53 protein-coding genes and 1 pseudogene (1 of these 54 cut by a window edge) are annotated in these 56467 nt (G+C 62.7%); 25 read left to right on the plus strand and 29 right to left on the minus strand.

From position 1 onward, the window contains the following. The 5 genes and pseudogenes from KFO72_RS12070 to KFO72_RS12090 all read left to right on the plus strand — a co-directional run. Positions 1–1748: pseudogene (locus KFO72_RS12070) on the plus strand (filamentous hemagglutinin); the annotation flags it as partial. Further along, positions 1748–2020: a hypothetical protein gene (locus tag KFO72_RS12075; RefSeq protein WP_054933126.1), complete on the plus strand. Its 273-nt coding sequence runs from the start codon at positions 1748–1750 to the stop codon at positions 2018–2020. The pseudogene KFO72_RS12070 and the gene KFO72_RS12075, both read left to right, overlap by 1 nt. A 666-nt stretch (positions 2021–2686) precedes the next feature. Then, positions 2687–2971, plus strand: a complete 285-nt coding sequence (locus KFO72_RS12080) for a hypothetical protein (protein ID WP_225032211.1) — start codon at positions 2687–2689, stop codon at positions 2969–2971. A 17-nt stretch (positions 2972–2988) separates the two neighbouring features. Beyond that, positions 2989–4773, plus strand: coding sequence for a ShlB/FhaC/HecB family hemolysin secretion/activation protein (locus tag KFO72_RS12085; RefSeq protein WP_225032212.1), 1785 nt, complete (start codon positions 2989–2991; stop codon positions 4771–4773). A gap of 50 nt (positions 4774–4823) precedes the next feature. Continuing rightward, entirely contained in the window at positions 4824–5777 is a 954-nt protein-coding gene (locus tag KFO72_RS12090) for a hypothetical protein (RefSeq protein ID WP_063787011.1), read from the plus strand. 553 nt (positions 5778–6330) lie between these two features. Here KFO72_RS12090 and KFO72_RS12095 read toward each other — a convergent pair. The 6 genes from KFO72_RS12095 to KFO72_RS12120 all read right to left on the minus strand — a co-directional run bounded on the left by KFO72_RS12095 (position 6331) and on the right by KFO72_RS12120 (position 11517). Beyond that, complete coding sequence (locus KFO72_RS12095; protein WP_054933141.1) at positions 6331–6654, minus strand: thioredoxin family protein; 324 nt, start codon at positions 6652–6654, stop codon at positions 6331–6333. A gap of 88 nt (positions 6655–6742) precedes the next feature. Next, complete coding sequence (locus KFO72_RS12100; RefSeq protein ID WP_054933142.1) at positions 6743–7873, minus strand: 3-deoxy-7-phosphoheptulonate synthase; 1131 nt, start codon at positions 7871–7873, stop codon at positions 6743–6745. Positions 7874–7958: 85 nt separating this feature from the next. Continuing rightward, the gene (locus KFO72_RS12105) at positions 7959–9047 is read right to left on the minus strand and encodes an alpha/beta fold hydrolase (RefSeq protein WP_225032213.1); all 1089 of its coding nucleotides are present in this window, start codon (positions 9045–9047) and stop codon (positions 7959–7961) included. Between the two features lie 83 nt (positions 9048–9130). After that, a complete protein-coding gene (locus tag KFO72_RS12110) occupies positions 9131–9667 on the minus strand; it encodes an SRPBCC family protein (protein WP_225032214.1) in 537 nt (178 codons plus the stop codon). Then, on the minus strand, positions 9664–9996 hold the full coding sequence (locus KFO72_RS12115) for an ArsR/SmtB family transcription factor (RefSeq protein ID WP_054933145.1): 333 nt from the start codon (positions 9994–9996) through the stop codon (positions 9664–9666). The genes KFO72_RS12110 and KFO72_RS12115 overlap by 4 nt, the downstream gene beginning before the upstream one ends. 51 nt (positions 9997–10047) lie before the next feature. Then, positions 10048–11517, minus strand: coding sequence for a PLP-dependent aminotransferase family protein (locus KFO72_RS12120; protein WP_225032215.1), 1470 nt, complete (start codon positions 11515–11517; stop codon positions 10048–10050). Between the two features lie 102 nt (positions 11518–11619). On the opposite strand from KFO72_RS12120, the gene KFO72_RS12125 reads away from it, so the two are divergent. Then, positions 11620–12084 (plus strand): GNAT family N-acetyltransferase, encoded by a 465-nt coding sequence (locus KFO72_RS12125; RefSeq protein ID WP_225032216.1) that lies wholly within the window; start codon positions 11620–11622, stop codon positions 12082–12084. On the opposite strand, the gene KFO72_RS12130 is transcribed toward KFO72_RS12125, so the two are convergent. The 3 genes from KFO72_RS12130 to KFO72_RS12140 all read right to left on the minus strand — a co-directional run bounded on the left by KFO72_RS12130 (position 12081) and on the right by KFO72_RS12140 (position 14708). Beyond that, positions 12081–12662, minus strand: coding sequence for a DUF3501 family protein (locus KFO72_RS12130; RefSeq protein WP_054933166.1), 582 nt, complete (start codon positions 12660–12662; stop codon positions 12081–12083). The two genes, KFO72_RS12125 and KFO72_RS12130, sit on opposite strands and share 4 nt — an antisense overlap. 22 nt (positions 12663–12684) lie before the next feature. After that, positions 12685–14022: a heterodisulfide reductase-related iron-sulfur binding cluster gene (locus KFO72_RS12135; RefSeq protein WP_225032217.1), complete on the minus strand. Its 1338-nt coding sequence runs from the start codon at positions 14020–14022 to the stop codon at positions 12685–12687. 263 nt (positions 14023–14285) lie between these two features. Then, positions 14286–14708, minus strand: coding sequence for a rubrerythrin family protein (locus KFO72_RS12140; protein WP_035998670.1), 423 nt, complete (start codon positions 14706–14708; stop codon positions 14286–14288). A 221-nt stretch (positions 14709–14929) separates the two neighbouring features. Between KFO72_RS12140 and KFO72_RS12145 the strand changes: the two genes are divergently transcribed. From KFO72_RS12145 to KFO72_RS12155, 3 genes are all read left to right on the plus strand, one after another. Next, positions 14930–15289, plus strand: a complete 360-nt coding sequence (locus tag KFO72_RS12145; RefSeq protein ID WP_054933148.1) for a DUF3564 domain-containing protein — start codon at positions 14930–14932, stop codon at positions 15287–15289. A gap of 228 nt (positions 15290–15517) precedes the next feature. Continuing rightward, positions 15518–16276 carry a DNA/RNA non-specific endonuclease gene (locus KFO72_RS12150; RefSeq protein WP_060604516.1) on the plus strand — a complete coding sequence of 253 codons (759 nt, stop codon included), beginning with the start codon at positions 15518–15520 and terminating at the stop codon, positions 16274–16276. After that, the gene (locus KFO72_RS12155) at positions 16269–16526 is read left to right on the plus strand and encodes a hypothetical protein (RefSeq protein WP_054933150.1); all 258 of its coding nucleotides are present in this window, start codon (positions 16269–16271) and stop codon (positions 16524–16526) included. Before KFO72_RS12150 ends, KFO72_RS12155 begins: the two co-directional genes overlap by 8 nt. 16 nt (positions 16527–16542) lie before the next feature. Here KFO72_RS12155 and KFO72_RS12160 read toward each other — a convergent pair whose 3' ends face one another. Continuing rightward, entirely contained in the window at positions 16543–18264 is a 1722-nt protein-coding gene (locus tag KFO72_RS12160; RefSeq protein WP_225032218.1) for a tetratricopeptide repeat protein, read from the minus strand. A gap of 183 nt (positions 18265–18447) precedes the next feature. Further along, complete coding sequence (locus KFO72_RS12165) at positions 18448–19161, minus strand: Crp/Fnr family transcriptional regulator (RefSeq protein WP_225032219.1); 714 nt, start codon at positions 19159–19161, stop codon at positions 18448–18450. Between the two features lie 99 nt (positions 19162–19260). Between KFO72_RS12165 and KFO72_RS12170 the strand changes: the two genes are divergently transcribed. Next, positions 19261–19806 carry a DUF962 domain-containing protein gene (locus KFO72_RS12170; protein ID WP_225032220.1) on the plus strand — a complete coding sequence of 182 codons (546 nt, stop codon included), beginning with the start codon at positions 19261–19263 and terminating at the stop codon, positions 19804–19806. A 40-nt stretch (positions 19807–19846) separates the two neighbouring features. Here the strand turns inward: KFO72_RS12170 and rarD are convergent, their stop codons facing one another. Next, entirely contained in the window at positions 19847–20737 is an 891-nt protein-coding gene (gene rarD, locus KFO72_RS12175; protein WP_225032221.1) for an EamA family transporter RarD, read from the minus strand. A 469-nt stretch (positions 20738–21206) separates the two neighbouring features. Here rarD and egtD point away from each other — a divergent pair, with 469 nt between their 5' ends. Continuing rightward, on the plus strand, positions 21207–22187 hold the full coding sequence (gene egtD / locus KFO72_RS12180) for an L-histidine N(alpha)-methyltransferase (RefSeq protein WP_225032222.1): 981 nt from the start codon (positions 21207–21209) through the stop codon (positions 22185–22187). Between the two features lie 79 nt (positions 22188–22266). On the opposite strand, the gene KFO72_RS12185 is transcribed toward egtD, so the two are convergent. Further along, a complete protein-coding gene (locus tag KFO72_RS12185; protein WP_060604531.1) occupies positions 22267–22563 on the minus strand; it encodes an acylphosphatase in 297 nt (98 codons plus the stop codon). Positions 22564–22729: 166 nt separating this feature from the next. Here KFO72_RS12185 and hpnA point away from each other — a divergent pair, with 166 nt between their 5' ends. Beyond that, positions 22730–23740 carry a hopanoid-associated sugar epimerase gene (hpnA, locus tag KFO72_RS12190; RefSeq protein ID WP_225032223.1) on the plus strand — a complete coding sequence of 337 codons (1011 nt, stop codon included), beginning with the start codon at positions 22730–22732 and terminating at the stop codon, positions 23738–23740. Between the two features lie 142 nt (positions 23741–23882). After that, on the plus strand, positions 23883–24398 hold the full coding sequence (locus KFO72_RS12195) for a hypothetical protein (protein ID WP_225032224.1): 516 nt from the start codon (positions 23883–23885) through the stop codon (positions 24396–24398). Between the two features lie 31 nt (positions 24399–24429). Here the strand turns inward: KFO72_RS12195 and KFO72_RS12200 are convergent, their stop codons facing one another. Beyond that, on the minus strand, positions 24430–25101 hold the full coding sequence (locus KFO72_RS12200) for a lytic transglycosylase domain-containing protein (protein WP_054933159.1): 672 nt from the start codon (positions 25099–25101) through the stop codon (positions 24430–24432). Continuing rightward, positions 25098–26276, minus strand: a complete 1179-nt coding sequence (locus tag KFO72_RS12205) for a glycosyltransferase (protein WP_062915936.1) — start codon at positions 26274–26276, stop codon at positions 25098–25100. Before KFO72_RS12205 ends, KFO72_RS12200 begins: the two co-directional genes overlap by 4 nt. Before the next feature lie 482 nt (positions 26277–26758). On the opposite strand from KFO72_RS12205, the gene ispH reads away from it, so the two are divergent. Then, positions 26759–27703 (plus strand): 4-hydroxy-3-methylbut-2-enyl diphosphate reductase, encoded by a 945-nt coding sequence (gene ispH, locus KFO72_RS12210; protein WP_035998709.1) that lies wholly within the window; start codon positions 26759–26761, stop codon positions 27701–27703. Positions 27704–27713: 10 nt separating this feature from the next. Next, positions 27714–28871, plus strand: a complete 1158-nt coding sequence (gene hpnH / locus KFO72_RS12215) for an adenosyl-hopene transferase HpnH (RefSeq protein ID WP_054933161.1) — start codon at positions 27714–27716, stop codon at positions 28869–28871. Between the two features lie 108 nt (positions 28872–28979). On the opposite strand, the gene KFO72_RS12220 is transcribed toward hpnH, so the two are convergent. Beyond that, entirely contained in the window at positions 28980–29585 is a 606-nt protein-coding gene (locus KFO72_RS12220; protein ID WP_035998713.1) for a phospholipid-binding protein MlaC, read from the minus strand. A 191-nt stretch (positions 29586–29776) separates the two neighbouring features. Between KFO72_RS12220 and KFO72_RS12225 the strand changes: the two genes are divergently transcribed. Beyond that, on the plus strand, positions 29777–32389 hold the full coding sequence (locus KFO72_RS12225) for an MMPL family transporter (RefSeq protein ID WP_054933162.1): 2613 nt from the start codon (positions 29777–29779) through the stop codon (positions 32387–32389). Between the two features lie 10 nt (positions 32390–32399). Continuing rightward, entirely contained in the window at positions 32400–33353 is a 954-nt protein-coding gene (locus KFO72_RS12230) for a VacJ family lipoprotein (RefSeq protein WP_225032225.1), read from the plus strand. Positions 33354–33444: 91 nt separating this feature from the next. On the opposite strand, the gene KFO72_RS12235 is transcribed toward KFO72_RS12230, so the two are convergent. The 5 genes from KFO72_RS12235 to hpnD all read right to left on the minus strand — a co-directional run bounded on the left by KFO72_RS12235 (position 33445) and on the right by hpnD (position 38962). Beyond that, the gene (locus KFO72_RS12235) at positions 33445–33927 is read right to left on the minus strand and encodes an acyl-CoA thioesterase (protein ID WP_060604537.1); all 483 of its coding nucleotides are present in this window, start codon (positions 33925–33927) and stop codon (positions 33445–33447) included. Between the two features lie 145 nt (positions 33928–34072). Beyond that, entirely contained in the window at positions 34073–34786 is a 714-nt protein-coding gene (locus tag KFO72_RS12240; protein ID WP_054933206.1) for a phosphorylase, read from the minus strand. Further along, positions 34786–36819, minus strand: coding sequence for a squalene--hopene cyclase (gene shc, locus KFO72_RS12245; RefSeq protein WP_054933207.1), 2034 nt, complete (start codon positions 36817–36819; stop codon positions 34786–34788). Before shc ends, KFO72_RS12240 begins: the two co-directional genes overlap by 1 nt. Then, positions 36816–38114, minus strand: a complete 1299-nt coding sequence (gene hpnE / locus KFO72_RS12250) for a hydroxysqualene dehydroxylase HpnE (RefSeq protein WP_225032226.1) — start codon at positions 38112–38114, stop codon at positions 36816–36818. The genes shc and hpnE overlap by 4 nt, the downstream gene beginning before the upstream one ends. Further along, complete coding sequence (gene hpnD, locus KFO72_RS12255; protein ID WP_035998735.1) at positions 38114–38962, minus strand: presqualene diphosphate synthase HpnD; 849 nt, start codon at positions 38960–38962, stop codon at positions 38114–38116. Before hpnD ends, hpnE begins: the two co-directional genes overlap by 1 nt. A 521-nt stretch (positions 38963–39483) precedes the next feature. Between hpnD and KFO72_RS12260 the strand changes: the two genes are divergently transcribed. Next, positions 39484–39906, plus strand: a complete 423-nt coding sequence (locus tag KFO72_RS12260; protein WP_176052740.1) for a nuclear transport factor 2 family protein — start codon at positions 39484–39486, stop codon at positions 39904–39906. 55 nt (positions 39907–39961) lie between these two features. On the opposite strand, the gene KFO72_RS12265 is transcribed toward KFO72_RS12260, so the two are convergent. Genes KFO72_RS12265 through KFO72_RS12275 form a run of 3 tightly spaced genes read right to left on the minus strand, consistent with a single transcriptional unit; the run spans position 39962 to position 41881 of the window. Further along, positions 39962–40900 carry a GGDEF domain-containing protein gene (locus KFO72_RS12265; protein WP_060604549.1) on the minus strand — a complete coding sequence of 313 codons (939 nt, stop codon included), beginning with the start codon at positions 40898–40900 and terminating at the stop codon, positions 39962–39964. Next, positions 40897–41520, minus strand: coding sequence for a chemotaxis protein CheC (locus KFO72_RS12270; RefSeq protein ID WP_035998741.1), 624 nt, complete (start codon positions 41518–41520; stop codon positions 40897–40899). Before KFO72_RS12270 ends, KFO72_RS12265 begins: the two co-directional genes overlap by 4 nt. After that, positions 41513–41881, minus strand: coding sequence for a response regulator (locus tag KFO72_RS12275; protein ID WP_054933211.1), 369 nt, complete (start codon positions 41879–41881; stop codon positions 41513–41515). The genes KFO72_RS12270 and KFO72_RS12275 overlap by 8 nt, the downstream gene beginning before the upstream one ends. Positions 41882–42605: 724 nt before the next feature. Here KFO72_RS12275 and KFO72_RS12280 point away from each other — a divergent pair. Both KFO72_RS12280 and KFO72_RS12285 read left to right on the plus strand, forming a co-directional pair. Next, complete coding sequence (locus tag KFO72_RS12280) at positions 42606–44888, plus strand: hybrid sensor histidine kinase/response regulator (RefSeq protein ID WP_225032227.1); 2283 nt, start codon at positions 42606–42608, stop codon at positions 44886–44888. Positions 44889–45107: 219 nt separating this feature from the next. Beyond that, positions 45108–46199: a hypothetical protein gene (locus KFO72_RS12285; protein ID WP_225032228.1), complete on the plus strand. Its 1092-nt coding sequence runs from the start codon at positions 45108–45110 to the stop codon at positions 46197–46199. Between the two features lie 81 nt (positions 46200–46280). Here KFO72_RS12285 and KFO72_RS12290 read toward each other — a convergent pair whose 3' ends face one another. Beyond that, positions 46281–46832 carry an NADPH-dependent FMN reductase gene (locus KFO72_RS12290; protein ID WP_225032229.1) on the minus strand — a complete coding sequence of 184 codons (552 nt, stop codon included), beginning with the start codon at positions 46830–46832 and terminating at the stop codon, positions 46281–46283. A gap of 354 nt (positions 46833–47186) precedes the next feature. Between KFO72_RS12290 and KFO72_RS12295 the strand changes: the two genes are divergently transcribed. Then, positions 47187–47393 carry a hypothetical protein gene (locus KFO72_RS12295; RefSeq protein WP_054933259.1) on the plus strand — a complete coding sequence of 69 codons (207 nt, stop codon included), beginning with the start codon at positions 47187–47189 and terminating at the stop codon, positions 47391–47393. A 171-nt stretch (positions 47394–47564) separates the two neighbouring features. Here KFO72_RS12295 and KFO72_RS12300 read toward each other — a convergent pair whose 3' ends face one another. Continuing rightward, positions 47565–47855 (minus strand): DUF1272 domain-containing protein, encoded by a 291-nt coding sequence (locus KFO72_RS12300; RefSeq protein ID WP_225032230.1) that lies wholly within the window; start codon positions 47853–47855, stop codon positions 47565–47567. A gap of 258 nt (positions 47856–48113) precedes the next feature. Between KFO72_RS12300 and KFO72_RS12305 the strand changes: the two genes are divergently transcribed. Next, complete coding sequence (locus KFO72_RS12305; protein ID WP_225032231.1) at positions 48114–49079, plus strand: sulfonate ABC transporter substrate-binding protein; 966 nt, start codon at positions 48114–48116, stop codon at positions 49077–49079. Between the two features lie 78 nt (positions 49080–49157). Here the strand turns inward: KFO72_RS12305 and arsC are convergent, their stop codons facing one another. Then, entirely contained in the window at positions 49158–49529 is a 372-nt protein-coding gene (arsC, locus tag KFO72_RS12310) for an arsenate reductase (glutaredoxin) (RefSeq protein ID WP_062917315.1), read from the minus strand. A 686-nt stretch (positions 49530–50215) separates the two neighbouring features. On the opposite strand from arsC, the gene parA reads away from it, so the two are divergent. Both parA and KFO72_RS12320 read left to right on the plus strand, forming a co-directional pair. Further along, on the plus strand, positions 50216–50878 hold the full coding sequence (gene parA / locus KFO72_RS12315; protein WP_035998763.1) for a ParA family partition ATPase: 663 nt from the start codon (positions 50216–50218) through the stop codon (positions 50876–50878). Between the two features lie 24 nt (positions 50879–50902). Further along, the gene (locus KFO72_RS12320) at positions 50903–51967 is read left to right on the plus strand and encodes a ParB/RepB/Spo0J family partition protein (protein ID WP_060604562.1); all 1065 of its coding nucleotides are present in this window, start codon (positions 50903–50905) and stop codon (positions 51965–51967) included. 55 nt (positions 51968–52022) lie between these two features. Here the strand turns inward: KFO72_RS12320 and KFO72_RS12325 are convergent, their stop codons facing one another. Together KFO72_RS12325 and KFO72_RS12330 are read right to left on the minus strand one after the other, a co-directional pair. Further along, on the minus strand, positions 52023–53372 hold the full coding sequence (locus KFO72_RS12325; protein ID WP_107202612.1) for a replication initiation protein: 1350 nt from the start codon (positions 53370–53372) through the stop codon (positions 52023–52025). A 145-nt stretch (positions 53373–53517) separates the two neighbouring features. After that, positions 53518–53760, minus strand: coding sequence for a hypothetical protein (locus KFO72_RS12330; protein ID WP_225032232.1), 243 nt, complete (start codon positions 53758–53760; stop codon positions 53518–53520). A gap of 1531 nt (positions 53761–55291) precedes the next feature. On the opposite strand from KFO72_RS12330, the gene KFO72_RS12335 reads away from it, so the two are divergent. Further along, a protein-coding gene (locus KFO72_RS12335) for a DNA-binding protein (RefSeq protein WP_225032233.1) crosses the window boundary here: on the plus strand, positions 55292–56467 show its 5' portion. The gene runs 30 nt beyond the window's last position; 1176 of the gene's 1206 nt are visible here — the first part of the coding sequence; it begins with the start codon at positions 55292–55294; its stop codon lies beyond the right edge, outside the window.

Here is a 56467-nt window from a genome sequence, read left to right on the forward strand (position 1 = left end):
ACCTGAACATCGCGAGCGTGCAGGACACGATGGCGAGCAACGCGCATCAGGAAAGCATGGGTGGCGGGTTCAGCATCAGTCAGGGCGGCGGCAGCGCGAGTTTCAGTCACACCAACGCAAATGCTAACGGCAGCTATGTGGGCGTGAACGAACAGGCAGGTATCCAGGCGGGTGACGGCGGATTCAACGTCAACGTCAAGGGCAACACGGACCTGAAAGGCGCGATCATCGCGAGCGATGCCGACGCGTCGAAGAACAACCTGTCGACGGGCACGCTCACGTATTCCGACATACAGAACCAGTCGAGTTACAACGCACATTCCAGCGGGTTCAGTGCAGGCGCGACGACGGGCGACGGCGGCTCGAACTACACGACGCACGGCCCCACTTCCGGCAAGAACGCAGGCGGCGGTGCGCCGATGTTGAGCCAGAACGACAGCGGCAGCGATAGCGCTACTACGCGCAGCGGGATTAGCGCGGGTACGATCAACGTCACGGACAGCGCGCATCAGACGCAGGACGTGGCGAGCCTGAACCGCGATACGTCGAACACGAACGGCACTGTCGCAAAACTGCCGGACGTGAACAACATACTGAACAATCAGGCTGACATGATGGCGGCGGCGAGCGCGGCAGGCGAAGCGGTGTCGCGGCGCGTGGGCGACTTCGCCGATTCGAAACTCAAGGAAGCACAGGCAGCTGGCGACCAGGCTGGCATCGACGCATGGAAGGAAGGCGGCACGGCGCGCGCGGAAATGCAGGCGGCAGGTGGTGCACTCGTCGCGGGTCTCGCGGGCGGTAATGCGCTTGGCGGCGCGGCTGGTGCAGGCATTGCGTCGATTGCTGCGGGCAAGCTGAACGAACTGAGTGGTGCGATTGCAGGTTCGAATCCGACTGGCAACGCGAGCATGAACGAAGCGCTCGGCAACATCGTGGCAAACGCGATTGCGACTGGCGCGGGCGCGGCGGTCGGCGGCAATGCGGGCGCACTCTCCGGTTATGACGTTGACCGGTTCAATCGGCAGTTGCATCCTGATGAAACGAAGGTTATTCATGAACTAGCCAACGGTGACGCAGATAAGGAACACCGTCTGGAAGCGGCGGGATGTGCGCTGGTCCACTGCGCGGCAGAGTATGCGCCGGGCACGGTCGATTACGCGAAGTACTCGGCTCTAGAAAAAGAAGGTGCGGGTTATACGGCAGAACAAGCGCAATTGAAAAACTACAATGGAACACTGTTCTCGACGGCGGCTGCGGGCGGTATGGTCAGGCAAACGTCGGGGAGCAGTTTGTTTCAGTACACATCGCAAGATGCAAAGGCGGACAGCAGCGCCTTTATTTCCAATGTGCTCGCCACTCAACCTGGCTTTGGCCTAAGCTTGGGTGCAAACGCACAGGGTCATCTGTTTAGTGTTGGGGCAGGCGCTGAAGTGGGCGTCACTGTTGGGTTGGGCCGCAGTCTAAATATGTGTGTGTATGCTCAGGCATGTGGTAATTACGGCTTGGGCTTTTATGGGGGTGCAGGTATATCTGCAACCCTTAGTCAAGGCGCGCCAAGCACAGGTAGTTCGTCAAGCAGAGGCGGATTCCTTGCTGGAGGGGTTGGTCCGGTAGCTGATGTCACTGTGACGCGTGATACTTCGAGTGGAGCTATATCTGCCGGAAAAGGCGTGATCGGCATAGGTGGAGGTTTTGCGGCAGGGGGCACTCAATGTAAGCAGTACAGCGGCTGCGCGGGAGGAAACTAATGGCGTTCAAAATCGGTGCTCTAGCTGTTGCTATCGTTTTTGCGTTTGTCTTCGCCCTTATTCAGCGTAAAGCTGCCGGCGAGAAATATAAGGGGATGAGAGTTGCAAGTTATGGATTTCCGTTCGCGATAATCGGATTATTAGCAGCGGTTGTTGGTCGAGTGAATATCGGCGTTGCATTTGTTGTGATTGCCTTTCCTTTATATATCCTGGGCAGCATCATTCACGTCAAAGCCATGATGCAAGGGTCAGGAAGCATTGACGAGAAATAAACATGCTTTAAACAACCAACCCATCTTTGATTTGGGTTGGTTGTGGCTTGATTCAAGCTGGCGTGATTGAGCCCAGTTCGCCATCTGGCAGAATCGCGTCTTTAGGGCAAAAGTCGCGTAGGGCAAAAAGCTGAAGGCTCAGAACTTTGTCAGGGAATCGATGTGTAAGTGCATGGCACGTCGGGGAAAACGAGGCTCGCCAACGCGGTGGGCATCGGGGTTCGCAGTTCGTTACAACCGGCAGTTGCATCCCGAGGAAACGCAGGTCATCGAGAATCTGGCAAACGGCGATGCGGACAAGGAACACGGGTGCGATTGCGGGACCAACTGGGGCTAACGTCGGATTCTTCAGCAACATGATTCTGGGCGCAGCAGAAGCAGGTACAAATACAGCGTTTAACAACGCCCTCTACGGAGACTCTAATAGCATTACGTATGCTGCGGCTCTAGGTGGTTTGGCTGGCGCAGCGGGGTATCTCGTGGGGCCGCTACGACTGCGGGTTTAGCTAACGCGATGAAGCCATATGTCTATGACAACTTCAATTCAACCATTCCCGCGCTGTTGCAGCCTCGTACCGTAAATCCGATGCCCGGTCTATCAGGTGCTGCAATTGGTGGAATAGCGGCTGGCACATCGTCGTTTGTTCCAGGAAAACAGGTAGGGAAATGACTAGCTCCAAAGTTGATCGACTAATCCTAGATGGCGGTTGGAAAGGAACTCTTACACGGGTGGTCGGCATCACGCTCGTTTATCTTGGCATGAAATTCCTTCCCAACATCGTTGGCTGGCTTTCGGCCCATACAAGCCTGAGTCCGATGTCGACGCAGCAAACCGAGCGTCACAGGGCGATTCTGATCGTTTTTCAGATCGTGTTCGCCTCCGCACTCGCTTTTGAAGTGATCAGGTCTTTGTACGTTCTTTTCCGAAAACGCAAAGGCGCGACGAAGTAATCAGGGAAAAACAACGCATGAAAATCGGAAAGAGGCTGGCGGCTCTGCCGCTCACAGCCCTGGTCACACTCGCGTCCAACGCACAGCAAACGCCGACGCCCGCAGAGGCGGCAGCAGCCGCGCGCGCGAACGCGGAACAGAACCAGCAGCTACAACAGCAACGCGACGCACAGCAGCGCGAGCAGACCGTCAACGCAACGGCCGTGCGTTCGACCGTGCCAAAGGCCGGGGTGTATCCCGACCTTCCGCACGAATCACCGTGCTTTCGCATCGACACTTTCGCGCTCGACGTACCGGCCACGCTGCCCGATATCGCGCGCAAGCATGGCGCGTCGAATCTCCCGCTTGATCCATTCTGGTTCGCGCGGGAATGGCTCGATCACTACAGGGGCGAATGTATCGGCAAGTCCGGACTCGACATACTCACGAAAGGACTGCAACAGACGATTCTCTCGCGCGGTTATGTGACGACGCGCGTCCTGCTACTTGAACAGGACCTGTCGACGGGCACGCTGAAAGTCGCACTCGTGCCCGGTGTTGTGCGTCATTTGCGCTTTGCCGATCCTGAGATGCGCGGCACATGGAAATCTGCGTTTCCCGCACGTGACGGCGACCTGCTGAACCTGCGCGACCTTGAGCAGGGACTGGAGCAGATGAAGCGCGTCGCGACGCAGGACGTGGACATGAAGATCGAACCGACCGACGCGCCAGGCGAAAGCGACATCATCCTGAACGTCAAGCGCTCGAAGCCCTGGACGTTTGTCGTGTCGGCCGACAACTCCGGCACGGATGCGACGGGCAAATGGCAAGGCAACGTAAGTCTCGGTATCGACAACCCACTCGGCCTGAACGACGTATTCATGGTCGGCGCGAACCAGGACCTGTCGTTCGGCAACAAGACACTCGGCTCGCACGGCTTCAACGGCTCGTATTCGGTGCCGTGGGGCTACTGGACAGCGACGCTGTCGGGCAACACGAATACCTATTACCAGAACATTGCCGCCGTGAACCAGACGTTTGTCTCCAGCGGCAACTCGCAGACGGCTGCGTTCAGGCTCGCGCGCGTGCTCTCGCGCAGCCAGAGCGACGTGCTCGGCGCATACGTCCAGCTTTCGAAGCGCGTCGGCGAGAGTTTTATTGAAGGCACAACCATCCCGATTCAGGACCGCAACAACACGTTTATCGAGTTAGGCGCAACTGACCGACATTACTTCGGCGGCGCACAGTTTGATGGGACACTTGCCTATCGCCAGGGCATTCACGGCCTCGGCGCAACAGGCGACCCGAACCCTAACCTGTACAACCCAGGCGACCAGGCGACGCAACACCCGACCTACCTCTACAAGATGGCGGTGCTCGACGCAAACCTGTCGATACCGTTTGCCATCGCGTCGCAGAACTTCCGTTACGTGACGACCTTCCACGGCCAGTACACCGACGATCTGCTGTTCTACATCGACGACCTGACCATCGGCAGCCGCTACACGGTGCGCGGCTTCGACGGAGAAACGATGCTCGCGGCAGAGAAAGGCTTCTACTGGCGCAACGAACTGCAATGGCCTGTCTTCCAGACGGGACAAACGCTGTACGCGGGAGTCGACTACGGACGAGTGTTCGGCCCGAACACGGCGATTCTGGCGGGCACCCAGCTCGCAGGCGCTGTAATTGGCATTCGCGGCGGCATACCGGCGAAGTATGCGGGATTCTCGTATGACCTGTTCGCGGGCACGCCCATCTACAAGCCGGCCGGATTTCCCACTTCGCGGGTGACAGTCGGCGCGCAGGCAACGATGCAGTTCTGATTACAAGTTAATCCAACGGGCAAACGGCCCACTCTATCAGGGAGATAGCCATGTATAAAGTTAGTACTCTGAAACGCTTTGTCACACACAAGGGCGTGAAAGCAGCAACACTATTGCTCGCAATCACGCTCGCCGCATGCGGCGGCGGTAGCAGCGGCAATCCGTCGTCTGTGACCAATTCGGCCGCGACGCCCTCGGGCGCATCGGACGCTTCGACGCCGACGCCATCGGCTAACGCGAGCTTCTTCGACAGCATATTTCTCGACGGCAGCGGCGCGGGCTACTACCAGTTCGGTGCGAATCTGCGGCCTGGCAGTTCGACGCCGCTTGCCACAGGCCGGACCCGCTTCTTCGTGACGGGCGAATCGGACCTGAATTTCAGCCGGTCGATCGACATCATTCTCGGCGCTTACGGGTCGGATCTGGACTATGGCTACATCACGGCGGAAGGTCTGTTCACCTCGCGCAATCCGAATCCGAGCGATATCGGCACGTACTCGAAAATCTTTCAGCGGCTGGCCCAAGGCTACCAGTTGGGCATGCGAGGAACGTCGACCGCGCTGTATGAAGTGACGCTGACGGTCCAGGACGTGGCTGGCCAACCGGTCAGTGACGTGGTACGTCGGGAAGAAGCAGTCGGTAATGGACTGCGGAGTCTGCTGTCATCGGACGGCGCAATCATGCCAGCGGGTTCGCAGACCTACGTGCAGAGTGGAAAGGTACTCGTTCAGCACATTACTTTCGACGAAACCAATTCCGTCACTGGCCCCAGTTCCGGCTCGCTGGAGCAGATGCAGGCGAGCGTCGGCGGCACAATCCAGACCTTGGGCGGTTATCGCTACCTGATCGGCAACGGCAGCCAGTCGGTCTATGTCGAATACAACGGCACACTTCACGATGGCTGGCTGTACAACGCGGGCGACGTGCGCGACGCAATGCCATCGGGCTATAACAAGATCGCTGCCGACTTTCTCGCAGCGGAAGAAAAGAAAGTGGGCCTCTAACATTTGTGTGAAAGGAGGGCACGCTCGCCTTTCACCTGTCGGCCTACCGCTTGATAGCGACCACAACCAGCGCAGGCAGGAAGGTCACGATAACGAGGTTGAATAGCACACGCGCAGCTTCGGTAAAGCAGGCGACAGGTTGCAGCCTGGAAGCCATGTTCGCTCCCGACAAAACACAACCGTGCCGGAAGGTACGGTCGAATCGGGTACTTGGACGTCACGGCCTCTGCCGTGCGCTTACGGGTAACGGAAGCGGGTGAGACGCCTGTTCGAAGCGTTGGCAACGGGCAGCAACCGGAGCGTTGCCGTGTGAAGTGTGGGGACGTTGGGGGCCCGTGGGCAAACGTCAAGAATTGGCGGTGTGAGCCGCTTTCTTTTGCCTACTTTTCTTTGCGGCGGCAAAGAAAAGTAGGTGCCGCCCCGCACAGGGGCAACGCATGCGAACCACAAACAAAACGCGGATGCCCGCGCAAAGGCCAAAAACACCAAACCGCGACGCCTGAAGCAGCTAACAAATCGCAAATGCCAGCGCAAAGGCAAAACCAATCACCCATCACGCCACACTAGCAAAAGCCTCCTCGATCTGCGCAGCATCAGTAGGCCGCACCACCCGTGCCACCTCGACCCCATCGCGCACAAAGACCAGCGTAGGCCACAACTTGACCTTGAACGAACGCCCGAGCGGCCTTCCCGGCCCATCTTCGATCTTGAGATGCCGAGTCCCTGGATGCTGGCCAAAAGCCTTACCGATCACAGGCTGCGCACCCTGACAGTACCCGCACCAATCGGTGCCAAATTCGACGACAGTCAGACCCGCCATCGCGTCAACATCCGCGCGCGTCGGCGCGACCTTCGAGTATTGATTCGCGTTAGTCATAAGCCTCCATGGCCTCCATGCGCCGGACAACGCGGCGCGTCAAACGCCATGTTGCCCGTAGTCGAAGAACCCTGCCGACGGCCTGCCGTCACTTCCCGGCAGCAGCCTGCCGCCGCGCCCGCACAGCTTGCGCAAGCGTATGCAGCACAGGTTCGGTCTGCCCCCAACCGATACAGGCGTCAGTAATCGACACCCCACGAGCAAGCGGCACGCCCGGCTTCAGATCCTGCCGCCCCGCTTCGAGATGGCTTTCGATCATCACCCCGACGATCCGCTTATCCCCACCCGTCAACTGATTCGCCAGGTCTTGAGCGACTTCGATCTGCCGCTCATGCGACTTGTTCGAATTGGCATGCGAGCAATCGACCATCACCTGTTCCCGCAACCCCAACTTGCGCAGCGCGCTGCAAGCCTCCTCGACACCCGCAGCATCATAATTCGGCCCCTTCTTGCCGCCACGCAGGATCACATGCGCGTCGTCATTGCCACGCGTCTCGAAGATCGCGGCCATGCCCATCTTCGTCATGCCCATGAACGCATGGCTCGCGGCCGCAGCGACAATCGCATCAGCGGCGATCTGCACGCCGCCGTCGGTGCCGTTCTTGAACCCGATGGGACACGACAACCCCGACGCCAACTGCCGATGGCTCTGACTTTCAGTCGTACGCGCGCCGATCGCGCCCCAGGCGATCAGGTCGGCAATGTACTGCGGGCTCAGCAGATCGAGAAATTCCGTAGCCGTCGGCAAGCCGAGCCCGCTGATTTCGAGCAGCAACTCGCGCGCGCGCCGAAGCCCTTCGTTGATCCGGAAGCTGCCGTCCAGACGCGGATCGTTGATATAGCCTTTCCAGCCGACCGTCGTACGCGGCTTCTCGAAGTACACGCGCATGACGATCATCAGATCGTCGCGCAGCGAATCGGCGGCTGCTTTCAGCTTGTGCGCGTATTCCATCGCCTGATCGTGGTCGTGAATCGAGCACGGACCGACGACGACGACCAGCCGGTCGTCACGATCGTGCAGGATATCGGCGATCTCGACGCGGCTCTGTTCAACCAGCGTTTGCACGTCGGGCGGGCACGGCAGTTCGTCGAGCAGCAGCGCCGGCGAGATCAGCGGACGCACCGCGCCGATGCGCGTGTCGTCGATGCGCGTGATGTCCTGGGTGGAATCGGCGACGCCGGCTTCCTGGTCGCGTGTGGGGTTGTCGATGCGGCTCACTTTGTTCTCCAGCTCTGCATTTCGGGGCAATTGTGGATTATCGCACTCGCCGTGCGGGAGACGCAGCCGGCCTCCCGCGCGGGTTTCAGGCACCGTTCATCAGCTGGATCAGATACGGCTTCCACACTTCAGGATGCGCAAGCGTCTGGTGTCCGTACGATTGCGCCGTCTCCGGCATTTCCACATAGCGCCCCTGCGGCACCTTGCCGATCAGCCGCTGCATCACGTTCAGATCCGTGGCGTTGATCAGGTCGTCGGCGAAATTGACGGCGAAAAGGCGGCCGCGAATCGCACCGAGATCCGGCTCCGGGTTGTAATCCCACGACGACTCGAACCAGTACAGCACGTCGTTGGGATCGGTCTTCGCCGCATCCGCGACGATCGATTCCGTCATGCGCGTCGCCGCCGCGCGGTCGGGCGCCTGTTCCTGCATGCGCGCCGCGTCGCCCGTGATCAGCGTGAAGACGGGCATCACGCGCGCCCATTGCGTCGGCGGCGTGGTGTAGCTGCCGTCCTGCCAGCCTGGATCGTTGCGGATCGCGCCGACGATCATCTGCCGCCACAGCCAGTTGCGCCCCGCCATCGCGATCGGCTGGCTGGCGATCGGCATCAGCGCGTCGGCCATGCCCGGATAGCGCTCGCCCCATATCCAGGTCTGCATGCCGCCCATCGACGTGCCCAGCACGAGTTTCAGATGCCGCACCTTCAGCCCTTCGACCAGCAGCCTGTGATTCGCTTCGACGACGTCGCCATAGCCGTAGTGCGGAAACTTCGTGCGCAAGCCGTCGCTCGGTTTGGACGAGCCGCCGCGCCCGAGGCCGTCGGGCATCACGATGAAGTAGCGCTGGGTATCGAGCGGCTCGCCGGCGGCGAACAGCTCCTTGCGCATCAGCGGCGTGAGGAACGCCTTGCCCGTGCCCGTCGTGCCATGCAGCAACAGCACGGCGTTCGTGATCTCGCCGTGCGCGTCGCGCTGCGGCGTGCCGAGCGTCACGTAATGGATGCGCAGGTCGGGAAAGATCGTGCCGTCGGAGAAATGGAAGTCATGCGCGATGAAGTCGGCGGCATGTTCGGTGGGATCGGCGGAAGCGTCGGCGGCGTGGGCAGCAGGCAGGGTCAGCGCCAATGCGAAAGCCGTCAGTAATGCAACGCGAGCGAGGGTCGAACGAAACACGGTTGGTCTCCGTCATCGTGTACGCGATGGCCTGCGATCGTACACGATGACGGAAATGGGCGTGCGGACGTGCCGCGCGAACCTCAGAGCGCGTCGTAGCGCGCCTTGATGCTCTCGAACAGTGTCCAGAACGACGCAGGCGCAGTGCCCTTCAGGCGCTCGCGCAGCACGTCGAGATGACTATGCCAGCCCGGACCGACATCCCGTTGCTCGTCGCGGCCGGACAGGTTGCGATGCGTGAGCACGAGCTTCACGTGATCGCCCGCCTCCGATAACTCGAAGGTCACTTCCGACAGATTGTCCTGAATGCTGCCCCATGTGAACGCGAGCAGATGCGGCGGCTCGAAGCGCAATAGCCGGTGCAGCGAATCATGTCCGCCCGCATACTGACGATACGGCTCGGGCGGAACCTCAGGCGACGCAGACAACAGCGAGTGATCGAAATGCATCATGAAGTCGCCGCCGGGTTGCGGTGGCATCGCGCCCGATGCGAGCCACTGGCTGCGTTTGTCTGACTCGGTCAGATACGCCCACACACGCTCGATCGGGCCGGGCAGCAGCCGTTCGAAGCGCACGGCCTGCGTGCCGTCGAAAACGCCGAGCGGTTCGTTCTGGTTCATCGTGTATCCCCCTTGGAATTGCGCAGCAGGTCTTCGAGCGCGTCGAGCCGGCTGCTCCAGAAGTGTTCGTAGAGACGCAGCCACGCGTCGGCGGCGGCGAGCGGGGCCGGGTCGATCCGGCAGATATGCGAGCGCCCTTGCACCCGGCGCTGGATCAGCCCCGCGCCTTCGAGCACCTTGACGTGCTTCGACGCCGCCGCGAACGACATCGCGAACGGCGCGGCCAGTTCGCCGATGCTGCGTTCGCCGGCGGCAAGCTGCGCGAGCATCGCGCGCCGGGTGGGATCGGACAGCGCGCGGAACACGCCGTCGAGAGCAGACTCGTTCATCGGTCCGAGTATAGGCAAGGTTTCGGCCTTATTCAACCATTCAGTTGAATATCAGTTGTCCGGCATCAACCCGCGAATCGCCGCGCCGAGTTCGGCAACGAGCCGGTCGGCCTTCTCGGGGCGCACGCCCGCGTAGCCGAGCATGAAACCGTTGTAGCGTCCGGCGTCTTCGCCTTGATGGCAATACGTGCTCAACGGCGACACCAACATGCCTTGCTCGCGCAACGCGGCGCTTACATCGCGATCTTGCAGGGGCGTATCGAGCCGCATCGTCAGATGCATGCCGCTGCCATCGGATGAAACCGTGACGAGATCGCGCATGTGCGTATGGATCGCGCTGACCATCGCATCGCGCCGCTGCAGATAGATGCGGCGCATGCGGCGCAAATGGCGCGCGTACTTGCCGCTTTCGATGAAATCCGCCAGCGCGAGCTGATCCGCGACGCGTCCTTGCCGCGACATCTCGCCGATTACGCCGCCGATCTCCGGCGCGAGGCTGGCCGGCACGATCATGAAACCGATGCGCAGCGCCGGAAACATCGTCTTGCTGAAGGTGCCGAGATAGACGACGGGCGCGGCGTCGCGCAGGCCCTGAACCGACGGCAGCGGCGGACCGCTGTGGCGCAGCTCGCTGTCGTAGTCGTCCTCGATGATCCACGCGCCGCGCTCGACGACGTGGTCGATGATCGACCAGCGCCGCTCCAGGCTCAGCACGCTGCCAAGCGGATATTGATGCGACGGCGTGATGTAGACGAGGCGCGGCGGCGTGCGCTGCCAGTGTGGCTCCGTGGGCGCGAGTCCGGCGGCGTCGACGGGAATCGGCACGATGTTCAGGCCCGCCGCCTGGAACGCAATCCGCGCGCCCTGATAGCCGGGGTTTTCGAGCCATGCCGTATCGCCGGGATCGGCGAGGATGCGCGCGCACAGATCGAGGCTCGTATGCGTGCCCGACGTGATGAACACCTGATCGGCCGTGCAACGCACACCGCGCGACACGCGCACATACTCGGCCACCGCGCGCCGCAGCGACGGATGACCCGCGTGATAGCCGTAGCCGAGATCGCGTGCATCGACGGCTCGCCATGCGCGCTCCATCGACGCTCGCCATTGCGCGACGGGGAATTCGTCGAGCGCGGGCACGCCCGCCTGAAACGGCGAACGCATGCCGCGCGCGGCGCGATCGCGCGGCAGACTGGCGACGCGCCGCGACAGCCCGCTGACAGGCGCGACGTCGGCGTCTTCCGCATTCCCCGAAGGCAGCGCAACGCAACTGACGATCGACCCGTGACGGCTCGCCGCGATAAAGCCTTCTTCAGCGAGCCGTTCGTACGCGTACAGCACCGAGTTGCGCGCGATGCCGAGCTGCTCGGCGAGCGCGCGTGTCGGCACGAGCTGGCTGCCGTGACGAATGTCGCCATTCAGGATGGCGTGACGCAGGCTTTCGTAAAGCAGCGTTTGCTGCGTGAGCCTGCGGCCCGCCGCCTGGCTCGCGAAGCGCGACATCAACAGCCCGTAGTCCAATTGCGTGGCTCCAGATTTTGTATTCGATGTGGAGCTAACAATGGTGCCACAGAAACCCTATGCTTCGTCGATATCCATCGATACAGGAAAGGAGCGCCGCCCGTGACGCAAGCTGTGAAAATCCGCCCCGTCGTTCCCGCCGACTACGAGGCATGGCTGCCGCTGTGGGACGGCTATAACCGTTTCTATGGCCGCTTCGACGAAACGGCGCTGCCGCGCGAAATCACGCAACTGACGTGGGCGCGCTTCTTCGACGGGCTGGAGCCCATGCATGCGATGGTGGCCGAACGTGCCGACGGCACGCTGACGGGCCTTGTGCATTATCTGTATCACCGCAGCACGCTGATGGCGGGACCGACGTGCTATCTGCACGATCTGTTCGCGCTCGAATCGGAGCGCGGCAAGGGCGTGGGCCGCGCCTTGATCGAAGCTGTCTACGGCGCGGCGAAGGCCGCGCGCGCCGAACGCGTGTACTGGCTCACGCACGAGACGAATCAAACGGCCATGCAGCTCTACGACAAGATCGCCGACCGTTCGGGCTTCGTCGTGTATCGAAAGCCGCTTTAGGCGAGGTCTTTGACCAGCGAGCGGCGCACGTCGTCGGTGACGGGTTGCAGGTCGACGGGATAGCCGGGGTGATCGCAGCCGATCAGCAACGCCGCGCCGTCTCGCAGGCGCGCTTTCATCGAAGGCGTAAGTTCGAAACGAACGAAGTGCACAGCCGAGGTCTTTTCGTTGTTCTCGCGTTCGAGGTCTTCGTCGGAGATCGCGTAGACGGGCTCTTCGCCGTCCACCCGAATGAATACGCTGTCTTCGATGCCGATCAGCCGCGCGAGCGCCGCGCGTCGCTCGACCTCGTTTTCGTATTCGATCTGTAGCGTCGCCTTGAAGTTGCTGCCGTTGGGCACGAGTGGCAGATACGCTTCGAGTTCGCCCTGAATGCCGTCTTCGTCGAAGATCTTTTCGATGTGCAGCATCTCCTGAATCTGGTAGCGAATGGTCAGTTCGTCTTCGAACAGGAACGTCAGGTGGTTGCCCAACCGGACCATGCGGCTTTTCTTGTGCTCGATGATCCGCTCGCGCATCGTCTTGCGCTGCTTCGCATAGTTTTCGAGCGACAACAGGGAGTTCCTCGCAATGCTCATCGTCATCCTCGCAAATTGAAGATCAAAGGCCGTACGCCTTGCGCAGCAGCGTCAACGGATGCGCGAGCGGCGTCTTCGGCAAGCTGTTTTCGTCGAAACCCTGTTCGATGTGATGACCGGCAAGCTGGCAATCGGACGAGATGTAATCGGGCTGCGGCTGCGCCATCGCCTTGAAGACGGGCGTGCCGATCTTCATCGCCATGGCGTGAAATTCCTTCTTCACGCCGAACGTGCCCGCGTGACCGGAACAACGCTCGACGACCGTCACCTGCGTATCCGGCACGAGCGCGAACGTCTCCGACGTCTTGCGTCCGATGTTCTGCACGCGCGCATGACACGGCACGTGATACGACACCTTGCCAAGCGGCGTGTTGAAGTCGGTCTTCAGCAAACCATCGCGATGGCGCGCCATGAAGTACTCGAACGGGTCCCAGAATGCTTCGCTGACGGCGCGCACGTCCGGGTCGTCGGGGAACATCAGCGGCAGTTCGTGCTTGTACATCAGCACGCAACTCGGGATCGCGCCGACGATCGCGTAGCCGTCGCGCGCATAACGCGCGAGCACGGGCATGTTCTTCTCTTTCTTCGCCGCGACACCCTGCAAGTTGCCTTGCTCGAGCAAGGGCATGCCGCAGCATGCCTCGCTCGATACCAGTTCGTAGGGAATGTCGTTGTGCGCGAGCACGGCCAGCAGATCGTGACCGATGCCCGGCTCGTTGAAATTCACGTAGCAGGTCGAGTAGATCGCGACCTTGCCGGGCGTGCGCTCGCCGTCCCGGGTCTGCACCTGCGGCGACTTCTTCGCGGCGCTGCGAAATTTGCGCGCGGCGAAGTCGGGCAGCCAGGCATCCTTGTCGACGCCGAGCGCCTTTTCCATCATGCCGCGCGCCGCGTGCGTGTGATTCACGGCATTGACCGTCTGCGTAACGATGGGAATGCCGGCGAACGTGCCGAGCGCGTCGGTGTTCGACAGAAACTTGTCGCGCAACGGCACGTCGCCGCGCCGGAAGGCGGCCGCCTTCGCGCGCAGCATCAGGTGCGGAAAATCGACGTTCCATTGATGCGGCGGCACATACGGACATTTCGTCATGTAGCACAGGTCGCACAGGTAGCATTGATCGACAACGGCGCCGAACTTCTTCTTGTCGACGTCGTGCGCCTCGCCCGTGTCCGTTTCGTCGACGAGATCGAACAGGGCGGGAAATGCGCCGCATAGCGACACGCATCGGCGACAGCCGGCGCAGATGTCGAACACGCGCGTCAATTCCTGATCGATCGCTTCGGGATCGTAGAACGCGTCCGATTGCCAGTCGAGCGGATGGCGAATGGGCGCTTCGAGACTGCCTTCCTTGTGAGGCATGGCGTGCGTCTCCGATGGCATGGCGGGCCTGCTTACTCCCATCCCATGCAAGGCTGTGGGGTTGTTTTATGCGCTTCTTTCTCGTCAGCGCGTTCGAACTTTTTTTCGCGTACGGTGCGCGAAATCGTGATCGTCTCAGTACGTCTCGCGTTTGTGCCGCGTTTGCACCGCGTTTGTACCGCACTATCGCGTCCGTCCGCATGCCAAGCCCGCACCAGACGGAAGCGACAACACGCGCCAGCCGTGCAGCCGGCGCGTGCAACTCAATCGACCAGCGCCTCCAATGCCTTCGTATAGCGATTCGCATGGCTGCGTTCCGCCTTTGCCAGCGTTTCGAACCAGTTCGCGATTTCGTCGAAGCCTTCTTCGCGCGCAGCCTTTGCCATGCCGGGATACATATCGGTGTATTCGTGCGTCTCGCCCGCTATCGCCGCTTGCAGATTCTGACGCGATGAACCGAACGGCAACCCCGTCGCCGGATCGCCCGAGACTTCCAGATATTCGAGGTGGCCATGCGCGTGACCCGTCTCACCTTCCGCCGTCGAACGGAATAGCGCCGCGACGTCGTTCTGTCCCTCCACATCGGCCTTCGCTGCGAAATACAGGTAGCGGCGATTGGCCTGTGATTCACCCGCAAATGCGGCCTTCAGATTCTCCTCCGTCTTCGAACCCTTGAGTTGCGCCATCTGAGCCTCCATCCAAAGCCTGTATGTGGGAGCGCGCGTTTCTGATGGCAACGACCGGCCAGACGCGCGCACCTGAGCCGTGCCTTAAATCTAGGAGTTCGGCGATGCGTTCCCAATTGGGTTTTTCAATCCGACCGATAGCTGTTTGCCTTGCATAACCGTTGGCCCGAAGTAGACTGAGGAAGCGCACATACTCAATCTTTCACCCGGGGGATTTCTGCATGCGGCTGACCATATTGATCAACGGTTCGGACCCCACCGTCAATCACGACTACGCCGTGCTTTGGCTCGATACCGACGAACGTCGCTGGTCGAGAGAAGCACACGATGGGATCGACCTGCCCCCTTGGGGCGAACTCCATGACGAGAACGGCGTCACTAAACTCTGCGCGCCGAGCGCAGAAGCGCCGTTGTGCACATTGAATGGCCTGCACGTGGACGGACGGCAGCGGGTCAGCTCGGCACAAGGCAGCGCGGCGTGGTCGTCGGACCGCACGCACGCGCCGATGAATGGCTACTGGCGCTTGCAGGCCGTTGACCGCTTGCCGGTCCACGCCGAGCACAGCGTATTCGGACGTTAAGCCTGCTTCGTATTCACGCCCGCGCCGCGCATCCCCTAACCGGCGCGGGCTCTTCCTCTCTCACGCCTATCCTTGTCAATCGGGCACGCAGAAATTGCGGTGCGGCAATGCGTCGTGACGGTTTTGCCGATACGTCGACGCGACCACGCGTAACGTCATGTAAGCCCTTGCGTCGTGCATAGGTGGCGCGGCTATACTTGCGGCCCCCTCAATTCGCTTTTCCGATCTATGAAGAAGTGGTTAGTCAGCCTGCTTATCGTGGCCGCGAGTCACGCGACGCACACGTGGGCGGCAACGTCATGCACGGATTTCACGCCCAACGCACAATGGCCCGTGCTGACGAACGCGAAAATGACGCCGAAGTCGCGCATGCTGTGCTACTCGGATTTCGCCGTTCTGCACTCTGGCATTACGCATGGTCCGCTATGGTCCGCCGAGCATTTGACGCGCGGCCATATCGAAGCCGCGAAAGACATGGTGCGCACCAACAAGTTCTTCGAGGACGCGCGCCTGCCCGACGGCGAAGGCGCGACGCTCGCCGACTATAAGCGCAGCGGTTTCGATCGCGGCCATATGAGCCCGGCTGGCAATCGATGGAACGCGGAGGCGATGGCGCAGTCGTTCTCGCTCGCCAACGTCGTGCCGCAGAACCGCGAGAACAACCAGCGCATGTGGTCGCGCATCGAAACGGCCGTGCGCAAGCTGTCGATGAAATACGACGACATCTACGTGGTCACCGGCCCGATGTTCATCGGCGGACAGTTGCAGACCATCGGGCCGACGCGCGTGTTCGTGCCGACGCAGCTGTTCAAGGTCGTCTACGTGCCATCGACGAAACTCGCGTTCGCGATCGTCGCGGACAACGTCGCCACCGACCGCTACGAGGTGAAGTCGGTGCATGAACTCGAAACGATGAGCGGCATCCGCTTTCCGGGCATCCCGGAAAATCTGAAAGACCAGCGTCCGGGAGGGCTGAAAGGTGTTTAAAGCGTATTCGAACGACGACGACGTGCTCAACATCCAGGGCGACGCGCTGACGGTGTCGAACGGCACCACGCGCGTCGTGCTGAACGGCACGCTCGATATCACGAAGGACAAGCGCGGTCTGAAAGCGGCGCTGGCGCTGAAAGAAGCGCTCGACGGCATCGTCGCCGCGCTTCAGGCGGAATCGCATCTGCCGGAGCAGGTGAAGGAAGCGCCCGACGCGAAGCCGGGCGTGATCGACAATCCGTTCTAGCGTCCGGCGCGGGCCGTCAGTGCGACACGGCGCGCTCGCGCAGGCTCGCCAGCGCCTGCGCGACCCGCTCGACCACGACATCCCAGTCGCCGGGTGAGGTCTGCCGGAAAAGCCGCGCAGTCGGATACCACGGCGAATCGTCGCGGTCGCGGAACCAGCGCCAGCACGCGTCGTAGCGCGACAGAATCCAGACGGGCGTGTTGAGCGCGCCCGCCAGATGCGCCATCGACGTATCGACGGTGATCACCAGATCCAGGTTTTCGACGATGCCGGCCGTGTCGGCGAAGTCCTGCACGTCGTCCATCGGATCGAACGGGCGGAACGCGGCGGGCAGGTCATCGATCTGCGGGCGGGTCGCCGCGCCTTTCTGCAAACTCACGAACGTCACGCCAGGCACGCGCAGCAACGGCAGGTACGACAGTGCCGTCAGCGAGCGGCGCTGGTCGATCGCATTCGAACTGGGATCGTGCGGGCGCGGATCGCCCGCCCACACCAGGCCGACCTTGAACCCGCCTTCCGGCAACCTGCTGCGCCAGTGCTGCGCGAGCGCGGCGGGCGCGCGCAGATAGGGCATCGGCGTGGGAATCGTGTCGACAGTCGTGCCGAACAGCATCGGCAGGCTCAGCATGAAGCACCAGGTGTCGTGGGCGGGAATCGTCGTCTCGCCGTCGAGCGGATACACCGCGTCCACGCCTTCGAGACTGTCGAAAAGCCGCCGCAACGGCGGCTGGCAAGCGACACTCACTTTCGCCGCGCCGCGCGCCTTCAGCATCGACAGATACCGGCAGAATTGCAGGCCGTCGCCGAAGCCCTGCTCGGGCCACACGAGCAGCGATTTGCCGTGCAGCGGCTCGCCCCGCCATTGCGGATACGGCACGGGCGGCGGAAACACGCTGCGCGTGCCGATCGCTTCGTGATAGCGCGACTCGTAAAGCGCCCAGCCTTGCACGTAATCGCCGATGCACAGCAGCGGCAACGCGAGGTTCGCTTTCGCGCCGACGTAGTCGGGCCGCAGCGCCAACGCCTGACGGTATGCGGCAATCGCTTCCACGATGCGGCCCTGCTGCCACAGCACGTTGCCGAGATTGTTATGCGCTTCGGGCACATCGGCATTGAGCGCCAGCGCCTGGCGGCAGGCCTGCTCCGCTTCCGGCGCACGGTTGAGTTCGAGCAGCAGCAAGCCCAGATTGTTGTGCGCGCTGACGTCGCCCGGCTGACGGCTGACGACGTCCCGATACGCGGCCTCCGCCTCCGGCAGACGCTTGAGCTGCCACAGCAGCACGCCGAGGTTGTTGCGTGCCGTCACGTAGTCTGGCGCGATGGCGAGCGCGTGCAGGAATGAGACTTCGGCTTCCGCCTCTCGCCCGAGATCGCGCAGCACGAGACCGAGGTTGTTCATGGCCTTCGTGAAATCGGGTTTGATCGACAGTGCGCGGCGGTACGCGTGCTCGGCCTGCGTCAGCTGCCTGCGTCCGTAGAACCAGCCGCCCAGATCGTTGTGCGCTTCGGCCAGATCGAGCGCGTCGTCGACGATGGCCTTGAGGTCTTTTGCGTCTGCATCGACATACAGGTCGTTCAGGCAAACGGCCGCGAGGTCCATGGCTTCCGCATGGGCGGGATCGTGCTGCAGCATCTCGTCGAGCAGCGCGAGCGCCTCCGCGAGACGCCCCGACGAATACAGCGACACCGACGCCTGATAACGCTCGGCGGGCGACAGCGCGGGAACTGACGGATTCATTTCAATCCTTTGGAATTCTTAATAGTTCTGGAGATGCGCCGCGCAGCATCGGCCTGGCCTGGCGGGCGAGCGGGAATGAGAAGATGCAGGGCTACAGCGGCAAAAAAAGTATAGGCGATGGTACCTTGGCCAGCCGATGACCTATCTCTAAAGTCCGTCGGATAAACGTCGCACTATGCGGGATCAGGCGCGCCCGGCATCGTCGTTCGTCGACGCCGCGAAGCCGCGCAATTTCTCTGCATCGACGATCTCGATCTCCGCGTAGCGCAGCGCGAGCGCGCCTTGCGTTTCGAATTGCCGCAGAATCTGGTTCGTGGTTTGACGCGACAGCGCGAGCATCATTGCGAGGTCTTCCTGCGGCACCTTGATGACGCGCCGCAGCGTGCCGGCGCCGCCGCCGTATCCGCCCGCCATCAGCAACAGACGCCGCGCGACGCGTTGCGCAGCGGGCAACAGCGCGGCTTCTTCGATTGCATCGAACGCGAGGCGCAGCTTGTGCGTGAGCAACAAGCCGAACGCATGCCAGAACGCGGGCGTGCGTTCGAGCAGCGCCGTGAGCGCCGCGCGTGGAACATGAAACAGCAGCGTGTCGCGCTCCGCATAGGCATCGTGCGTGCGCGTCTGGCCATCGAACAGTGCGATCTCGCCGAACCAGTTGACGGGCTCGATCACTGCGAGCAGCGCTTCCCTGCCGCTCGCGGCGATCGAGCCGATCCGCATCAATCCGTCGAGCACGCAATAGAAGCCGTCGTCGGCATCGCCGCGGCTGAAGAGGCGCTGACCTGCCGACAGCCGTCGCGTGCGGCCGAGCCCGATCAATTGGGCGCGCAATGCTTCGGGCGCGGCGCGAAACCAGGCGCTGCCGTCGAGCAGCTTGAAAAGCTCAGTCGATGTCATGGTTCGAAGCGCGCTTTGGCGGTTTGAATTGTCGGCTAGCCGAAAGTGTCGCGGCGCGCCGCCCGCGATTATGATGACTTTCTACTAGGAACGGCATCCATGAGAACGCTCACTGACCAGCTTGCGCAATACGCCGCCTATCATCGCGACCGCCGCAACATCGCGACGCACTTCATCGGCATTCCGATGATCGTGCTCGCGCTCGCGGTGCTGCTGAGCCGGCCCGCGTGGACGGTTGCCGCGCTGCCGTTCGCGGTGTCGCCGGCGTGGCTGCTGTTCGGACTGAGCGTGATCTACTACTTCGTGCTCGATGTGCCGCTCGGTTTGATGATGGCCGTCGTCTCGGTACTGTGCCTCGCGTGCGGCGCGTGGCTTGCGCAGCAGCCCACCTCGACGTGGCTTGCGTCGGGCATCGGCCTGTTCGTGGTCGGCTGGGTGTTCCAGTTCGTTGGACACGTCGCGTACGAGCATCGCAAGCCCGCCTTCATCGACGACGTGATCGGCCTGCTGATCGGGCCGCTGTTCGTGCTCGCCGAAGCGCTATTCGTTTTCGGCTGGCGGCCTGCGCTGCGCGCGGCAATCGAAGCCAAGGCGGGCCCAACGCGGGTCGATGCGGCGCATGGGGTCACGCGTCATCGGTCCTGAAGCCGCTGCCGTCCACACCGCACGACGGCTTCACCGGCTTTCAACGGGGCGCGAGCAGCCTTGCGCTGTGCAAACCGGTCAGCGCCACCGCGATCCAGATCGGCACGTACGTGCCAAGCTGCTGCGCCGTCAACGACTCGCCGAGCAGCGTCACCGACACGATCACCAGCAACACCGGCTCGACGTAGCCGAGAATGCCGAATAGCGCCATCGGCAGCAAACGGCTTGCTTTCAGATAGGTCGCGAGCGCGATCGTGCTCAGCGCGCCGAGTCCCGGCAGTAACAGCAGCCACATGTCGAGACGGCCCGACAGCAGCGCGAGCGAGCCGCCATGGAGCACCATTGCGAGCGCGAACGGCAGCAGCAGCGACATTTCGAGCGCGAATGCCGTCAGCGAATCGGCGTTGATCTTGCGACGCAACACAAAATACGGCGGATAACCGATCGCCACCAGCAGCGTCGGCCACGAGAACGCGCGCGTCAACCACAGCTCGTGCAGCACGCCGAGCGCCGCGCACCCGACCGCGAGCCACTGCAACGGCTCCAGCCGCTCGTGATAGTAGAAGCGGCCGAGCAGCACCATCGTCAGCGGCAACAGGAAATAGCCAAGCGATACTTCCAGCATCCGCCCATGCAGCGGCGCCCACAGGAACACCCATAGTTGCGCGCCGAGCAACGCCGCGCTGACGGCCAGCAGCAGCGCCGTGCGCGGCTCGCGGATCACGCGCATCGACAGCGCCTTGAGTTGCGGCAGCCGCGAACGCAGCGCGATCAGCGCGAAAGCGCCCGGCACGGTCCAGATCACGCGCCACGCGAAGATATCGAGCCCCGTCAACGGCGTGAGCAGCTTTGCGTACACCGACATCAGGGCAAAAAGCGTCGATGCGCTCACGGACAACGCGATGCCGCGTCCCGGTTGATAGGCGTTCATCGGCCGGTCCGCTGCGGGAGGGCGGGCGCGATGCCGCGAGATGTGTCGTCCATTGTTAAGTCTTGTTTTAACAGCGCGGCGCAAGCGTTGCCCAATATGAAGCCCGCTTCGTCGCGCGAAGCGCGCATTCTAGCGGTAGTGCGGGAAGGGTCCGTCCTTTTCCGCCACATTGCGTCCGTGCATATTCACGCCCGATGCACTATAAAAACTAGTTTCATATCCACGCCGCATGCCGTCGGCGATTTATCGGCGGAAACACGAGACTGCCGTTTTAGCCTGCTTCTTGCTTCCGTTCATGTCCGCGCCCGCCCGGCTTTCCGTCTGCTGCCGCGATCACGCGTCCGTGCGCAGACATGCGCCCGTCATCGAACGCGCTCACGCTTGAACGCTTGCCGGTCCACTCACTCCAACGCATTCGCTCTTCCGCAGTCCGCAAGTCATCACTGGAACGAGACAACACGGAGCCAACATGACTCAGCCAGCCGTATCGCAACATCTGTCGCATGACGTATCGCCGGAGTTCGCCGCCGCCGTTCGCGCTGGCCTCAGCAAGCAGTCACAGAAGGAATTGCCGTCGAAGTATCTTTACGACGAAGTGGGTTCGGCGCTGTTCGAAGTGATCACCGCGCTGCCCGAGTACGGCGTCACGCGCGCCGAAGAACGTCTGCTCGCGAGGCACGCGGGCGATATCGTCGCGCAGTTGCCGCACGACGCGATCGTCGCGGAACTGGGCAGCGGCAGCGGCCGCAAGACGCGCCGCATCCTCGAAGCGCTCTGTAAAAAGCGCCCCACTACTTACAGTCCGATTGAAATTTCGCGCACCGCATTGCAATTGTGTCGCCGCGAACTGGGCGATATCGAGCGCATTTCGATCGTCGGCTATGAGCGCGACTATCTCGCGGGGCTTGCTGAAGTGAGCAAGCGTCGCGCGAAGGACGAGCCACTGCTCGTGCTGTTTCTCGGCAGCACCATCGGCAATTTCGGGCGGCTCGCGGCCACGCGTTTTCTACGCGACATCCGCAACATGCTGGCGCCCGGCGATGCGCTGTTGCTCGGCACCGACCTCGAAAAGCCCGTGCCCGTGCTGATCGCCGCGTACGACGATCCCATCGGCGTGACGGCTGCGTTCAATCTGAATCTGCTCGCACGGATCAACCGTGAACTGGACGGCGATTTTCCGCTCGACGCGTTCGAACACGTCGCGCGCTTCAATCCGGACGTGCGCAGCGTCGAAATGCATCTGCGCGCGAAGCGGCGCGTCAGCGCGCAGGTGCGTGCGGCGAGGCTGAGCGTGGAGCTACAGGAAGGCGAGACGATCTGGACGGAGAGCAGCCACAAGTATCGTCCGGAAGAGCTGCATGCGATCGCCGGCGACGCGGGCTTCACGTGCAGTCATCAATGGATCGAGCGCGACTGGGGCTTTGCCGAAAGCCTGCTGGTGGCGCGTTGACGGGCGTCGCGTGATGTCGATGTGAGCAACAAGCAGCGCGCGCGGCTCACGCCCGCGCGCTTTTTACAAGCCGCTTGTTTCAGTGCTGTTCGAAGCGCTCGAAACGTTTGTCGCTGGCGCGCTCTTCGTGGGTGACCTCGGTCACGCGCGCCATTGGCGGACCGTGACGCAGCCAGGACAGCATCCGGTCGAGCTGGTTCGCCGGACCTTGCAACATCGCTTCGACGGTGCCGTCTTCCAGATTCGCCACCCATCCCCGGATTCCCAGCGCATGCGCCTGGCGCACCGTCGCGTGACGAAAGCCAACGCCCTGCACCATGCCGCGCACCCGCACGTAATACGTTTCGATCCGCGAATCGAGATCCGTGCCGGACATGCTCTTCCCTCCTTTATGCCTTCATGAGTTTACGCGGGCATTCTAGTCGCGCCGCGCGCGCTTTGCTCGCGCACGCCTCGACACGCGAAGCCCGCGAGCACGGCGCGCCCGATCGGCAGCACGTACAATCCGACCTCTGCAACCCTTCAACCACGCACGCCAAGCAATGACCGATCAGACTCGCGATCTCGTACTCGTCACCGGCGCATCCGGCTTCGTCGGCTCGGCCGTCGCGCGCATCGCGCAGCAAAAGGGCTTCGCCGTGCGCGTGCTCGTGCGTCCGACCAGCCCGCGCCGCAACGTCGAATCGCTCGATGCCGAGATCGCGGTCGGCGATATGCGCGACGAGGCGTCGATGCGCGCCGCGCTGCGCGGCGTGCGCTATCTGCTGCACGTCGCCGCCGATTACCGGCTGTGGGCGCCGGACCCGCTCGAAATCGAACGTTCGAATCTCGAAGGCACGGAAGCGACGATGCGCGCCGCGCTGAAGGAAGGCGTCGAGCGCATCGTGTACACGAGCAGCGTCGCGACGCTGAAGGTCACGGGCTCGGGCGCGTCGGTCGACGAAACCTCGCCGATGACGCCACAGCAGGCGATCGGCGTCTACAAGCGCAGCAAGGTGCTCGCGGAGCGTGCTGTCGAGCGGATGATCGCGAACGACGGCCTGCCCGCCGTGATCGTCAATCCGTCGACGCCCATCGGCCCCCGCGACGTGAAGCCCACGCCGACGGGCCGCATCATCGTCGAGGCGGCGCTCGGCAAGATTCCCGCGTTCGTCGATACGGGGCTGAACCTGGTGCACGTCGACGACGTCGCGATGGGTCACTTCCTCGCGCTCGAACGCGGCAAGATCGGCGAGCGCTACATTCTCGGCGGCGAGAATCTGCCGCTGCAGCAGATGCTCGCGGATATCGCCGGCATCGTCGGACGCAAGGCGCCGACCATCGCGCTGCCGCGCTGGCCGCTGTATCCGCTCGCGATGGGCGCGGAAGCCGTCGCGAAGTTCACGAAGCGCGAGCCGTTCGTCACCGTCGACGGCCTGAAGATGTCGAAGAACAAGATGTACTTCACGTCGGCGAAAGCGGAGCGCGAACTCGGCTACCGCGCGCGGCCGTACCGCGAAGGCTTGCAGGATGCACTCGAGTGGTTTCGCGAAGCGGGCTACCTGAAAGCGTGACGTCCGGGTACATGGCGGCGAGCGCGCTGGATCGCGGCTCGCGCGTGACCTGCACACGCTTTGTTACAACTCGCCATGCTGGCACGAAGGCTACCGCCCGCGTGCAGAAGGTAAAATCGCGGGTCTTACCAGAGAACTACGCATGAATCTAAAGGAACAGATTGGCGCACTCGAAATGGGCGTCGATCGGCTCATTCAGGTTGTCACGGCTTCGCGCGAGGCCGAGGCCGCGACCACGACCGATCAGCATGTGAACGGCGCAGAGGAGGCCGCGCAGGACACGGCCACCGAGGCAGCGCCGACAGAACCGCAAACGCAGGAAGCCGCGGCAGAAAAGCCGACGTTGCATATCGAGCGCCCGAGCCAGAACGAAATCACGATGACCATTGGCGGCAAGTCGGTCACGCTGCATCCGCTGCAACTGGGTCAGCTGATCGAGGAACTGTCGAACGCGCGCGCGTCGATGCAGCCCGAAGTCCCGCTAAACCTGCCCGCCGGCTGGCGTTTCGTATCGACGAAGAACCCGGCCATGGCGGTGCAGAAGCAGTCGAACGGCGACCGTCTGCTCGTGATGCGCCATACGGGGCATGGCTGGGTGCCGTTCCAGTTCTCGCCGGAGACGGTCATTCAGATGTACATGATGCTGACGCAGAAGTGATCTGCGACGGCGCGCCGCCGTCGCGCGCCGTTCAATGCGACAGCGGCAGCAACGAATTGAGCAGACTGGTCGCGCGCTGCGACACGCTTGGGCTGCTCGCAGCTGGTTCGATGGGACTGACGTAGACGACGGGCCCGATACAAAGCGACGTGTAGCGCGCGTCGCATCCGCCGTCGCGCGACGGCAGCGGCTGGTCCGCGCCCGATGCCGCGCCGGCATCCGCATTGACGACTTCCGCAAACGTCTTCACGCGGCCATTGACCTTCTCCGCATACGCCTGCGACCCGCCATAGCTCTTCAACGCGGCATTCAGATCGCCGCCCGCCGATTTCATGTAGCCGTACAGAATCGCGGAACCGACCTCGATATTGGTCTCCGGATCGGTCAGATCCTTCACGTCTTTCAGCATGCGCTTGTGCGCGCCGGGCACGACCTGCATCAGCCCGGTCGCGCCGTTGCCGCCCCTGGCCTTTTCCTTGAAGCGCGATTCGATCGAGATGATCGCGAGAATCAGCGCGGGCGGCAGCGCGTACTTCTCGGAGGCGACGCGCACAGCGTTCGAGATCTGCTCGGCCTTCTCCTTCGCGAGGCCGAATTTCTGGCGCAGATAGTCTGACGTGCGGTCCTGGCGGGTCTGATCGTCGGCCAACGCGCCCTGCATCAGGCCGAGTGCGACGACGCTCAGGCACACGAGCCGCTTCATTGATTGGTCCCGGCGGGCGCCTGCACGCGCGCCTTCCATTGACCGCCTTTGCCGCGCCAGTAGCGCACGGCCGAGCCGAACGTCGCGCTGACATAGAACAGCGCGATGAGCGGCAGGAACGGCGCCCACAGCGGCGAGCGCTGGTAGTAGCGCAACATCGGTGCGTAGGCGCAGCACATGGCGGCCCACGCGAGCCACGCGGGCCAGCCTTTCGGCCCGAGCACGATGGCGACGACGGGCGGCGCGAGGTAGATGATGGTCATGCCGAGCAAGGTGCCCGCCAGCAGCCACGCCGAGTAGCGCAGCTGCGTGAACGCGGTGCGCGCGATCATGTTCCAGATCTCGCGCCAGCTGTCGTACGGGCGCAGCGAGACGCTGCGCGCCGCCACATCGAGGCGGATCGGGTGACGCCCCTGGCCGCGATGCTTGATGCGGGCGGCGAGGCTGCAATCGTCGATCAGTTCGGCGCGGATCGATTCGATGCCGCCCGCTTCTTCCAGCGCCGTACGGCGCACCAGCATGCAGCCGCCCGCCGCGCCCGCCGTGCGATTGCGCGGGTTGTTGACCCACGCGAACGGATACAGCTTCGCGAAGAAGAACACGAAAGCGGGAATCAGCGCCTTTTCCCAGAACGAGTCGCAGCGCAGCCGCACCATCAGCGAGACGAGGTCGCGCTTTTCGGCGTCGGCGCGCATCACGAGCTGCGTCAGCGCGTCGGACGGATGGCCGATATCGGCGTCGGTGAGCAGCAGGTATTCCGGCGCGTAACCGAGCGAGCGCGCCGCCTCGATACCCTGCGACTGCGCCCAGACCTTGCCCGACCAGCCCGCTGGCAGCGGCTTCGCGCTGATTACCGTAAGCCGGTCCGGGCACCGCAGCGCGAGCGCGGCGGCGCGGGCGGCGTCGGCGGTGCCGTCGGTGCTGTGGTCGTCGACGACGATCACGTGAAATTCGCCCGGATAGTCCTGCTCGAGCAGCGACGTGACGGCGCGCGCGATCACGTCCGCTTCATTGCGCGCCGGGACGACGGCGGCGACGCCCGGCCATGCTTCGCGCGTCTCGGGCGCGAGCGGCGCGGCAGGCTGCGCGCGCCAGAAGCCGCCGCGCGCGAACAGCAGCACACACCAGATCAACAGCGACAGACACGCCACCAGAAACAGAACCGCCGCAATCATGCATAGCCCTCTATGAAAGCCGCGCGCGCTGCGTCTCCAGGGCGCGGCGACGGACGCGGCGCGCCGGCAACACCTGCGACGCTGCGCCAATCGTGGAAATCGAGCACTAGCCGGCCATCGAATATGTGATAGACCGCGTTTTCGATACGTTCAAGAATGCGCCGCCGACGAAAGACGCCGCAGAAAATTCCATGGATGCAGGCCGGAAACCGCAGGCGATGCGTCGGCGCAACAAAGCCCGATAGTTTAAGGGTTCCCGCCAACGGGCGCAGCGAGTCATTTTTGCCACGCCGGCCGCCGCGCAAACGCCACAGTACGGGACGCCTGAAAAGCAAACCGACAGCGATAGCGTTAGAATGCGCGTTTGGTCTCGAGTATCGACTTCCGTCGGATTTAAGACATCAACTAATATACAGACGCGGCGAACAGGTCGTTTTTACCGATCTGCCCGGAATCCCGCGTCAGTCGGAGTTCGCCAGCCTATGCGAGTCATCCTTGCCCAACCCCGCGGCTTTTGTGCGGGAGTCGTGAGGGCGATCGAGATTGTCGATCGCGCTTTGCAGCAACATGGCGCACCGGTTTACGTGCGTCATGAAATCGTCCACAACAGGCACGTGGTCGATAATCTTCGCCGTAAGGGCGCGCGCTTCGTCGAGGAACTCGACGAGGTGCCGCAGGGCGCAGTTGCCATTTTCAGTGCCCACGGTGTCGCGCAAAGCGTCGAACGCGACGCGGAGCAGCGCGGTCTCGACGTGCTCGATGCCACCTGCCCGCTGGTGACAAAGGTTCATGTGCAAGGTCGTCAGTACGTGGGCGGGGGCCGCACGCTGATCCTGATCGGGCATGCGGGCCATCCGGAAGTGGAAGGCACGATCGGCCAGATTCCGGGCAAGGTGCTGCTCGTGCAGAGCGAAGCGGAAGTCGCGAAGCTGGAACTGCCCATCGACACGCCGCTCGCCTATGTCACGCAGACCACGCTGTCGGTGGACGATACGCGCGGCATCATCGACGCGCTGAAGCGCCGCTTCCCTGACATCGTCGGCCCGGACACGCGCGACATCTGCTACGCAACGCAAAACCGCCAGGCGGCCGTGCGCGAGCTGAGTACACAGGTCGACGTGCTGCTGGTGGTGGGCGCAACGAACAGCTCGAACTCGAATCGCCTGCGCGAGATCGGCAGCGAAACGGGCGTACCGAGCTTTCTGGTCGCCGACGGTTCCGAAGTCAAGCCGGAGTGGTTCGCCAACGTGAAGACGGTCGGCATCACGGCGGGCGCTTCGGCGCCGGAAGAAATGGTCGAGAACGTAATCGATGCGCTACGCGCACTGGGCCCCGTCGACGTTACGACGATGGCGGGACGTGAAGAGAAAGTCGAATTCAAGTTGCCGTCGAAACTGACGCAACAACTCGCTGCACGCGAAGTTTAAGGAGGACAATTTGTCTATTCCGATGCTACAAAAAGTCCGGGTGGGCGCCTACATCATGCGCAACCACCTGAAGGGCAACAAACGCTACCCGCTCGCGCTGATGCTCGAGCCGCTGTTCCGCTGTAACCTGGCCTGCAATGGCTGCGGCAAGATCGACTATCCCGATCCCATCCTGAACCAGCGTCTGTCGCTGGCGGAATGCCTCGAAGCCGTCGACGAGTGCGGCGCGCCCGTGGTCTCGATCGCGGGCGGCGAGCCGCTGCTGCACAAGGAAATGCCGGAGATCGTCAAGGGCATCATGGCGCGCAAGAAGTTCGTGTACCTGTGCACGAACGCGCTGCTGATGGAAAAGAAGATGGACGATTACGAGCCGAACCCGTACTTCGTCTGGTCGGTGCACCTTGACGGCGACCGCGAAGCGCACGATCACTCGGTCTCGCAGGAAGGCGTGTACGACAAGGCCGTCGCGGCCATCAAGGAAGCCAAGCGCCGCGGTTTCCGCGTGAACATCAACTGCACGCTGTTCAACGACGCCGTGCCCGAGCGCGTGGCGAAGTTCTTCGACACGGTCGGCGAGATCGGCGTGGACGGCATCACGGTGTCGCCGGGCTATGCGTATGAGCGTGCCCCGGACCAGCAGCACTTCCTGAACCGCGACAAGACCAAGACCCTGTTCCGCGAAATCTTCAAGCGCGGCAACAACGGCAAGAAGTGGTCGTTCAGCCAGTCAAGCCTGTTCCTCGACTTCCTGGCCGGCAACCAGAGCTACGAATGCACGCCGTGGGGCAACCCGGCGCGCACGGTGTTCGGCTGGCAAAAGCCGTGCTATCTGGTCGGCGAAGGTTACGTGAAGACCTTCAAGGAACTGATGGAAACCACCGAATGGGACAAGTACGGGACCGGCAAGTATGAGAAGTGCGCGGACTGCATGGTCCACTGCGGCTTCGAAGCGACGGCCGTGATGGACACGGTCGCACATCCGCTGAAGGCACTGAAGGTCAGCCTGAAGGGTGCGCGCACGACGGGCGCGTTCGTCAAGGACATCCCGCTCGACAAGGCGCGCCCCGCCGAATACGTGTTCTCGCGCCACGTCGAGATCAAGCTCGAACAGATCGAGCGCGCGGGCACGGGCAAGAAGGTGCAGACGTCGGCAGCCGCGTTGAATTAAGACGCATCGAAGCCGCATGAAAAAGAGCGCAACGGTTTTGCCGTTGCGCTCTTTTGTTTTGTGCCGCCGCTTGCCGCTTGAACGAAGCGGCGTTGCCGGCGTTGGCGATCAGCCCGCGCTGCGCGCGTTGTGCTCGGTGAGGAACTTGATCAAACCGTCCACGCCGCCTTTGCTCAGCTGATCCTGGAATTGCGTCTGATAGACCTGAATCAGCCACGCACCCATCATGTTGATGTCGTAAATCTTCCAGCCGTTCGCCGTTTTTTCCAGGCGATAGTCGATGGCGTCGTCGCCGCCGTTGCTCAGCACGTGCGACTGGACGACGGTGTCTTTGGCATCCGCAGACGCGGTCGACGGCGCGAATTTGAACTTCACGTCCTGATCGCGAAGTTGCGACAGCGAAGCCGCATACGTGCCTACGAGCAGCTTCGTGAATTGCTCATACAGTTGCTTTTGCTGCTCCGGCGTGGCCGTGGCCCAAGCCTTGCCAACGGCGATGCGCGTAGTGCGCTGGAAGTTCGTGGCGGGCACGAAGTGCGACTCGACCACCTGCGTGATCTTCTTCATGTCGCCGCCGCGCGCCTGCGGGTCGGCCTTCATCGCATTGACGGTGCCTTCGACTGCGCTCTTCACGATCGCATCAGGCGCGCTTTGTGCGAAAGCCGCGGTGGACACCACGGCGGCTGCCAGAAAAGCAGAGAGATAACGTTTCATACGCTCATCGGGACAGTTAGGAATGAACTCGCGCTGGACAGGCCGCATCCGGCGCGATTACGGGCCAGTATACCGACTTAAGACTTTGACGGGCTGCACAGGGTTCACTAACGCGGCGGTGCAGCGGCTGCGTCGGTATACTTGTGCCCTTTACCAATAACGCCAATCGTGACAAGGCCCCGCTCGCGTACATGCTGAAGTCATCTATCGTTCGCCTCGTTGTCTGGTCGGTGCGCCGTCCGCTGCAGGTCATCGGGCTGTCGCTCGTGCTCGCCGTGCTGAGCGCCATTTATGTCGTTCAGCACTTCAAGATCAATACCGACATCAGTCGTCTCGTCGAGAACGATGCGAAATGGACCGCGCTCGAACAGCAAATCGACAAGGCCTTTCCGGATCGCGGGCAGACGCTGCTGGTCGTCGTCGAGGCCGGCGCGCCCGAATACGCGGATGCCGCCGCGAACACGCTGGCCACCGAGCTGCAAAAGAACACGAAGGAATTCAGTTCCGTCATGCAGCCGGGCAGCGGGCCGTTCTTCGAAAAGGAAGGCTTGCTGTTCCCGTCGCTCGCCGACGTGCAATCCACTACCTCGCAACTGGTCAAGGCGCGCCCGCTCATCAATTCGCTCGCGCATGATCCGAGTCTGACGGGCCTCGCCGGCACGCTGACCACGAGCCTGCTGCTGCCGTTGCAGATCGGCCAGGTCAAGCTCGGCGACATGAGCAACCTGCTGTCGCGCAGCGCAACCGTGATCGATCACGTGCTGGCCAACGAGCCCGCCGTCTTCTCGTGGCGCGCGCTCGTCGACAAGGACGCCGCGAAGGTGCCCGCGCGCGCGTTCATCGTCGTGCAGCCGAAGCTGGACTATGCGGCGCTGCAGGCGGGCGCGCGGGCGTCGGAAGAGGTGCGCAAGACGGCGGCGTCGCTCGATCTCGACTCGCAATACGGCGCGCGCATCCGTCTGACGGGCGAGCAGCCGCTCGCGGACGATGAATTCGCGTCGGTGCAGGACGGCGCGGAGATCAACGGCATCATCACGTTCTTCGTCGTGCTCGGCATCCTGTGGCTCGCGCTGCGCTCGGGGCGCCTGATCGTCGCCGTGTTCATCACGCTGTTTGTCGGCCTCGCCATCACGGCGGCGCTCGGCCTGATGATGGTCGATGCGCTCAACATGATTTCCGTCGCGTTCATGGTGCTGTTCGTCGGGCTCGGCGTTGACTTCGGCGTGCAGTTCGGCGTGAAGTACCGCGAGGAACGCAATCGCGACGACCGGCTCGCCGCCGCGCTGATCCATACGGCATACAGCATCGGCGTGCCGTTGACGCTGGCGGCCGTGGCCGTCGCCGAGAGTTTCTTCTCGTTCCTGCCTACCGCGTATCGCGGCGTCTCGGAGCTGGGCGAGATCGCGGGCGTCGGCATGTTCGTCGCGTATCTGACCAACATGACGCTGCTGCCCGCGCTCATCAAGGTCTTCAATCCGCCGGGCGAGGAAGAATCGCCGGGCTTTACGTTCCTCGCGCCCGTCGACGATTTCCTCGACCGCAACCGCACGCCGGTGCTGATCGCGACGGCGGTGCTGATCATCGGCGCGTCGCCGTTGCTGCTGCATCTGCGCTTCGACTTCAATCCGCTGCATCTGAAGGACCCGAACACGGAGTCGATGGCGACGCTGATCTCGCTGAACGACGCACCCGAGGCGGCCGTCAACAACGTGCGAGCGCTCGCGCCGTCGCTGGCGGATGCGGACAAAATCGCCGCGCGTTTGTCGAAACTGCCGGAAGTGGGCCGCACGACGACCCTCACCACGTTCATTCCCGCCGACCAGCCGCAAAAGCTCGCGCTGATTGCCGCCGCGGCGCAGCAATTGCTGCCCGCGCTCACGCAGACGCCCGCGCCGCCCGCCTCCGACGCCGTGCGCGTGGCCGCGCTCAAGCGCACCTCGGCCCAGCTGTCGCTCGCCGCCGACGATCACCCCGGCCCCGGCGCGGCAGAAGCCAAACATCTCTCCGAAACGCTGGCCAAGCTCGCGAACGCGGATGTCTCGACGCGCGACCGCGCCGAGCGTGCGATGTCGGTCCCGCTGAAGATTTCGTTGAAGCAGCTGGCAACCCTGCTGCAGCCGACGGAAATCACCCGCGAAAACGTCCCGAAGGACATCGCCGACAGTTGGCTATCGAAAACAGGACAGGCGCTCGTCGAAATTTCGCCGAAGGTGCCGCCCGGCACCGATCCCGGCGACGACGTGATGCTGCGCAACTTCGCGCGAGCGGTGAAGACGGCGGAACCGGGTGCCATCGGCGGGCCGATCTCGATCCTCCATTCGGCGAACGTCATCATCAAGTCGTTCGTGCAGGCGGGCGCGTGGGCCATTCTGTCGATCAGCGCCCTGCTCTGGCTCACGCTGCGCCGGTTCGGCGACGTGCTGCGCACGCTCGTGCCGCTGCTGGTGTCGGCCGTCGTCACGCTGGAGTTGTGCGTCGTTTTCAACATGCCGCTCAACTTCGCGAATATCATCGCGTTGCCGCTGATGCTCGGCGTGGGCGTCGCGTTCAAGATTTATTTCGTGATGGCGTGGCGCAGAGGTCAAACGGGTCTGCTGCAATCCAGCCTCACGCATGCCGTGCTGTTCAGCGCGGCGACCACGGCTACGGCCTTCGGCAGCCTGTGGCTGTCGCATCATCCGGGCACGTCGAGCATGGGGCGTCTGCTGGCGCTGTCCCTCCTCTGCACGCTAATTGGCGCTGTGGTATTTCAACCGGTATTGATGGGCAAACCGCGCGTTCGACGCGCATCGAAGAAACAATAAGGAAAGCCGCATGAAGATGCGTACCGCCGCGCTGGCATTGGCCGCCGCGAGTCTTGCAACGGGGTGTGCAACGGGACCCGACCGGAAGCCCGGGGACCCGCTCGAACCGATGAACCGCGCGATTTTCGGTTTCAACGACGCGCTCGACCGCACGGTCGCCGTGCCGATTGCGAAGGGCTATCAGAAAGTCACGCCGCAGCCGCTGCGCCAGGCAATCAGCAACTTCTTCTCGAACCTCGGGGATCTCGACAACTTCGCGAACAGCCTGCTGCAGTTGCACATCAAGGACGCAACCGAAAGCCTGATGCGTTTCGCCATGAACTCGACGTTCGGTCTCGGCGGCCTCCTCGACTTCGCGACGCCCGCCGGCCTGCCGAAGCACAAGGAAGACTTCGGGCTGACGCTCGGCCGCTGGGGCGTGCCGTCCGGTCCGTATCTGGTGCTGCCGCTGTTCGGCCCGAGCTCGTTCCGCGACGGCCTCGGCTATCTGGTCGATTTCCGCGCCAATCCGATTTCCTACATGGGTTGGGAGTACAAGTATCCGTTGTACTTCGTGCAGTTCGTCAGCGTGCGTTCGGATCTGCTCGGCGCGACGACGCTGCTGGAGCAAGCTGCCCTCGACAAGTACTCGTTCGTGCGCGACGCCTATACCCAGCAGCGCAAGTCGATGTTGCGGGGCGCCAACGCGCCGGCTTCGGCGTTGCCGGACTACGGCGACGACGAGGATTCGGGTGCGCAGGCGCCTTCGGGTGCATCGGGCACGGCGCCGACCACCGTACCGGGTGCGGCGCCGCTCAGCTTGCCGAACTACGCGGACCCGGGCCAGGCCGAGCCGGCGGAAGGTGCGTCGGGCGCGGGCGGCGCGAAGCGTGCGCCGACCAACGACGACAGCGTGCCGAAATACGAAGATCCAGGCGAGGGAGCCGCGCCTTCGACGGCGGTGCCCGCTCCCGCTTCGCAGTAAGACGTCGTTCCCGGCGCACCAGACAAAAGCCCCGGCTGGTCATCCGACCAGCCGGGGCTTTTTTTTTAGGCGTTCTCAGGCCGCCGTTGCGTCAATGCGCTGCGTCTGCTTCCTGATCCACGTCTTCCGGGCGTTCCGAAGCCAGCACGGGCGTTTGCTGCTGCATCGCACGCAGGCTCTCGCTGTAGCGCTCGAACGCTTCGTCCGAATAACGGATCTTCGTGCGGCCATGCGGCGCCGGATTGCCGTTCGCATCGAGATTGACGAACACCATCTTTTCGACGGTCAGAATGCTCTTGCGCGTGATCTTGTTGCGCACTTCCGCGCGCAGCGTGATCGACGTCGTGCCGAAATGCGTAGCCGTCATGCCCAGTTCGATGATGTCGCCCTGACGCGCCGAGCTGACGAAGTTGATCTCCGACATGAACTTGGTCACGACACGCTGGTTGTCGAGCTGGCAGATCGCGTAGATCGCGGCTTCTTCATCGATCCAGCGCAGCAGGCTGCCGCCGAACAGCGTGCCATTGGGGTTCAGGTCTTCGGGCTTGACCCATTTGCGTGTGTGGAAATTCATTGCGGTCCCTCTTCGGAAATAGCGCAGCCGCGCTTCTTCGCGCGGCCTAGGGTTAACACCTAGCACTATACCAGATATAAGGGTTTTCCCTAGGTCATCAAGACCAACACACTATTTCGCTATCCGCATTGCCGGGGCGTCCGGCTCAAATGGAGACGAGCGCGCCCGAGCGCTCCAGCACCTGACGGGCGGCGACGAGGGAAGCGCGGGCCGCGCGGGCGTCGGCGGCGACTTGCAGCAGTCCGCCGAGCTGCGACGGCTGACGCGCCAGTTCGCGCAGGATGGGGCCGATGGCTGTCGTGCCGTCGTCGCGCAGACCGGCCGTCGCGGCGGACGGCAGCGTACGCCATGCCGGATCGACGATTGCCCTGCAGACGACGAACGGCAGGCCGTTCGCCTCGGCTATCGCGCCCGCAAGGTGAGATTCCATGTCGACGGCGAGCGCACCTGTCGATGCATGCAGCGCCGCCTTGTCGGCTGCGCCGACAAGCGGCGCGGCCACGCCCGCAATCGGCCCGCGCCGCAGCTTCGACGCCAGCGGCGCCGCGCCGAGCGCGGTGGCGATACGTCCCGCCCAGCGCAGATCGGTCTCGACGACGCCGAGCGGACTGTGCACGCTGCTCGCGACGATCAAGGTGCCCGGCGCGAGATCGGGCGCGAGTCCGCCAGCCGTGCCGAAGCTGATGATCCCCGCACAACCCCGCGCGACCGCCTCGTTCAGCGCGCGCTCGAGCAGATCGGCTCGCGCCGCGTACACCGCTTCGACGCCCTTGCCACGCGCGATACGCGCTTCGAACGCCATGCCCGTCACGGCGATGACGGGCAGCTTCGTGTTCATCAGATCAGGCCGGGCCGCCATCACAGACCGAAGGCGACGCGCTTCTGGCCCGCGCGCATCAGATTGCGGTAACGCGCGAGCGCCCACAGCGGGAAGAACTTGCGATAGCCGTGATAGCGCAGATAGAACACGCGCGGGAAGCCCGTTGCCGAAAAGCGCGTCTCGTCCCACAGGCCGTGATCGCGCTGCTCGCTCTTCAGGTACTCGATGCCGCGCGCGACGGCGGGATGATCGACATAGCCCACCGCCATCAGTCCGAGCAGCGCCCATGCCGTCTGTGACGGAATGCTCGGCGCCTTCTCGTAGCCGCGATAGTCGAGCTTGTAGCTGGTGCCGTCTTCGCCCCAGCCGCCGTCGGCGTTCTGGATCGACACCAGCCACTGCGCGGCGCGCCTGACGCGCGCGTCGTCGTGCGAAATGCCCGCGGCGTTCAGCGCGCACAGTGCCGTCCACGTGCCGTAGATGTAGTTCATGCCCCAGCGGCCGTACCAGCTGCCGTCGTCTTCCTGCTCCTTGAGCAGATAGTCGTAGGCGCGGCGCGCCGGCTCGCTCGTCGCGGGCATTTCGCCAAGTTGGGCGAGCATCGACAGGCAGCGGCCGGACACGTCGGCCGTCGGCGGATCGAGCAAGGCGCCGTGATCGGAGAACGGAATGTTGTTCAGGTAGTACTGGGTGTTTTCCGGCTCGAATGCGCCCCAGCCGCCGTCGCTGCTCTGCATGCCGACCACCCATTCGCGGGCGCGCGCAATCGCGTCGGCGTCGACGTCCGATTGCGTCAGCGCCGCCGAGCGATGCATTGCCAGCGCGACCACGGCCGTATCGTCGACGTCGGGGTAATGCGCGTTGTTGTACTGGAACGCCCAGCCGCCCGGACGCACATTGGGACGGCGCGAAATCCAGTCGCCGCGCACATCGAGAATCTGCAGCGGACGCAGCCATGCGAGGCCGCGCTCGGCGGCTTCCTCGGCGCGCCTGTCGCCCGTCTCGAGCAGCGCGTGCGCCGCGAGCGACGTGTCCCAGACAGGCGACAGGCACGGCTGGCAATACGCTTCGTCTTCGTGGATGACGAGCAGCTTGTCGATCGACTGGCGGGCGATCGCGCGCTTCGGGTGATCGGCGGGATAGCCGAGCACGTCGTACATCATCACGGAGTTCGCCATCGCCGGGAAAATCGCGCCGAGACCGTCCTCGCCGTTCAGGCGCTCATCGACGAAATCGACGGCCGCCTTGATCGCGCGCTCACGCGAGCGCTTCGGGAACAGGCCGTCCGTCACGCGCAGCACACCGTCCACGGCCCGGAAAAACGCGAACCAGCTCTTGCTCTGGTGGCCCGAGCGCGGCAGCAGGCCCGTCGTGACGGGCGCGCCGCGGAACAGTTCGTCGATCCGCACGCCGCGCGGATTACGCGCGACAGGCCGCTTCGCGTTCAGTACCAGCAGCGGCACGATCACCGTGCGCGCCCAGTACGACACCTTCGACAGATGGAAAGGGAACCACTTCGGCAGCAGCATGATTTCGACGGGCATCATCGGCACCGCGTACCACGTCACGACGCCGAACAGCGCGAGCAGGATGCGCGTGAACACGTTCGCCGCTTCCGCGCCGCCGTGGGCGAGAATGCACTCGCGCGCGCGGACCATATGCTCGGCATCGACGGGGTCTCCGATCATCTTCAGCGCGAAATACGCCTTCACGCTCGCGCTGACGTCCATCGCGCCGTCGGTGAAGAGCGGCCAGCCGCCGTCGGCCAGCTGGATGCGGCGCAGGTAGCGCGCGATCTTCTGTTCCAGCTCGACGTTGGGCGTCTCGCCCAGGTAATGGACGAGCAGCACGTATTCGGCGGGAATCGTCGCGTCGGCTTCGAGTTCGTAGACCCAGTGCCCGTCGTCCCGTTGCGCGGCGAGGATGGCGTCCGTCGCGCGCGTGACGGCGGCGTCGAGCGCGTCGACGGGCGCTGCGCCTGTCGCCAGCGCGGCGGCCACGGGAGCGTGGTCGTCGATCAGCGTTCGAGGCAGTGCGTCGCCCAGCGTCTGGGTCATGGATAAATCGTTCATCGGCGTTCCATCGGTTCGTTCAATAGCGTATCGGCGGCCTTCTGGCCGGAGCGAATCGCGCCTTCGATGCCCGGCGGCAGACCGGTTGCCGTCCAGTCGCCCGCAAGCATCAGGTTGTTCCAGCGAGTGCGCGTGGCCGGGCGGCGCATCTCGTCGTCGGGTTGCGCGGCAAAGGTCGCGCGCGGCTCGACGCTCAGTTGCCACTTCAATGGCAGATCGGCCGACAAGCCTGTCACTTGCGCGACGTCGGCCCACAGCTTGCGCGCGAGTTCGTCGCGCGCCATCTCGGCAAGGTTCGCCGTGCGGTTCGGCGTACGGCTTGCCGCGTCGTAGACCGTCACCGACAGTCGTCCGTCCGACGCGATCAGCCAGTTCGCGCTCGCGTTGATTAGCCCCATCAGCGGCGGATGGCCGAGCGGCGGCTCCACCGCGAAATTGGCCGTCACGATGGCCGAAAAGCGGCGCGGCGCCTGCACGCCGGGCACCAGTGCCTGCATGACGTCGGGCATCACGGCCAGCACCACGGCTTCGCTCGCGCCAATTTCGATGCGTTCGCCGTCGTCCAGACGCAGCGCGGCAACGCGGCTGGCCGGGTTATCGGCAAACTCCAGCGCGTCGATCCGCGCGCCCAGCCTGATCGCTGCGCCGCCATGCTGCAAAAGCCGCAGCGCCGGTTCGACGAAAGCGGAGCCCAGGCCGTTGCGCGCAACGAGCGGCCGGCTGGAAGGCCCGCCCGCCGCGAGCGTGTCGCGCAACACCGCGCCCACGAGGCCGGCCGTCGCCTGACGCGGCTCGATGTTCGTCAGGGCCAGCAGGAGCGGATGCAGCATGCGGTCCCACAGCGGGCCGTTGCTGCGCATCGACTGCGCGACGGTGCGGCCGGGCTTCGCCAGCAGCAGCGGCACCACGGACAGGTAATCCGTCCATTGCGTGTCCGGCACGCGCGCGCCGGCCTCGAAAATCCACGCCGGAAACCGTCCCGACGACATGCGGACGGTCCAGCGCCGGTTCGTCGCCAGGTCGACGAACGGGTATTCGGGCTGTGTCGGCCCGACGAGCTCGTCGGCGGAACCGATCGCGCGCACGTAGTTCAACGTGGCCTGCTGGCCGGACAGCACCAGATGATTGCCGCTGTCGACAGTCGCGGCCAGCGTGCGATCGTAGTACGTGCGGCAGCGGCCGCCCGCCTGCCCGTCCGCCTCGTAAAGCACGACCTGCGCGCCGCGCCGTTGCAACTGCACGGCGGCGGCAAGACCGGCCAGCCCCGCACCGATCACGTGAACCAGCTTTCGCATCAAAAGAAAGCGTAGCGCGCCACGATCGCCAGCATGCGCAATTTCGGCTTGCTGACTTTCGTGCGCGGAATGTCGAAGCCGCGTTCCAGCGTGCGTTCGAGCAGCAGTCGATACACGCCCGACATGATGCGCGGCGCCTTGACCTGCGCGCGCGGCTGCGCGTCCATGATCGCGTCGGCGGCGGCGAAGTGCTGCTTCGCGCGCTCCGCAAGCGTCGCGCAGACGCGCGGCAGCGAGGGATCGTCGGCGATCGTGAGCGGATTCGTCGCCGCGATGCCTTCGCGCGCCAGCAGCTCGTACGGCAGATAGCAGCGGTTGATCTCCGCGTCCTCGTCGATGTCGCGCAGGATGTTCGTCAGTTGCAGCGCGCGGCCCAGATGGTGCGACAACTCGATGCCCGGCTGCTCCTGCATCCCGAATATCCTCACCGATAGCCGGCCGGCTGCGCTCGCGACACGGTCGCAGTACAGGTCGAGCGTGGCTTCGTCGGGCGCGCAGATGTCGGCGGCGGCGTCCATGGCCATGCCGTCGATCATCGCGTGGAAGTCTTCCCGCTGCAGATGAAACGTGTGGATGTGCCGCGTCAGCTCGAGCAGCGACGCGCGCGGCGAACCGGCGTAGCACGCGTCGATGTCCGCCCGCCAGCGTTCGAGGCCCGCGTCGCGCTCGGCGCGCGGCAGGTCGCTGTCGGCGATATCGTCGACGGCGCGGCAGAACGCGTAGACCTGGTACATCGCGTCGCGCTGCGCAGGCGGCAAGATGCGCATCGCGAGATAAAACGAGCTGCCCGAGCTTGCAGCAGCTGCGTCAGTTTGTGTGTCGTCCACGACGAGATTGGAAACGGCCAAGACGATCTCCGCTGAGACACCCCCGAGGGGGCGATCAAGAAGTCATGCCTACCCGCAGGGCAAGCCGCCCGCGCGCGCGGACACGCGCGAAACGCCGGCCGAAAGACCGGAAAACGGCCAAAAGTATACCAACCTTTCATAGCGGACGCAGGAACAGCGGGAAGCCGCTTGGGCGTGCCATCGCGATCTGCCTCGACGAAGAACGAAGTGTACCGGCGACAAAGTGCGCGGGTCTGCCTACGCGCAGGCACTCAAAAGATCTCGAAACACTATCTCAAATTAAGAGTTGTCTGAGAGTCCTCTGGCTAGTTACAGACTACATTTAGTCCCGCAACGCAATGCACCAAGACGCCTGATAACCGCGTGCGGCGCTCACAGCATGCTTTTGAACCATTCACACTAATTTTTCGCAATAAAAATATCACTACGCAAATTTATATTCACGCGGGTCGCATTTTAATTTTCTGATTTAAAAACTGCTGAATTGGATTATTGATTTTAAATCATATCAAGGAATAAAGATGAAACTGTATATGCTGTTTATCGCTCCCGCTTTGGCCGCATTTGCACTCGCGACGCCGACCTTCGCCGCCGAGAACGACGAAGCCGTGATTCGCCAGATGGAAGAAGCCTGGGTCCAGGCGAGCATGCATCACGACCGCGACACGCTGAAACTGCTGCTCGACGACTCGTATCGCGAAATCACGCCGTCCGGTATGGCGCGCTCGAAGAGCGACGTGCTGAATGCATCGCCGGCACCGTCCGGTTCGACGCAAACGCTGCAGTACATGAAAGTTAGCGTCGACGGCGATCAGGCCGTGGTGACGGGCGAGAACCGCTTCATGGCGCCGGACGGCCAGCAAGCCGTGTTCGCCTTCAAGGATGATTTCGCGCGCCGCGACGGCCAGTGGCGCGTCATCGGCTCGTGGATGAGCCGCAAGTAGATCGATTCGCCGCAGCGGGCCGGCGCCCGCTGGCCGGCAAACATCCCAGAGACCTTCAGATAAACGCAACCGACCGGTTGCGTCCCTGCCGCTTCGCGCTGTACAGCGCCGCATCCGCCTCGTTGATGAGCGCCTCGTAGGCAGGCACGCCCGCTCGCGCGGACGCGCCGCCGACACTCGCCGTCACCGGCACGTCGACGCCTTGCACGTCGACCGGCTTGTCGCCAATCGTATTGCGGATTTTCTCCGCGACCAGCATCGCGTCTTCCAGCGGCGTGCACGGCAGCAGCAGCGCAAACTCCTCGCCGCCGAATCGCCCGAACGTATCCTGCGCGCGCACGACGTGCGACACGCGCTGCGCCATATCGCGCAGCACGGTATCGCCGACCACGTGACCGAACTGGTCGTTGATCTTCTTGAAGTGGTCGAGATCGAACAGCAGGATCGACAGATCACCGCCGTACCGCTGCCAGCGCGTGTATTCGTCGCGCAGACGCGCTTCGAAGTAACGCCGGTTCGCGATGCCCGTCAGCCCATCGCGGTCCGCGTATTCCTGCAGCTTCGCCACGGCCTCCTCGCGCTCCCGCTGCATGATGCTGACGTGCGTCACGTCGGAGACCGTCACGCAAACGGCCTCGACCTCGCGCTCGCGCATGATCGGCATGAACGTGCAGTCCTGCTGCATGAAATCCACGCCGCCCGTGATCGGCCGGTCGTGATCGAACTTGAACAGATAGGGGCGCTGTTCCCACGAACTGAACGCGAAGCTGCCGAGCTGGAACACGCTTTCGAGCTTGCGTGTGAGCCACACGCGCGGCAATTCCGGAAAGCTCGCGAAAATCGACTTGCCGACCACCTGTTGTGCCGACAGCCCGCTGTGATCGTGCATGAAGCGATTCCACATCAGCACGTTCATCTGACGGTCGAGCACGAAAATGCCGAAGCCGACCCGTTCGACGACCAGGTCGCTCAGCGTGGGAAGCGGGGCATTCATATGCTGGAAAGCAGTGCGTCCAGCGCGGAACTGAGATGGCGGATCGAGTCTTCCGCCATCAGCATCACGAGGTGGGCGCGGAAACTCTGATCCTCTAACGCGAAATTCACTTCGACGAGCAGCGCGACTTCCCAGGCGAGCACATTCGGCTGGAACACGTCGTCAAGCGACATCGCCGCGCCGAGCAGGCCCGGCTGCGAGAACACGGGGGTGCGCCCAAGCTGGTCGAGAATGCACGACACGCACGCGCCCGTCAGGATGTTCGCGACGTCGAACACCAGCTCCTCCTGGGTGGTCGCCTCATATGCGGACTTCGCATACGGATCGCTCACCAGCGAGCAAAGCTGCTCGATGCTGCCGCTACGGCATATCACCAGCGCCTCGCCCTTGATGTCCGAGCGGAAGCCCTGTCGCACGGCGCTCACGGGCTCGTTGATGCCCGTCATCTCGCGCAGCGCCGACGCAGCCTCGCGCACGGCGACGACGCGCACGCGCGGCACGGACAGTTCGATGAACGCATCCAGCAGCAGAGCGAGGCGCGTCGCGGCCTGGCCCATCGCCAGATTGGCGACCTCTTGCAGCGCGTCGCGCTGATCTTCGTTGAGGACTGGCTCAGACATACAACCCGTACTCCTTGAGGATGGGAAGCACCGCCTCGGTAGTCACGGGCTTGGGGATGAATGCGACCGCGCCGAGGGTGCGCACGCGTTCCCTTGCCATCGGCTGGACATCGGCGGACACGACGATCACGAAGGTATTCAGGTCCTCGTGCTGCAGGGCCTCCAGAACCTGATAGCCCGTCATGTCGGGCATCGTCAGGTCCAGAAACATCACCGATGCGCGCCCCTTGCGATAATGCTCGAGCGCTTCGCGTCCGTTGGACGCGTAGGTAATGTCGACATCCCAGCCTTCCGGCAATGCTTTCGTGAGCACCTTGCGGGCAAGCAGCGAATCGTCGGCGATCACAATGGGCAAAGACATGGCGGCGGGCTGGAAACGGAGTGGGTTCTTGCGTGTTAACGGCGCTGCGCGCGCGAACTTGAGTCGCCGCTCGCGCGGTCGCGCGCCGCAGCCTCTCCAGCAGCGGCGAAGCGGGAACCCGAAACGGTCGGCACGAACAATGCTGACCCCATCTGGCGCGGCGACGGGCGCACCCGGCGGCTGGTGCTGCGCGCGCGGCGCGCAGCCGCTGCAGCGTGCACGCAATGGACAACGGCAATGACCGGCATTTTCGAAGCCTACCCCGTAGATAGTGCTGCGGCGGCAAGACGGCGTTCATGGCTCCGTGGTGCCCCGCTGGTCGGCGCGAGGGTCTGTCCGGTCTTGCATGGCATGCAATGCCCGGTCCCCCGCACGAAATTCGCCCGATCATGGCGGGCTGATTATTTGTCTGAGCGCGATTTTCGAATCAAATTGGCGAAAAGGCAACTCGTCAGAATGCTTTCGACGAACGAATTTAACTCGTTTGGCTCGGATTCGAGTCAAAACGTAAGCATTTGTCAGATAAAAGATCGTCTTTATACTTTTGTGTACGTTTGCGCTTCCGGATTCGTCGCTGATTCACGAACTTGTATGACTAAAGCGTCCCGCCCCCGCAGGCGCGGCCTCGGCGTCTGCTTTGTTGCATTGCGCGCGAGCGGATGGTCCACTAAACCTATGATGAGAACACACACCTCTTCAACCGGCCGCGCGCGCGGCTTGCGCCATGACTGCTGACCGGCCCGATTCCGCCGACACGAATGCCCCCGACGAACGTGCCATCGGCACACGGCCCGACGAAGCGCTTTTTCCCGCCGTACCCGAGCAGAACTTTGCGGTCCGCCGCCTGACGCTGATCGCGCTGCTGGTGGCGGCCGTCGTGGTGCCGTGCGTGTTCGTGGCGGCGATGGCGTTCAGCGACCTGCGCACCCGCGAGGACGACGCCACCGATCTCACGCTGCGCACCGTGCGCGTCGCGGAAGAACACGCGCTGAAAGTGTTCGACATGAACGAGGCGCTGGACGCGCGCGTCGTCGATCTGGTGCAAGGACTGGACGACGACGGCATACGCGAACGCGAAGGCGCGATCCACGAGAAGCTGCAGACCATGGGCGGCGGCTATCCGCAGGTCGCGGCCGTTTCGATCTTCGGCCGTGACGGCACGCTGCTCGCGAGCAGCCGTTTTTATCCGGCGCCGCCCGTATCGATCGATCATCGCGAGGATTTCGTCGGTATTCGCGACGGTCAGGTGCTCGAACATGTGTCGAAGGTGATGGTCGGGCATGTCGCGGGCGAGATCGTGTTCAACACGGGCGTCGCGCGGCGCGGCGAGGACGGCGGGTTCGCGGGCGTCGTGTCGGTGGCGCTGCGGCCCAGCTACTTCGCGGCGTTCTACCGCGAGTTGCTCGGCGGCAACGACTCGCCGATGACGATGGCGCTGACGCGCTCCGACGCAGCCGTGCTCGCGCGCTATCCCGTCGGCATGCCGTCGAAGGCGGAAGAGCCCGTCCGCCACAACGCCTACACCGACGCGCTCGCCGAAGGGCGGCGCGCGGGCGTCGTGCGAGTACGCTCGGCGCCCGACGGCGACAAGCTGATCGTCGCGTTTCGCCGCGTCGGCTCATATCCCGTGTATGTGACAGTCGGCTACCGGACGTCGGCGATCTGGGCCGCCTGGTATCGCCATCTGAGCGTGCTCATCCTGTCGACGTTCGTGCCGTCCGTCGTGCTGTGGTGCGTGATCTGGCTGTCGCTCAGGCGCCTCGGCGCAGAAGAGGAAGCGTGGGAGCGCTGGCAGGCGGAAGCGTCGATGCGCCGCTCGATCGAATCGGCCTACCGGCAGTCGCGCAAGATGGAAGCGCTCGGCAATCTCGTCGGCAGCGTCGCGCACGACTTCAACAACCTGCTGATGATCGTCTCGGCCAATGTGCAGATCGTGCGGCGGCGCGGCGCGGCGGCGTTCGACCGCGAGTTGTCCGCCATCGAGCGCGCGCTCAAAAGCGGCCAGTCGCTTACGCGGCAATTGCTCGGCGTGGCGCGCAAGCAGCCCTTGCGCAGCGAGACGCTCGACGTCGAACGCTGGCTGCCGGGCTGCCGCGATCTGCTGCGCGCTTCGCTCGGCGCGAAGGTCGCGCTGGTAATGGACGTGGGCACAGGCGTGTGGCCGATGCAGGTCGACGTCGCCGAACTCGAACTCGCGCTGATCAACGTCGCCGTCAATGCCCGCGATGCAATGCCGAACGGCGGACGCTTTACGGTGCGCGCGAACAACGTGACCTTCCGTCGCGAGGACGGCTTTCCGATCACGGGCGCGTTCGTGCAGTTGTCGCTGGAAGATACGGGCGTCGGGATGCCGCCGGAGATCCTGTCGCGCGCGTTCGAGCCGCTTTTCACCACCAAGCCGAAAGGCATGGGCACAGGTCTCGGCCTGCCTCAGGTGTTCGCGTTCTGCGAGCGCTCGGGCGGGCTGGCCGCGATCGACAGCGCGATCGGCGCGGGCACGTCGGTGCGCCTGTATTTGCCGCGCGCGACCCAGGCGCCCGAAGTCGAGCGGCCTGCCGAGCCCGTCGCGGAAGAGATGGGCGCGCCGCATGGCCTGCGCATTCTGCTCGTCGAGGACAACGACGAAGTCGCGGCGGGCACGGAAGCGTTGCTGCAGATGATGGGCCACGACGTGACCTGCGTGTTCAACGCCGACGCGGCGATGGAACGCTTCGACGCCGCGCACGCGAGGCAAAAGGAGACGGGCGAGCCCTTGCCGTTCGACCTCGTGATCTCCGACATCCATATGCCCGGCACGCTGAACGGCATCGATCTCGCCGAACGCGTGCAGGCTTTCGAGACGAAGCTGCCGGTGATTCTCGTCACCGGCTATGCGGAGGAGCTGGAGCGCGCGCGTCACGTCGACGTGCGCGTGCTGTCGAAGCCGTTCGATATCGCGCTGCTCGACAAATTCCTGCAGACGCTACAGCGCGATCTCGCGCATACGCCGACTCACCCTGCCAGTTGAGCGGGCGTTTCGCCCCGGGGATTACCGACTACATTTGTAAAAAAGCGCGCCATGCGACGGGCGCGCTTGCGTGGGCAACGGCCCCCGCTGGCGCCTGTCTGTCCGACAGTTCCCGTCGCGCCGCGCTCGCGAAGCCCGGCATGAACGTTGCGCGTATACCGTCACAGCGGATGCGGTGGTGCATTGCCGTATCCACCCAGAAAGCTGACGGAGACAGACATGCGACACACCGTGATTGGTCTTTTCGCCACCTACGCGCAGGCCGAAAGTGCGCGCAACATGCTCGTGCAAACGGGCTTCGCGTCCACCGACATCGATCTGCAAGCGAACCCCGAAACGCCTGCCGACGCAGCCGCCGATGCCTCTCCCGGCGTGATTGCCAATATCGAACGGTTCCTGTCGAGCCTGTTCTCGAGCTCCGGCCCGACCGCCCCCGAAGCCGAGCGCTACACCGATGCGGTGCGGCGCGGCGCAGTGCTCGTGGCCGTGAACGCCGCGAGCGAATCGCATGCGGAGCTCGCGCGCAACTCGTTGAGCAAGCTCGGGGCGATCGAAGTGAGCGAGCGGGCGCCCGATGCCAGGATGCCCACGCCCGAGGCGAGACGCGAGCACTCGGTGCTCGACGAGTTGGGTATCGGGGGTAGTGGCAGTCTGGCCGCGACGCCGACAGCGGCGGCGCAGCCGTCGAGCGATGCGCTGCGCGCCGAGGAAGACGCCCGCAACCGCGCGCGCATGGATGCGCTGCACGGCGTGCCTCCCGCCGACGAAGCGTCCGCCCAGGCCCTCGCGGCCGCGAGTGCGCCGGGCGCGGGTGCCGTGATGCGGCCGGATATGCCGCCGCCGGAACCCTTGACGACGTTCCCCGACGAGCCGGTTCAGCATCCCGATTACGGCGTGCCCACGTCCGCCAGCCGGCCGGCCGCGCCTCAGGGCGATACGCCAGCGGCTGCGGCGATTGCGTCGGCGGGCATCGCCGGCTCAGGCGCCGTGATGACGCCCGACACCGCCGAGCCGGCGCGAGCCATGCCTCAACAGGTGCCGGATGAATTCCTCGAGTATGAGGAGGATTTCCGCACCCACTATGACGCGGAGTACGCGCACGAAGGCTTGCGCTATGACGAGTATGTTCCGGCGTATCACTACGGCGCGACGATGGCCCGCGAGATCCGCTATCAGGATAAGTCGTGGGACGAGGTCGAGCCGGACGTGCGGGAGGATTGGGAGCGCGACAAAGCGGTAGGCAGCTGGGAGCGCTTCAAGTCTGCCGTGCGGCATGGGTGGGATCGCGTGACGGGTCACCACCACCGATAGTCTTCTTGCTTCGACTGGCAAAGCAACAAAATAACGCGGCGCCCCTGATCGGGCGCCGCATCGTGTGAAGGCGGGGCGCGTTCAACCCGCGTGCCGCTTCACCCAGTCAGCGTATCGATCGACGAACTTCTGCAGGAACTTGCGCGTGTCGTCGGTGGCGATGTTGCCGTTCTCGTCGATCTGGCCAGCCGTATGCTTGATGAACATCTCCGGTTGGGCAAGTGTCTGCACGTCGAGATACGCCAGCACGTTGCGCAGATGCTGTTGCGCGAGCGCCGTGCCCGTCGCCCCCGGCGACGTGCCGATCACGGCGCCCGGCTTGCCGCCCCAGACGCTATGGCCCCAAGGGCGTGAACCCCAGTCGAGCGCGTTCTTCAGTACGCCGGGCATCGAGCGGTTGTATTCGGGCGTGACGAAGAGCAGGCCGTTGGCAGCCTGGATCTGCTGCTTAAAATGACGCGCGACTTCTGGGAAGTCATCGTCGTAGTCCTGGCTGTAGAGCGGTAGAGCACCGATGTCGAGAAACTCGAAGGAAAAGTCTGAAGGCGCAAGGGAGATCAACGCCTTCGCCAGCTGCCGATTGGTCGAGTCGCGGCGCAAGCTGCCGACGACCACTGCAATGTGATAGGCCATGTGTTCGTTCCTCGGTTGGCGCGAAACGCGCAAAAGGGGATGCAGCCCGTCAATCATAACGGTCGATACGGCATCCCGAAACATAGCCTTATCGCCCTTGTTATGACGCTTTTGTTACCCGCAGTGGATAAACCGCGGTACGCAAAAGTTATCCACAGATTTTCTGGATAACCCTGTGGATAGGTCGAATGTTTGCCTTATCAATCAAGCGCGTCGTCGGCCTGTCGCAATACGCAACAAACGGCGTGCAAGCTCACCTGCCGCTACAGCTTCGCGTCGGGGGCAGCGATTTCAGGGTGCCGGGCGCGGTGCTTGCGCTATCACCCCTTTGAGGATCAACGGGAGGGATAGATCATGACCTTGCATCACTCTGGCAAATCTCACGATGAAGCAGTCGCTGCACGAAAGGAGCACAAGCCTCGCGCGCTCGAACAGCCGGGCGGCGAAATGGCCGTGGAAGGCACAGAGGCGGATGAAACGCACAGCTGCGGCGAACTTTCCGAGCGCGGAAAGCAGGTCTGGCGGACGGGCAGCGGACTCGATGGAGGCGGAAAGGTCTGATTTGCGCGGGCCGCATATAAGAAAGGGCGCTCAAGAGCGCCCCTTACTTTGTGACTGACGACTTAGTTGCCGAAAAATACGTTGCAATACGACGCGGGACCTTCGCACTTCCGTTGTTATCCACGTGCACGACCCCGGTGGCACCGGCATCCCGATGACGTTTCCGGCCGATTACCGCTCCGACAGAGGGAGCTCGCGATAACGCGCCAGGTAAGCACCGTGTGCGACCTCGTCGACGCCGACAGGATGGGAAGCGGACGACGCGGGATGCTTCTGCAGCATCGCCGCGGGACGAACGGGCCGATGCTGGAAATTTCCCCCACAGTTCGGACACACATTGCGCAACGCGGTCAGCGCGCAGACTTCACAAAACGTGCATTCGAAACTGCAGATCATTGCATCTCTCGAGTCGGGTGGCAGTGCCTTGCCACAGCCTTCGCATGATGGTCTTAGTTCGAGCATTCCCGGTCTCCACAATCGACGAAATTTGGCGTTTTGTTCCCGCGGCGGGGACAGTCAATGGTTGAAGTTTATGAAAGCCGGATTGGGCGAACATGTCAGCGCGGCATCAATTGCTGCCACGCGGGACGCACCCGGGTACGCATCGACCCGGTGTGATTTGCTTATGCGAATTTATCGGTTCGCGAAGATCGGTCGTCGGCTTATCGTTGAGCGCAATCGGTCCCTGTTGCGACCGTACTAGCTACATCGAATCCGTCTATGTCTCAACATTCCACGTTCACACGCCGCGCATTCCTGGCAGGAGCCGGCGCACTCCTTGCATCGGCCGCTTTGCCCGCATTTGCGCAGACGCACGCAAAAGAAATCCGTATCGGTTATCAAAAGGCCGCAAGCACGCTGGTGTTGCTGAAAGCACATGGAACGCTGGAAAAGCGCTTCGCGCCGCTGGGTGTGGGAGTGAAATGGACAGAATTTCCGGCAGGCCCGCAATTGCTCGAAGGACTCAATGTCGGTTCCATCGATTTCGGCTATGTCGGAGAGGCGCCGCCTGTCATCGCACAGGCTGCTGGCGCCAACTTCGTGTACACCGCGTATGAGATTCCGACGCCGCAAGCCGAAGGCATTCTCGTGCATCACGATGCACCGATCCAATCCGTTGCGGACCTGAAGGGAAAGCGGGTGGCGTTGAACAAGGGCTCAGACGTGCACTGGTTCCTGGTCGCCGCGCTTCAGAAAGCAGGTGTGAAATACACCGATATCCAAACTGTGTTCTTGCCGCCCGCTGACGCGCGCGCCGCATTCGAGCGCGGCGCAATCGATGCGTGGGCTGTCTGGGACCCCTTTCTCGAAGCTGCAAAACGCCAATCGAATGCCAGACTGTTGACCGACGGCGCGGGGATCGTCAGCCACCACCAGTTCTTCCTCAGCGCGCGCCCGTTTGCGCAGCAAAACGCTGAACTGATTGATGCCGTAGTTGCCGAGGTTGGCAAAGAGGGCGTCTGGGTCCGCGATCACTACGCCGAAGCGGCTGCACAACTCGCACCGATTCAGGGACTCGACGCCAGCGTGGTCGAAGCGAGCTTGCGACACTATGCGCACGTCTATAAGCCGATCGATGCAGGCGTGCTCGCCGAGCAGCAGAGAATCGCCGATGCGTTCACTGAGCTTCGCATCATCCCGACGAAGATCGTCACGAAGGAAGCCGTACTCGGCGTGAAGGCGTAAGCGCACGTCTCAGTGCACGTCTCAGTGCACGTCTAATGGCCGCGCGCGATGCGCACTCCCGTCATCGCGCGCGTCACGCTACTCCGACAGATCGTGAAACAGCGCTTTGACGTTCTCCGGCGGCCGACCGATTACGGCACGTCCATTGCGAACGACGATAGGACGTTGAAGCAGGATCGGGTTCGCAGCGATCGCTTCGTATAACTGATCGTCGGTCAACGAGGCATCAGCCAGACCCAGTTCTTTATAGATGGCTTCTGAGTCTCGGAGCATCTCACGAACGGGGCACCCCAGCATTCCATTCAGTTCCTTCAACTGCGCCACGGACAGTGGCGTACGAAGGTACTCGACCACATCGACAGGTTCGTTCGACGGGGTGTAGACGTCGCTAATGAGTTCGCATGCGCCACGGGATTTCGAGCAGCGCGGGTTGTGATAGACGGTAATCATGGGCTTATGCGGAGAGTGAGCGGGTGAGGCTAAGAATTTTAGCTGCTGCGGTTGTATGGCGTTGCGGTCGTCGCTCAACTGCCGGCCGAAGAATGATCGCGGCTTGTGCTTGAGGACTGATTCGAGGCATTGCGCCGCTTGCGTGCGTTGATGCGTCAAAGGGGTTTGATCTTCGCCATTGGCGGCCTTCATGGATATGGCCGCGGTGGGGGTAATGCCGATGGACGTGCGGATCGGTGTCGGCCGCACTCCCTCTTGCGCCGTGCATCTCATTACTCGGTCGAGTTTATGCGCATAACGTCGACGCCTCTGCAGAGTATCGAGGTAACGGCGCGTGATATCAGGCGGGTGGGGTGTTAATGCTGACGAGGTTTATGCGCATAAACCACAGTCGTTTCGGGCGCGATGTTGCCCATTGTTAGCCAGCGGCCCACGGTCTGCAGAAGACTCATCATCGGTCGATTGCGCGACGCCTCCTTCGAATCCGGCAGGATCCGTGAGGACCTTCCATCGGCAAGCGCCGCGACATAGCTTCCAGAACGCCTCCGGGTTCACCATCCCGTGTTTCGGTTTATGCGCATAAAGCCACGTCAAACGGCTTATAACTGTTGCACGTAACCAAAAATGTTTGAATTAGAAAAACGCCAAGGTAAAATTCAGCGGCGTCCAAAAAGAGGAGGTGAACATTGGCAGCAGAAATCATCGCAGTGACACAGCAGAAAGGCGGAGTCGGTAAAAGTACGATTGCGATGCACCTGGGCGCCGCCTTCCATGAGAGAGGCAAGCGCGTCCTCGTCGTAGACGCCGATGGTCAAAACACCCTCATCCACTGGGCGAGCGCATCTTCGGATAGCGAGTCCGGCATTCCATTCCCCGTCGTCAATCTCTCCGAGGCCGGCTCGCAGATCCACCGCGAGATCAAGAAGTTCGTTGCGGACTACGACCTGATCGTCGTCGACTGCCCGCCGTCGATTACGGAAAAGGTCTCAGGCGTTGTCCTTCTCGCAGCAACGGTCGCCGTCATGCCGACGTCCTCATCGCCGGCTGATTACTGGTCGAGCGTGGGTCTCGTCAAGCTGGTGCAGCAGGCACAGGTCATGAACGAAGACCTCCGTGCCGTCTTTCTACTCAATAAGACCGAAGAGAAGCGAATGCTGACGCGTGAGTTGAAGCGAGCGTTGGAAGAACTCGGCTTCCCGCTTCTGCGCACCCAGATCCCCACGCGCGAAGCCTATAAACAGGCGATGGCACTTGGTCAGACAGTCTTGCAGATGAACGATCGTGGCGCGAAGCTCGCGGCTCTCGAAGTTCGCGCCTTTGCTGACGAGATCGCCACCCTGCTCCCCTGAATTTATGCGCATAAAGGTACTTGAATGAAACCGTCCCAATTCGCCAAAGGCTTCCAGGCACGTCCCGATACTACCAGCAGCGAAAAGCGCACCGCGCTCGATCGACTGAATGCGATCGACGGGCTGGTGCAAAACGCAGCGAAGAACACGAACGTTGCCGCATTCAAGAGCCCCGTTGTAGCGCCAACTTCGCCGAGCGAAGCGGAGCCGAGTGACACTGCGAATGAATCAGTCGAGTACCGCGCGTGGCGAGCCGAACACAACTATCGTGCCGGACAGATCGTCGAGCTTCCGCTGAAGGCGATCAAGCCGAGCCCATTCAATCCGCGGTATTTCTATCTGAAGTCGTCGATTGCCGAGCTCGCGGTCAACCTCGCGAAGCAAGGGCAGCAGCAGGCGATTCACGTCATTCCCGACTACGACAATCCCGGAAGCTATTTCGTCAGCGATGGCGGCCGACGTGTGCGGGCATTGAAAGAAGCAAACAAGGAGACGGTGAAGGCGATCGTCATTGATCTTCCGATCGGCATTCAAAGCTACAAACTCGGCTACGACCTCAACGTCCAGCGAGACTCACAGACAGTGTTCGACAACGCGATCGTATGGCGACGCTTTCTGGACGAGAAACACTTTCAAAGTCAGAAAGAACTTGCTGAACATCTTGGTCTCGATGAATCGACGATCGCGGTGGCACTCTCCATTGCGAAATTGCCAGAGACGGTGATGCAGGAGATGGTCGCGCGACCGGATCGCTTCGGCTCGAATATGGCGTATCAGGTCGGTCGGTATCACTCTGCGCGCGGCACGGATTCGACGCTGCGACTGATCAACAAGATCCTTTCCGACGATCTCAGCACGCGCCAGGTCGCCGACATCGTGAAGGGAAGGGCGACGGCACAGGAAAGCGCGAAGCCGGCAGGACGCCAGCGTTACGCTCAGCGGCTTGATATCAAATTAGCGGGGGTTTCGGTCGGCGACCTGAAGTCATATGGAGAAGACCGGCTCGAACTGAAGTTGCGCGGCTTGACGCGTGATAAGCGCGATGAAATTCTCCGACAGATCGAACAGATGCTGTCGGAACAGAAATAAGTTACGTAAAGGAATAGCGCGCCAACAGGGCGCGCTTTTTAGAATCAATCAGGAATCAGGCGGCCCGCGATTGGCTCAACGTGAACGAGAGCAAATCGCCATCCGTCGGCTCACCCCAGGTTTTGCGCGCGAGCCAGTCAAAGAATGCGGTTTCCGTCAGCTTCGACTCGAGGCCGCGTCGTCGCCAATCGTCACGCATGTGGCCACCGAGGCCCGGCAATTCATCCTCTTCGAACGAATTGCGAGCCAGTTCGCGTTCCGCTTCACCCTGTTCCTGGTACAGCGCCTGCGCTTCCTTGCGCCGATGGGCCATGTACTCGTCCAGCAGCCTTGCCTTCGGATCGTCGGCAGGCGTGCCCGCCGAACCTTTGCCAGCCGTCCCTGACGGCAACGCATCGACAGGCGGCGCATAGCCCTTCTTCAGCGCGTCCTTGAACAGCGCCGGCGCGCTGCGCACGGGCGGCAGCGTGGTGCTGCGCATCCGCTGCTCGGTCATTTGCAGCGCCGCGCGAATGCGGTTCTCCTCGCTATCGGCGTACAGCGTTTGCGCCTCTTTGAGCGGAATGCCGATCTTCACCATCCGATCGACGAGCGTGCTGTCGAAAACATTCGGATGTTCGTCGAGTGCAAGCATCGGCTGCTTGCGCTCGGTGACCCGAAACTGGATTTCAGCGACGCGGCGGCCTTCGCGATGCTCGATGAGTTCGACAAAGATATTGGTAACCGCATTCACTTCCGCGATCGCCGGACGCAAGTAGTCGCGCTTGAAATACTTGTACTCGCGCTTGGCTTCATCGCCCGCTTCGGTGTCGGGCGTGCCCGACAAGATCGGCCGCCACCATTCCCACGCCTCACGCATCGTCAGATGGCTCGGATTGGTCAGATAACGCACGCAGATTTCATAGAGCGCGAGACCCGCGCTGCTGCGCAACTGGCTTTGGAATTGCAAGCTCAACCGCGCGTATTGCACGGGATCGAGCAGTTTCTTTTTGATCTTGGGCGCGAACGAGAACTCGACCCACACGCGACGCGTCGTCGGATCTTCGAGAATTTCGGCGTCGGCGATGAGCGTCGAGATGCCCCATTTGCGGCCGGGCTTCTGGCTCGACGTTCCTTGGCTCCATTCGACCTGCACGGAGACCATCCGACGCAAGTGCTCCTTGACGAGGGCCGTGTCGTTCGAGTCAAAAGCCGAGTTTGCGACGATGTCCGACAGCAGTGCCCGATAGGTGTCGCCCGATTCGTCCGCTTGCTGAGCAACCGTGAGCAACACGTTGAACAGTTTGCGTGTGAGAAGCGTGATCTTGCCGCTCTTGGGCTGAATGGCAATCGCCTCGACGGCTTTGCGCAATTCGGCGGAGCTTGGGCTCACCACATCGGTTTTTTTCGCGCGCTTCGTGGCCATGCGTCGAGTCGGGAAGAGATTTTGCGAAAGCATACCGGCTGTGGTGATGCACGTCTATAGCGCCTCTCTCACCTACGTTGGGTGAAATCAGTTTACCCCGCCCAACTCACCAGGAGCGGGTCCCGCAAACCCTCACCGTTCATCGTCAGATGCCTCTTCTGGCGACGTTGATGGTCGCGGACCAGGCGTAAACGCCGTCAAACTGGCCGCACCAGAAGCCGGCAAATTCCTTCCTGAAGATTCTCACCGTTGCGAGCGTCGCAAATCTGCGACGCCGGTTTGGGTTGCCAGCGCCACCGGGAGACAGCCCGGACAAGCGCGCGCTGTTAAGACGTGCCTCGCTCGCTGCGCGCTGGGTACTGTCGGAATCGAGGATCCACTTGTACATCGCGCGGTTCAACTCGCGGTCCGATCCGCGTGCTCCCATCCATCATCTGGAGCAACGTCACCCGTCCATGAATGGCACCCTGAAGGCGGAATGTTAAATCCGGGCACCGCTAGCAGCCTTGACGATCGGTCATCAGACAACGCACCGAGTACCGGGCCCCCGAATACTCTCACCTTTGGTATCGCTCAAGCCGAGATCCGGCGGTATTTCGCGTCCTACTGATCAATCGTTGACGGGAAAATGCTCCCGTATCTTCTCACCTGGGCAGCGATCGCTCGTCATGAATGAATCGGTCCGCAACAGTCCCTCAGCCCCCGAATATCCTCACCTTTTGACAAAAATCGACGAAAAACCAATCAATTTAGGCACTTAGCACACATCGATTTGGCCGATCGATCCGCAGGCAAGGCGACAACCTCCTGAAAAGTCTCACCTGTAGCGAGTCATGACGTAAACCAGTGCCTAAAAACTCGACAAACCGCTCTCCCGAAAAGCCTCACCTGAGCAAAACCGCAGGGTGATCGACGGCTCGCGTCGGACCGCACCGGCACTACGTTCGGCGGGAATTTTTGCAGAATTGGTCCCGCATTTCCTCACCTTTTCGCTGCAATCGACGCCTAACACGTCCCGTAACATCTCACCTTTCGGCTTTCCGCCGCGATTCTGGCCCAAGATATGCATACATTTTGGGGGTCCCGAATCCGCTCACCCTTGAGATCCGGGTGGCTGCAAACATCGAAAGGAAGAACACTTCCACTCCCGTAAAACCTCACCTTTGTGCATCGCGTGCCCAAAATCGGCTCAAAATGGCTCCCCCGCCCCGAAAAATCTCACCTTCACCCTTCGTTTTCTCCCGTGATGGCTCACCGAGGGCTCGCCGGACTCGTAAAATCGCCTCATATCGCGCCCGAGCCGTCCTCCTGAATCCCCTCACCACGCTTGCGCAGGTGCAAAATCGAAGCAACCAGCGTGTACGGGCCGCAATCAACAGGTGACTCCCGAAAACCTTCACCTAACATCAGCGGCCACTATCGGGGCGCTCCCGAAGCCACTCACGATCTTTCCCGGGCCGGCTCACCCGTGTCCCTGAACCCCATCACTCAACTATCCTGCCAAAGCTCACCATCCATCCCGTAAACCTTCACCTGATCGGGCGCTACGCCTTATCCAGTAAGGCTTCTGACTGGCGTTAACGTCTTTAACTAGGGTTCAAAGGTGTTTACTTTTATTACTCTCAACGAGACGCCCCGTGAGCTTCCGCAAATACAACGAGACCCAGATTCAGAACGCACTGTGCCGCCGTGAAACAGTGCCAAAACATCTTGCTAGCACCTAAACGTATTTATTAACAACGGCTTAGCAGGTATTCTTCGATTTGTTTCACGGATCAACCGTCGCCGTCGACACCGATGCGCCTAATTTGTCTCCATCTGATCGAGTGTGGCAAGAAAGACGCACCCAAACGCGAAAACGTAACGAACACTACGTAAATTGTTATGATTCGTCGAATTCACGTAGCGCAGAGACAATCATGAATCTGGACGAAGAACGCCAAGCTATCCGACAAGAACTCGATACACTGCGTGCCAATGGGGCGCGTCGCCAGGAACTGTCCCTTCACGCCTGCAAACGCCTCTTCTTCGACCTCGGCATTCGTCCGTCAATGGCTGCCGTGCGTGACTTGACGCAAACGGGCAGCGCCAGCGACATCCCGAAAGACATCGACAGTTTCTGGGAGCGGATTCGCTCTGCCTCCCGCGTACGCGTCGGCGCCGGCGTCATTCCCAAGGCGTTGGAAGAAAAGGCGGGCGAACTCTTGGGCGCGCTCTTCGAAGATGCGTTGTCACACGCCAAGGCATCGCTCGATCACGAACGCCAGGAACTACATGCGTTGCGCGCCGCGGCCGAGCGCGATTCTCACGAAGGCAAGATTCGAAAAGAAGTTTCTGAGGAAGCTATACAGCGCAGCGAGGCACGCGCCGACGCCGCCTGGGAACGCGTGCGTGTTCTTGAGACGCAACTTGCCTCAGTGAACACCAGCGGATCGGCACATCAAGAAGGATTGAAGACGTCCGTGCGCCGGCTGGAGGCCGAGAACGAATCGTTGCGCAAGCGTCTTGATGCCGAACAGTCGACGAATGCGGGGCTGCGCGACCGTATCGATGGGTTGCACTCCGAAATGCGGCAAAACGCCGAGCATTACGCGCAACAGATCAAGGATGCCGTGGCCGAGGCCGAGCGTCGCGTCAAGCCGATGCTCGTGGAACTGGACTCCTTGCGTGCGATGGCTGCGACGTATCAGACGGGGGTGCGCGATGCGAGCCGGAAGGAATTCGAATTCATCCAGCAACTGGCGGCTGCCAAGGCGAGGGGCGACCGGCTGGAGGCGCAACTGCGCGAACAATCTGACGAACTCGATCTGCTGACGCGCCAGATGACTGCGTTGCGCGCCCAGCAAAGCATCGACCCAGCCGTTGCGGAATTGCTCTGTCAACTGGCAAGTGCGGGCAGGCTGAGCACGCAGGAATTGGATTCGATCGGAACGGCCGCCGATGGACACGTTGCCGTACCCGCTCGCTGTCCGAAATGCGCCGAAGGTGAGCCGGAGCTTTCACAGGTCGATCACCGGTATGAGCTCCTTTGTCCCGAATGCGAGCACTCGTCGGGAACGGGCGGCTCGCGCTTGGCTGCCGTGACACGCTTCATG

This window comes from Paraburkholderia sp. XV, from assembly GCF_020177535.1.
GTDB lineage: Bacteria > Pseudomonadota > Gammaproteobacteria > Burkholderiales > Burkholderiaceae > Paraburkholderia > Paraburkholderia caribensis.

Bases quoted from the DNA above. Each gene is read 5' to 3' on its own strand.
- KFO72_RS12265 (WP_060604549.1), bottom strand. From the start codon at position 40,900: ATGAATGCCCCGCTTCCCACGCTGAGCGACCTGGTCGTCGAACGGGTC.
- KFO72_RS12090 (WP_063787011.1), top strand. From the start codon at position 4,824: ATGTATAAAGTTAGTACTCTGAAACGCTTTGTCACACACAAGGGCGTG.
- KFO72_RS12270 (WP_035998741.1), bottom strand. From the start codon at position 41,520: ATGTCTGAGCCAGTCCTCAACGAAGATCAGCGCGACGCGCTGCAAGAG.
- KFO72_RS12185 (WP_060604531.1), bottom strand. From the start codon at position 22,563: ATGTCCGGCACGGATCTCGATTCGCGGATCGAAACGTATTACGTGCGG.
- KFO72_RS12115 (WP_054933145.1), bottom strand. From the start codon at position 9,996: ATGAACGAGTCTGCTCTCGACGGCGTGTTCCGCGCGCTGTCCGATCCC.
- KFO72_RS12220 (WP_035998713.1), bottom strand. From the start codon at position 29,585: ATGAAACGTTATCTCTCTGCTTTTCTGGCAGCCGCCGTGGTGTCCACC.
- KFO72_RS12170 (WP_225032220.1), top strand. From the start codon at position 19,261: ATGAGAACGCTCACTGACCAGCTTGCGCAATACGCCGCCTATCATCGC.
- KFO72_RS12320 (WP_060604562.1), top strand. From the start codon at position 50,903: ATGAAACCGTCCCAATTCGCCAAAGGCTTCCAGGCACGTCCCGATACT.
- KFO72_RS12145 (WP_054933148.1), top strand. From the start codon at position 14,930: ATGCGGCTGACCATATTGATCAACGGTTCGGACCCCACCGTCAATCAC.
- KFO72_RS12140 (WP_035998670.1), bottom strand. From the start codon at position 14,708: ATGGCGCAACTCAAGGGTTCGAAGACGGAGGAGAATCTGAAGGCCGCA.
- egtD (WP_225032222.1), top strand. From the start codon at position 21,207: ATGACTCAGCCAGCCGTATCGCAACATCTGTCGCATGACGTATCGCCG.
- KFO72_RS12330 (WP_225032232.1), bottom strand. From the start codon at position 53,760: ATGTACAAGTGGATCCTCGATTCCGACAGTACCCAGCGCGCAGCGAGC.
- shc (WP_054933207.1), bottom strand. From the start codon at position 36,819: ATGAACGATTTATCCATGACCCAGACGCTGGGCGACGCACTGCCTCGA.
- KFO72_RS12275 (WP_054933211.1), bottom strand. From the start codon at position 41,881: ATGTCTTTGCCCATTGTGATCGCCGACGATTCGCTGCTTGCCCGCAAG.
- KFO72_RS12130 (WP_054933166.1), bottom strand. From the start codon at position 12,662: ATGAGCATTGCGAGGAACTCCCTGTTGTCGCTCGAAAACTATGCGAAG.
- KFO72_RS12260 (WP_176052740.1), top strand. From the start codon at position 39,484: ATGAAACTGTATATGCTGTTTATCGCTCCCGCTTTGGCCGCATTTGCA.
- hpnE (WP_225032226.1), bottom strand. From the start codon at position 38,114: ATGCGAAAGCTGGTTCACGTGATCGGTGCGGGGCTGGCCGGTCTTGCC.
- KFO72_RS12150 (WP_060604516.1), top strand. From the start codon at position 15,518: ATGAAGAAGTGGTTAGTCAGCCTGCTTATCGTGGCCGCGAGTCACGCG.
- KFO72_RS12205 (WP_062915936.1), bottom strand. From the start codon at position 26,276: ATGATTGCGGCGGTTCTGTTTCTGGTGGCGTGTCTGTCGCTGTTGATC.
- KFO72_RS12075 (WP_054933126.1), top strand. From the start codon at position 1,748: ATGGCGTTCAAAATCGGTGCTCTAGCTGTTGCTATCGTTTTTGCGTTT.
- KFO72_RS12135 (WP_225032217.1), bottom strand. From the start codon at position 14,022: ATGCCTCACAAGGAAGGCAGTCTCGAAGCGCCCATTCGCCATCCGCTC.
- ispH (WP_035998709.1), top strand. From the start codon at position 26,759: ATGCGAGTCATCCTTGCCCAACCCCGCGGCTTTTGTGCGGGAGTCGTG.
- KFO72_RS12285 (WP_225032228.1), top strand. From the start codon at position 45,108: ATGCGACACACCGTGATTGGTCTTTTCGCCACCTACGCGCAGGCCGAA.
- KFO72_RS12165 (WP_225032219.1), bottom strand. From the start codon at position 19,161: ATGACATCGACTGAGCTTTTCAAGCTGCTCGACGGCAGCGCCTGGTTT.
- KFO72_RS12300 (WP_225032230.1), bottom strand. From the start codon at position 47,855: ATGCTCGAACTAAGACCATCATGCGAAGGCTGTGGCAAGGCACTGCCA.
- KFO72_RS12195 (WP_225032224.1), top strand. From the start codon at position 23,883: ATGAATCTAAAGGAACAGATTGGCGCACTCGAAATGGGCGTCGATCGG.
- KFO72_RS12160 (WP_225032218.1), bottom strand. From the start codon at position 18,264: ATGAATCCGTCAGTTCCCGCGCTGTCGCCCGCCGAGCGTTATCAGGCG.
- arsC (WP_062917315.1), bottom strand. From the start codon at position 49,529: ATGATTACCGTCTATCACAACCCGCGCTGCTCGAAATCCCGTGGCGCA.
- KFO72_RS12080 (WP_225032211.1), top strand. From the start codon at position 2,687: ATGACTAGCTCCAAAGTTGATCGACTAATCCTAGATGGCGGTTGGAAA.
- KFO72_RS12290 (WP_225032229.1), bottom strand. From the start codon at position 46,832: ATGGCCTATCACATTGCAGTGGTCGTCGGCAGCTTGCGCCGCGACTCG.
- KFO72_RS12230 (WP_225032225.1), top strand. From the start codon at position 32,400: ATGAAGATGCGTACCGCCGCGCTGGCATTGGCCGCCGCGAGTCTTGCA.
- rarD (WP_225032221.1), bottom strand. From the start codon at position 20,737: ATGAACGCCTATCAACCGGGACGCGGCATCGCGTTGTCCGTGAGCGCA.
- KFO72_RS12110 (WP_225032214.1), bottom strand. From the start codon at position 9,667: ATGAACCAGAACGAACCGCTCGGCGTTTTCGACGGCACGCAGGCCGTG.
- KFO72_RS12240 (WP_054933206.1), bottom strand. From the start codon at position 34,786: ATGGCGGCCCGGCCTGATCTGATGAACACGAAGCTGCCCGTCATCGCC.
- KFO72_RS12200 (WP_054933159.1), bottom strand. From the start codon at position 25,101: ATGAAGCGGCTCGTGTGCCTGAGCGTCGTCGCACTCGGCCTGATGCAG.
- KFO72_RS12280 (WP_225032227.1), top strand. From the start codon at position 42,606: ATGACTGCTGACCGGCCCGATTCCGCCGACACGAATGCCCCCGACGAA.
- KFO72_RS12225 (WP_054933162.1), top strand. From the start codon at position 29,777: ATGCTGAAGTCATCTATCGTTCGCCTCGTTGTCTGGTCGGTGCGCCGT.
- KFO72_RS12235 (WP_060604537.1), bottom strand. From the start codon at position 33,927: ATGAATTTCCACACACGCAAATGGGTCAAGCCCGAAGACCTGAACCCC.
- hpnA (WP_225032223.1), top strand. From the start codon at position 22,730: ATGACCGATCAGACTCGCGATCTCGTACTCGTCACCGGCGCATCCGGC.
- KFO72_RS12325 (WP_107202612.1), bottom strand. From the start codon at position 53,372: ATGGCCACGAAGCGCGCGAAAAAAACCGATGTGGTGAGCCCAAGCTCC.
- KFO72_RS12085 (WP_225032212.1), top strand. From the start codon at position 2,989: ATGAAAATCGGAAAGAGGCTGGCGGCTCTGCCGCTCACAGCCCTGGTC.
- KFO72_RS12295 (WP_054933259.1), top strand. From the start codon at position 47,187: ATGACCTTGCATCACTCTGGCAAATCTCACGATGAAGCAGTCGCTGCA.
- KFO72_RS12305 (WP_225032231.1), top strand. From the start codon at position 48,114: ATGTCTCAACATTCCACGTTCACACGCCGCGCATTCCTGGCAGGAGCC.
- KFO72_RS12095 (WP_054933141.1), bottom strand. From the start codon at position 6,654: ATGACTAACGCGAATCAATACTCGAAGGTCGCGCCGACGCGCGCGGAT.